Origin of the sequence: Dyadobacter sp. 3J3 (assembly GCF_009801115.1) — a bacterium.
GTDB lineage: Bacteria > Bacteroidota > Bacteroidia > Cytophagales > Spirosomataceae > Dyadobacter.
The window spans coordinates 346,029-403,699 of the sequence record NZ_VTOL01000004.1 but is presented as its reverse complement, the minus strand read 5'-3'; the positions used below and the strand labels follow the sequence as shown (position 1 = coordinate 403,699).

The 57,671-nt window shown below is 39.4% G+C and carries 47 protein-coding genes (1 of these 47 only partly in view); 26 read left to right on the top strand and 21 right to left on the bottom strand.

Annotation, left to right across the window (positions count from 1 at the left end; all coding sequences use genetic code 11):
• Window positions 1-1,192, top strand: the 3' end of a protein-coding gene (locus FZF08_RS11305) for a glycoside hydrolase family 2 TIM barrel-domain containing protein (RefSeq protein ID WP_159468750.1). Its footprint begins 2,261 nt before the window's first position; 1,192 of the gene's 3,453 nt are visible here — the last part of the coding sequence; its start codon lies off the left edge, out of view; its stop codon occupies window positions 1,190-1,192.
• Window positions 1,193-1,219: 27 nt separating this feature from the next.
• On the opposite strand, the gene FZF08_RS11300 is transcribed toward FZF08_RS11305, so the two are convergent.
• From FZF08_RS11300 to FZF08_RS11280, 5 genes are all read right to left on the bottom strand, one after another.
• Window positions 1,220-1,786: a YceI family protein gene (locus tag FZF08_RS11300; protein ID WP_159468748.1), complete on the bottom strand. Its 567-nt coding sequence runs from the start codon at window positions 1,784-1,786 to the stop codon at window positions 1,220-1,222.
• A gap of 18 nt (window positions 1,787-1,804) precedes the next feature.
• Window positions 1,805-2,701, bottom strand: coding sequence for a DUF5777 family beta-barrel protein (locus FZF08_RS11295; RefSeq protein ID WP_159468746.1), 897 nt, complete (start codon window positions 2,699-2,701; stop codon window positions 1,805-1,807).
• A gap of 11 nt (window positions 2,702-2,712) precedes the next feature.
• On the bottom strand, window positions 2,713-3,237 hold the full coding sequence (locus tag FZF08_RS11290) for a ubiquinol-cytochrome c reductase iron-sulfur subunit (RefSeq protein ID WP_159468744.1): 525 nt from the start codon (window positions 3,235-3,237) through the stop codon (window positions 2,713-2,715).
• 90 nt (window positions 3,238-3,327) lie between these two features.
• Window positions 3,328-4,890: a hypothetical protein gene (locus tag FZF08_RS11285; RefSeq protein WP_159468742.1), complete on the bottom strand. Its 1,563-nt coding sequence runs from the start codon at window positions 4,888-4,890 to the stop codon at window positions 3,328-3,330.
• The gene (locus tag FZF08_RS11280; RefSeq protein ID WP_159468740.1) at window positions 4,871-5,440 is read right to left on the bottom strand and encodes an RNA polymerase sigma factor; all 570 of its coding nucleotides are present in this window, start codon (window positions 5,438-5,440) and stop codon (window positions 4,871-4,873) included. The genes FZF08_RS11285 and FZF08_RS11280 overlap by 20 nt, the downstream gene beginning before the upstream one ends.
• Before the next feature lie 215 nt (window positions 5,441-5,655).
• On the opposite strand from FZF08_RS11280, the gene FZF08_RS11275 reads away from it, so the two are divergent.
• The 8 genes from FZF08_RS11275 (at window position 5,656) to FZF08_RS11240 (ending at window position 18,151) form a co-directional block, all read left to right on the top strand.
• The gene (locus FZF08_RS11275; RefSeq protein WP_159468738.1) at window positions 5,656-6,057 is read left to right on the top strand and encodes a nucleotidyltransferase substrate binding protein; all 402 of its coding nucleotides are present in this window, start codon (window positions 5,656-5,658) and stop codon (window positions 6,055-6,057) included.
• Window positions 6,058-6,067: 10 nt separating this feature from the next.
• A complete protein-coding gene (locus FZF08_RS11270; RefSeq protein ID WP_159468736.1) occupies window positions 6,068-6,382 on the top strand; it encodes a nucleotidyltransferase domain-containing protein in 315 nt (104 codons plus the stop codon).
• 1,782 nt (window positions 6,383-8,164) lie between these two features.
• A complete protein-coding gene (locus FZF08_RS11265; RefSeq protein ID WP_159468734.1) occupies window positions 8,165-9,982 on the top strand; it encodes an ABC transporter ATP-binding protein in 1,818 nt (605 codons plus the stop codon).
• Window positions 9,982-11,796 (top strand): MutS family DNA mismatch repair protein, encoded by a 1,815-nt coding sequence (locus FZF08_RS11260; RefSeq protein WP_159468733.1) that lies wholly within the window; start codon window positions 9,982-9,984, stop codon window positions 11,794-11,796. Before FZF08_RS11265 ends, FZF08_RS11260 begins: the two co-directional genes overlap by 1 nt.
• Before the next feature lie 192 nt (window positions 11,797-11,988).
• Window positions 11,989-13,320: an RIP metalloprotease RseP gene (gene rseP / locus FZF08_RS11255; RefSeq protein WP_229216499.1), complete on the top strand. Its 1,332-nt coding sequence runs from the start codon at window positions 11,989-11,991 to the stop codon at window positions 13,318-13,320.
• Window positions 13,321-13,372: 52 nt separating this feature from the next.
• The gene (locus tag FZF08_RS11250) at window positions 13,373-13,891 is read left to right on the top strand and encodes a DUF6702 family protein (protein ID WP_159468732.1); all 519 of its coding nucleotides are present in this window, start codon (window positions 13,373-13,375) and stop codon (window positions 13,889-13,891) included.
• A 171-nt stretch (window positions 13,892-14,062) separates the two neighbouring features.
• Complete coding sequence (gene lon, locus FZF08_RS11245; protein WP_229216498.1) at window positions 14,063-16,540, top strand: endopeptidase La; 2,478 nt, start codon at window positions 14,063-14,065, stop codon at window positions 16,538-16,540.
• A gap of 99 nt (window positions 16,541-16,639) precedes the next feature.
• Window positions 16,640-18,151, top strand: a complete 1,512-nt coding sequence (locus tag FZF08_RS11240) for a tagaturonate reductase (protein WP_229216497.1) — start codon at window positions 16,640-16,642, stop codon at window positions 18,149-18,151.
• 68 nt (window positions 18,152-18,219) lie between these two features.
• On the opposite strand, the gene FZF08_RS11235 is transcribed toward FZF08_RS11240, so the two are convergent.
• The 3 genes from FZF08_RS11235 to FZF08_RS11225 form a co-directional block, all read right to left on the bottom strand.
• Entirely contained in the window at window positions 18,220-18,516 is a 297-nt protein-coding gene (locus FZF08_RS11235; protein ID WP_159468730.1) for a hypothetical protein, read from the bottom strand.
• A gap of 92 nt (window positions 18,517-18,608) precedes the next feature.
• Window positions 18,609-18,920 carry a PH domain-containing protein gene (locus FZF08_RS11230; RefSeq protein ID WP_159468729.1) on the bottom strand — a complete coding sequence of 104 codons (312 nt, stop codon included), beginning with the start codon at window positions 18,918-18,920 and terminating at the stop codon, window positions 18,609-18,611.
• A 155-nt stretch (window positions 18,921-19,075) separates the two neighbouring features.
• Complete coding sequence (locus tag FZF08_RS11225) at window positions 19,076-20,479, bottom strand: S9 family peptidase (protein WP_159468728.1); 1,404 nt, start codon at window positions 20,477-20,479, stop codon at window positions 19,076-19,078.
• Between the two features lie 109 nt (window positions 20,480-20,588).
• Here FZF08_RS11225 and FZF08_RS11220 point away from each other — a divergent pair, with 109 nt between their 5' ends.
• On the top strand, window positions 20,589-23,030 hold the full coding sequence (locus FZF08_RS11220; RefSeq protein WP_159468727.1) for a helix-turn-helix domain-containing protein: 2,442 nt from the start codon (window positions 20,589-20,591) through the stop codon (window positions 23,028-23,030).
• Window positions 23,031-23,087: 57 nt separating this feature from the next.
• Entirely contained in the window at window positions 23,088-23,669 is a 582-nt protein-coding gene (locus FZF08_RS11215) for a Uma2 family endonuclease (RefSeq protein WP_159468726.1), read from the top strand.
• 60 nt (window positions 23,670-23,729) lie between these two features.
• On the opposite strand, the gene FZF08_RS11210 is transcribed toward FZF08_RS11215, so the two are convergent.
• The 5 genes from FZF08_RS11210 to FZF08_RS11190 form a co-directional block, all read right to left on the bottom strand.
• Window positions 23,730-24,404, bottom strand: coding sequence for a bifunctional 4-hydroxy-2-oxoglutarate aldolase/2-dehydro-3-deoxy-phosphogluconate aldolase (locus tag FZF08_RS11210; protein WP_310590589.1), 675 nt, complete (start codon window positions 24,402-24,404; stop codon window positions 23,730-23,732).
• Window positions 24,405-24,521: 117 nt separating this feature from the next.
• Window positions 24,522-25,517: a sugar kinase gene (locus tag FZF08_RS11205; protein ID WP_159468725.1), complete on the bottom strand. Its 996-nt coding sequence runs from the start codon at window positions 25,515-25,517 to the stop codon at window positions 24,522-24,524.
• Window positions 25,518-25,677: 160 nt separating this feature from the next.
• Window positions 25,678-27,105, bottom strand: a complete 1,428-nt coding sequence (gene uxaC, locus FZF08_RS11200) for a glucuronate isomerase (protein ID WP_159468724.1) — start codon at window positions 27,103-27,105, stop codon at window positions 25,678-25,680.
• Window positions 27,106-27,195: 90 nt separating this feature from the next.
• Complete coding sequence (uxuA, locus tag FZF08_RS11195; RefSeq protein ID WP_159468723.1) at window positions 27,196-28,383, bottom strand: mannonate dehydratase; 1,188 nt, start codon at window positions 28,381-28,383, stop codon at window positions 27,196-27,198.
• 240 nt (window positions 28,384-28,623) lie between these two features.
• Entirely contained in the window at window positions 28,624-29,235 is a 612-nt protein-coding gene (locus FZF08_RS11190) for an RNA polymerase sigma-70 factor (protein ID WP_159468722.1), read from the bottom strand.
• 283 nt (window positions 29,236-29,518) lie between these two features.
• On the opposite strand from FZF08_RS11190, the gene FZF08_RS11185 reads away from it, so the two are divergent.
• A complete protein-coding gene (locus tag FZF08_RS11185) occupies window positions 29,519-30,553 on the top strand; it encodes a LacI family DNA-binding transcriptional regulator (protein WP_159468721.1) in 1,035 nt (344 codons plus the stop codon).
• On the opposite strand, the gene FZF08_RS11180 is transcribed toward FZF08_RS11185, so the two are convergent.
• Window positions 30,539-31,819, bottom strand: a complete 1,281-nt coding sequence (locus FZF08_RS11180; RefSeq protein WP_159468720.1) for a DUF349 domain-containing protein — start codon at window positions 31,817-31,819, stop codon at window positions 30,539-30,541. The genes FZF08_RS11185 and FZF08_RS11180 overlap by 15 nt on opposite strands.
• Window positions 31,820-31,889: 70 nt before the next feature.
• Between FZF08_RS11180 and ettA the strand changes: the two genes are divergently transcribed.
• The 6 genes from ettA to FZF08_RS11150 all read left to right on the top strand — a co-directional run bounded on the left by ettA (window position 31,890) and on the right by FZF08_RS11150 (window position 41,531).
• The gene (gene ettA, locus FZF08_RS11175) at window positions 31,890-33,557 is read left to right on the top strand and encodes an energy-dependent translational throttle protein EttA (protein ID WP_159468719.1); all 1,668 of its coding nucleotides are present in this window, start codon (window positions 31,890-31,892) and stop codon (window positions 33,555-33,557) included.
• Between the two features lie 370 nt (window positions 33,558-33,927).
• Window positions 33,928-35,109: a hypothetical protein gene (locus FZF08_RS11170; RefSeq protein ID WP_159468718.1), complete on the top strand. Its 1,182-nt coding sequence runs from the start codon at window positions 33,928-33,930 to the stop codon at window positions 35,107-35,109.
• A gap of 388 nt (window positions 35,110-35,497) precedes the next feature.
• On the top strand, window positions 35,498-37,735 hold the full coding sequence (locus tag FZF08_RS11165; protein WP_159468717.1) for a T9SS type A sorting domain-containing protein: 2,238 nt from the start codon (window positions 35,498-35,500) through the stop codon (window positions 37,733-37,735).
• 162 nt (window positions 37,736-37,897) lie between these two features.
• On the top strand, window positions 37,898-39,280 hold the full coding sequence (gene murC, locus FZF08_RS11160) for a UDP-N-acetylmuramate--L-alanine ligase (protein ID WP_159468716.1): 1,383 nt from the start codon (window positions 37,898-37,900) through the stop codon (window positions 39,278-39,280).
• Window positions 39,281-39,307: 27 nt separating this feature from the next.
• Window positions 39,308-39,856, top strand: a complete 549-nt coding sequence (locus FZF08_RS11155) for a TIGR00730 family Rossman fold protein (RefSeq protein WP_159468715.1) — start codon at window positions 39,308-39,310, stop codon at window positions 39,854-39,856.
• Window positions 39,857-39,953: 97 nt separating this feature from the next.
• On the top strand, window positions 39,954-41,531 hold the full coding sequence (locus FZF08_RS11150; protein WP_159468714.1) for an OmpA family protein: 1,578 nt from the start codon (window positions 39,954-39,956) through the stop codon (window positions 41,529-41,531).
• Here FZF08_RS11150 and FZF08_RS11145 read toward each other — a convergent pair.
• A complete protein-coding gene (locus tag FZF08_RS11145) occupies window positions 41,512-42,744 on the bottom strand; it encodes an acyltransferase family protein (RefSeq protein ID WP_229216496.1) in 1,233 nt (410 codons plus the stop codon). The two genes, FZF08_RS11150 and FZF08_RS11145, sit on opposite strands and share 20 nt — an antisense overlap.
• A gap of 75 nt (window positions 42,745-42,819) precedes the next feature.
• Complete coding sequence (locus FZF08_RS11140; protein WP_229216495.1) at window positions 42,820-43,998, bottom strand: AraC family transcriptional regulator; 1,179 nt, start codon at window positions 43,996-43,998, stop codon at window positions 42,820-42,822.
• A 214-nt stretch (window positions 43,999-44,212) separates the two neighbouring features.
• Between FZF08_RS11140 and FZF08_RS11135 the strand changes: the two genes are divergently transcribed.
• Entirely contained in the window at window positions 44,213-45,424 is a 1,212-nt protein-coding gene (locus tag FZF08_RS11135; protein ID WP_159468712.1) for a TCR/Tet family MFS transporter, read from the top strand.
• Here the strand turns inward: FZF08_RS11135 and FZF08_RS11130 are convergent.
• Together FZF08_RS11130 and ispE are read right to left on the bottom strand one after the other, a co-directional pair.
• Window positions 45,421-46,050 (bottom strand): cytochrome c oxidase subunit 3, encoded by a 630-nt coding sequence (locus FZF08_RS11130; RefSeq protein ID WP_159468711.1) that lies wholly within the window; start codon window positions 46,048-46,050, stop codon window positions 45,421-45,423. The genes FZF08_RS11135 and FZF08_RS11130 overlap by 4 nt on opposite strands.
• Window positions 46,051-46,145: 95 nt before the next feature.
• Window positions 46,146-46,955, bottom strand: coding sequence for a 4-(cytidine 5'-diphospho)-2-C-methyl-D-erythritol kinase (ispE, locus tag FZF08_RS11125; protein ID WP_159468710.1), 810 nt, complete (start codon window positions 46,953-46,955; stop codon window positions 46,146-46,148).
• Window positions 46,956-47,083: 128 nt separating this feature from the next.
• On the opposite strand from ispE, the gene FZF08_RS11120 reads away from it, so the two are divergent.
• Together FZF08_RS11120 and FZF08_RS11115 are read left to right on the top strand one after the other, a co-directional pair.
• Window positions 47,084-47,647: a Crp/Fnr family transcriptional regulator gene (locus FZF08_RS11120; protein ID WP_159468709.1), complete on the top strand. Its 564-nt coding sequence runs from the start codon at window positions 47,084-47,086 to the stop codon at window positions 47,645-47,647.
• A gap of 108 nt (window positions 47,648-47,755) precedes the next feature.
• Window positions 47,756-48,076 carry a multidrug efflux SMR transporter gene (locus FZF08_RS11115; protein ID WP_159468708.1) on the top strand — a complete coding sequence of 107 codons (321 nt, stop codon included), beginning with the start codon at window positions 47,756-47,758 and terminating at the stop codon, window positions 48,074-48,076.
• A 36-nt stretch (window positions 48,077-48,112) separates the two neighbouring features.
• Here FZF08_RS11115 and FZF08_RS11110 read toward each other — a convergent pair whose 3' ends face one another.
• Window positions 48,113-49,576 carry a M20/M25/M40 family metallo-hydrolase gene (locus FZF08_RS11110; protein ID WP_159468707.1) on the bottom strand — a complete coding sequence of 488 codons (1,464 nt, stop codon included), beginning with the start codon at window positions 49,574-49,576 and terminating at the stop codon, window positions 48,113-48,115.
• Between the two features lie 321 nt (window positions 49,577-49,897).
• Between FZF08_RS11110 and FZF08_RS11105 the strand changes: the two genes are divergently transcribed.
• The 4 genes from FZF08_RS11105 to FZF08_RS11090 all read left to right on the top strand — a co-directional run bounded on the left by FZF08_RS11105 (window position 49,898) and on the right by FZF08_RS11090 (window position 54,337).
• On the top strand, window positions 49,898-51,382 hold the full coding sequence (locus FZF08_RS11105) for a xylulokinase (RefSeq protein ID WP_159468706.1): 1,485 nt from the start codon (window positions 49,898-49,900) through the stop codon (window positions 51,380-51,382).
• A gap of 295 nt (window positions 51,383-51,677) precedes the next feature.
• Window positions 51,678-52,829 carry a T9SS type A sorting domain-containing protein gene (locus tag FZF08_RS11100; RefSeq protein WP_159468705.1) on the top strand — a complete coding sequence of 384 codons (1,152 nt, stop codon included), beginning with the start codon at window positions 51,678-51,680 and terminating at the stop codon, window positions 52,827-52,829.
• Between the two features lie 176 nt (window positions 52,830-53,005).
• Window positions 53,006-53,884, top strand: a complete 879-nt coding sequence (locus FZF08_RS11095) for an aldo/keto reductase family oxidoreductase (RefSeq protein WP_159468704.1) — start codon at window positions 53,006-53,008, stop codon at window positions 53,882-53,884.
• A gap of 174 nt (window positions 53,885-54,058) precedes the next feature.
• Window positions 54,059-54,337 carry a hypothetical protein gene (locus FZF08_RS11090; protein WP_159468703.1) on the top strand — a complete coding sequence of 93 codons (279 nt, stop codon included), beginning with the start codon at window positions 54,059-54,061 and terminating at the stop codon, window positions 54,335-54,337.
• A 78-nt stretch (window positions 54,338-54,415) separates the two neighbouring features.
• On the opposite strand, the gene FZF08_RS11085 is transcribed toward FZF08_RS11090, so the two are convergent.
• Window positions 54,416-55,333 (bottom strand): S-adenosyl-l-methionine hydroxide adenosyltransferase family protein, encoded by a 918-nt coding sequence (locus tag FZF08_RS11085; RefSeq protein WP_159468702.1) that lies wholly within the window; start codon window positions 55,331-55,333, stop codon window positions 54,416-54,418.
• 176 nt (window positions 55,334-55,509) lie between these two features.
• On the opposite strand from FZF08_RS11085, the gene FZF08_RS11080 reads away from it, so the two are divergent.
• Window positions 55,510-57,030 (top strand): GH3 auxin-responsive promoter family protein, encoded by a 1,521-nt coding sequence (locus FZF08_RS11080; protein ID WP_159468701.1) that lies wholly within the window; start codon window positions 55,510-55,512, stop codon window positions 57,028-57,030.
• On the opposite strand, the gene FZF08_RS11075 is transcribed toward FZF08_RS11080, so the two are convergent.
• On the bottom strand, window positions 57,025-57,630 hold the full coding sequence (locus tag FZF08_RS11075; protein ID WP_159468700.1) for a hypothetical protein: 606 nt from the start codon (window positions 57,628-57,630) through the stop codon (window positions 57,025-57,027). The two genes, FZF08_RS11080 and FZF08_RS11075, sit on opposite strands and share 6 nt — an antisense overlap.
• Window positions 57,631-57,671: the final 41 nt, after the last annotated feature.

Genomic DNA, 57,671 nt, shown 5'->3' with positions numbered 1-57,671 from the left:
AACTTACACGCGCAGTCCCGCATTACGCTTGTCGCTGACCCGCGGAAAAGGTATTACGATCAGTGGACAGAATTTCTCGGTAAGTTTTAACAAGAAAAACGCGCGGATATCTTCTTTCATGTATAAAAAAGAAGAGCTGCTGGAATCGGGTCCATTCGCAAATTTCTGGCGTGTACCGACCGACAATGACGAAGGTGGCGGGAAACAAAGTTTTGCAACCAGCTGGAGAAATGCGAATCTGGATTCTCTGAGATTAACTGGTTCTGATCTTCGTGTGGAAAAACTGAACCCGCATGTGTATAAGGTGACGATGATGCAAAGTCTGCGCAGCAAAGCTGGTGCAATGATTGTCAGTTCAATTTATACCGTTTATGCGTCGGGAGATATTGAGGTAAAAAATACTTTCACGCCTAGCGGCGAATGGCCTTCATTAGCAAAAGTGGGTATGCAAATGCAAATGCCGTCTTCTTTTGACAAATTCGAATGGTACGGAAACGGGCCTTATGAAACGTATGCAGATCGCAAAACAAGCGGCCGAATCGGCTTGTATTCAGGAACTGTGGCCGAGCAACATTTCCCATATATCAGCCCACAGGAAAACGGAAATAAAACAGACGTTCGCTGGGCAAGTGTAACTAACGAAGACGGACTTGGCCTGCTCGCCATCAGTGATTCTGTTTTCAATGTCAATGTCCACGATTACACCGACAAAGAATTACTGGCAGCAAAGGAAAGAGCTTCTGATTTTTCAAGAGGAAATATCACGGTTGTTAATCTGGATCTTGCGCAAATGGGACTTGGTGGTGATGATAGCTGGTCGCCACGCGTACATAATCAATATAGATTGCCTGCCAAACCTTATTCCTATTCTTTCCGCTTAAAAGGAATTGACAAGGCTTCTAATATTGAACAGATTGTCCATACCAAATTACCTGCGATTGCTCCAAAACCTATCCCGGGTATTACTGCAAATGCGGCAGATACAGAAGAAGTTGCTAGCGATGATGCAGAAGAAGAGGAAGTTATCAAACCGACAACCAGAAGTTATTCTTCCAAATATTCAAAGAAAAGAGTTTCACTTAAAAAGAAACCGACTCGTAAAAAGAAGTCGGTTTCCAGAAAAAAAACAAGCTCGAAAAAGAAATCTTCTGCGAAAAAGAAATCATCTTCCAAAAAGAAAAGAAGAAGATAGATTTCCCGTGACCTGAATGCAGCTTTTCTACTTTTTGTAAGGAGAAAGGATGTATTCAGATTTCACTTTTATAGACTGTGCGATTTTGACAAAAACGATGGAAGGTACTTCAATTTTGTGATCGGTTAGCGCTACTTCAAAGTCAGAATTAATCGTAATTTTTGATCCTTCAATTTTCAGTTTTCCCTTGATAGTTCTGGTTTTTGCAACACCGTGCACTGTAAAAGATCCGGTTGCCGACGCGTCATAAGATCCATCTTTTGTAAAATCAATCGTTTGATCCAATTTTCCAGAAAATGTCCCCGTTGGGAATTTTGCTGATTCCATGTAATTTTCATTAAAATGTTCCCGCATCAATTTGTTTGGAAAAACAAAGTCGCGCATCGTCATCCGGATAGCAATTTCTCCCGTCGTGGTATTGAGTAAAACCTGGGTCTTTCTATTTTCAGCATCTATATTCTCCAAAGGTGTCGCCGAAGAAAAACGTGTATTGCCAGTTGCCGTTGCAAACATGCCTCCCTGGGCAAAAGTCCTGCCTGCTATTCCCAAAATCGTTATCAAAAAGATTACGCTCAGGACTATATGTCGTTTCATAAATCTCGTATTTAGTAATTAACCTTTCCTCTTGCTTTTTTTGTCAAAACTGAAAGTTCTCGAAATATTGAAGCCATAGTGTACGTCTCCCTTACCCCAGCTTCCTGTCGTTTCGCCAATAAACTGTTTTTCAATCATACCTAATGAATTTGTAAAATGCAGCTGAAAAACGTGTCCGCCTGTGTCAATATCAACACCTAACGCCATAGAATCATGGTAAGGAAGCGCACTGTTATTTCGCGCCGTCCAGAAATATTCAGCATTGACAGAAACACGTTTGCTGATTTTCAAACGCCCTCCCAAACCAAGAGAGAAAAGTCCCCGCTCCTCTCCCGTCAGTTCAGGCAGGTTTCGATATAGATAGGTTGGCGTAATTTGCAAAGAAAGTTTTTCACTGAATTTCCGGGCAATTAGCGCCTGGTACACATAGGTTAATTTATTCTGAAAAGTCCGCGGTATCTCTTCGTCCGATACCGGCCTCAAAGTACGAATAGCGCTGCTGGCAAAAAGTGTCACCGAAATGGGAATAACTCTGGCTCCGGAAGTTTGTTTCAACAAACGATATTTGGCAAAAAAGTCAAACGCTTTTTGTTCTGTACTTCTTCCCACACCGATCATCAGATCGTCGGTTATTCCGTATTCAAATCCCAATCTTAGCGTAGCCTGATCTAATCCGTACAATTGGTAAGAGCCAGAATTCAAGCGGCCAAACCGGTGAGAAATCCTGAAATCCATGTGATTTTTCTTCACCGTTTCCACCGAATGCCCGTTTATGATCCTTGTGGATTTAAAGGTAGCTTCTACCGGGACAGTCGTGTTGCTGTCCAGTTTATTCAGTTCACCGAGTAAGTCATTCTGGGCATGAAGTATCGTTACCGGAAAAAGTAAAATGATTGCGAGGCGGAGTGCTTTCATTGTAATCAAGATTATGCGGTTACTGTTAAAGTATTACCATCCGTTGAGAGTGTTATTTTATATGCTTTTAATGCTGCTACGGCAGGGCCTTTGTCTACGGCGCCGGTCAGTTTATATTCTGATCCGTGATTGGGGCAATAAATATCATTTTCAGCGCTTCGATATTGAACAGTCGTTCCCTCATGTGTACAAACTTTGGATAGTGCCGCGTATGTGCCCGTGGTGGAAAGTGCTACAATCAAATCGCCGATAACCATAAAAGAACCTGCGGTTTTTAATTTGGAATAAGTAGCGTTTGTCAGGTCAATTGTAAAACTGATCGCGCCAGCCGAAGTCGTAGCATTCCCGGTAAGTCCTGATGTAGCACCTGTACCCGTTGTCGGTGTAGCAGGTGTTGTTGTTAAAGGATCCATTTCCCCGGAGCTGCAAGAGGTCATCGTTCCCATGCAGTAAAAGGCCATTAATGTTGAAGTGCCAAGGCTCAGACTTCTTAAAAATTCGCCTCTTTTCATTGTTTCTTTTTGAGTACTGTTCATGATGCTATTAAGTAGGTTGGTGAAAATTCAGACATAGTTTTCCCGTTTCCCGATTTTACGGGAATTGGAAAAATGACCTTGACGATCCTTTTATTTTTTAAAAACAGGAGTATATCGTATTGAGAACCAGATTCCGGTAGTAAATAAATCTACCTTTCCGAAGCCAACTTTTTTGACAGGAATCCGAACATAAGGTTCTGCTAAAAGTGATAATTTTTTTGAAAAACGATATTCATATCCAGCCGAAGCATTGATGTGACTTAGAAGGTACCAACCCGTGGAACCATCCCAGTCATTCCATTTTACTCCGTAGGTATGCGGCTTATAGTTATAATTATACTTTTCATTCTGCATATAATAAGAAGAAGCACCTGCTTCTGCAAACCACCGTGATCGTTCGTTTGAACTTATATCATACCGAAGATTTAGTGGAATTTCAATTACCTTGCAAGTTGCGTCTGTACTATACGGCCTCGCAGTCTGATCATTCCAACTACTCGGCCAGGCATATTCTCCACCTTCCGCTTTATACACTTTCGAACTTCTCGCCACACCCGTTTGAATATATAATTTTGGTAAAACCGCATATTCAATCAGCAAAGAAACCGCTGTTCCCGGTTTGGTGAAATTCTTTAATCCTACACTGCTAATATCCGGTGAATATCCAAAACGTACAGCGAATTTGGGCGTCGGATCTTTTTCGCTAACTGCTTTAACCGGTTCAGAAATAGGCGGAACATCAGCCTCCTTAACCTCAACTTCTGGTAATGAATTCAACTTTTTCCAAACCAGCGATCTGGATTTCAATTCACTGGCAGAAATATTCAATCGGCTTAATTCATTACTAACCGCTGTGTTTTTAACTTGCTCTGTTACTTTATCAACAATTGGAAAATTGTTTTTACTATCCTTCGGTTTTTCAGAATCCGTAAGATTTGAGATTCCCTGATCCGGCTTTTCCGGTTTTGTTTTTTCGAAATCCGGTTTTAAAAATCCTTCAATCTTTAAATCAAGATCAGATAAAGATGCCCCGTCGCCCCTTCTCCCAATAGAATGGTTTGGTGCTAAGTACACTCCGCCTGTCTTAGACCAGCGCCGGGGCAGTGTCTTCCTGTTTTCCGATTTCAAAATATTCTTTTTACGTTTTGCGGGAATTTCAAACAATTCCTCATCCGATTCTTTAAGTTTTTCAGCTTTAACAATTTCAGAATTCTTATCCGAATTTGTGGTAATCCTATTCTCTGAATCAGAAACAGCTCTTCCGGATTTTTCTTCGGTACCACTGGCATCCTTATTGGATCCGGATTCTGTAAAATCACTTTCTGCCTTCTTCGAACTAATGTTCTCATTGGCCGGTTTTTCGTTTGATATCTTATTGCCAGCCTTTTCTGCTAGTGCATACTGATTTTCTTTTTTGACAACATTCTTTTCTTCTTTGTTTGCCAAAAAATAAGTCGTCAATCCTCCTAACATCAAAAGTGCGAGTATTCCAACCGGCCACCATTTTTTAAACCAGGCAGCTGGTGTTCTTCCATCTTTTTCGTCCAGCATATTTTTTAACGTATTCCAATCCTGAGGATCAAAATTCGAATCAAGCTCTTCCGCAGACTTTCTGAAGAGCTTGTCCAGTTCGTCATCTGGAAACTCTTTCATAATTGTCTATATTTATTTTGGATAGCATCATTCTCAGTTTTTCCCTCGCCCGCGACAAATTTGACTTTGACGCGCCAACAGAAATGTTCAATTGCTCAGCAATTTCTTCGTGTGTGTAACCGTCTATTACAGCCAAACTAAATACCAGCCTGTAAGCTGGCGTCAGTTCCTGTATTAAACTGATTATTTCTTCATGCGCCATTTTAGTAATTACTGTTTCATCTACAAATACCTGATCCGCAGCTTCCACATCATCTAAAACTTCATGACGGATTTCGTGCCGATAATGATCCAGTGCGGTATTAATCATTATCCTGCCCAGCCAATTTTTAAAAGAACGGCTTTGGTCAAAACTCTCCAGTTTTGTAAAAATCTTCAAAAACCCGTCATTCAGAATTTCTTTTGCCTCTTCCCTACTCCGTGTATAGCGCAAACAGATGCTCATAGCATACCCATAAAACTGTTTATACAACAGCTCCTGACTACGGCGGTTCTTTTTCAAACAGCCGTCGAGTAGTTCATGAAGAACGGCGGAGTTATACTCGGGCATGCCTTTGTTTTTTTAGTACTTACGAACTCATCGACAAAACGGTTGCGTGATTTGAAAACTTTTTTTAATATTTTTTTAATTGTGTACGTTTTACAGCGAATAGTCCAAAATCTTGGCAGTATTACCGAAGCATGTCTTACTTCCTGTTTATCATAAAACTTTACTTAATTTTAAGCAAATAAAAGAAAAATAAAGCTAATTGACTGATTTTAAACATGGAACAAGATATTGGATGGCTTCAAAACTTCAATAAAGCATTGCTGAAACTTGAAACCGCGGTTTTAGATTTAGCAAAAAATGATTTGTCGGAGTTAGAAAAAGAAGGGTTGATCCAAAGATTTAAATATACACACGAACTAGCGTGGAATGTGATGAAAGATTTCTTTGAACTCGAAGGCAATTCCACAATCATGGATTCAGGAAGCGCAACGCGCGAAGCTTTTAAAAAAGGGATTATAACCGATGGTGAAAATTGGATGGATATGATTAACAGCCGTAATTTGACAACACATACTTACAATGAGGAAGTAGTGAAAGAGATAACAGACAAAATCACAAATACCTATTACCTTTTGTTTAAAGCGTTTCAGTCAAAAATGAATCAATTTGTACTTTGATTTTCCAAAAATGGAATACGGTTTAAAAGAAAATACTATTCTGCGTATCCAATCGGTCTTCACTAATTTTCCCGAAATCGAAGAAGCAATCCTCTATGGTTCAAGGGCAAAAGGAAATTTTAAAAATGGTTCAGATATTGATCTGACATTAAAGGGCAAGCAACTTACATTAACCATTTTAGGCAAAATCGACGAACAGCTCGACGATCTGCTATTGCCTTATACTTTTGACTTATCTATTTATCACCAAATAAACAGTCCGGAATTGCTCGATCACATGGCCCGGGTTGGGGAAATATTTTTCAGCAAAAAATATAAAAACTGATTTTCTCCAAACAATGACAAATCTCAACTGTCAGACTTCTTATTATTGTCACTTAATACCCAATTATTTCGTACCAATCCATTTTAGCTGTTTGATAAATCCGATAGTGAAAGCTCCAATCGGAGCTCCCTGTTTATAGCTAAATATTTATTGGTGAAATTCCGGCTCCATAGGAGCCTCCTGGCTAAAATCAAGGAAACTCCGATGGAGTTAAAATGGCACAAACAAATATTTTCTATAAACAGGAGGCCTCTCTGAGGCCCGCATCTCATTGTCTTCTGCTAAAAAACGAATCGTGTAATCTGAAAACGAATCTTTTTCTCCAAACAATGACAAATCTCAATTGTCAGACTTCTTATTATTGTCACTTAATACCCAATTATTTCGTACCAATCCATTTTAGCTGTTTGATAAATCCGATAGTGAAAGCTCCAATCGGAGCTCCCTGTTTATAGCTAAATATTTATTGGTGAAATTCCGGCTCCATAGGAGCCTCCTGGCCAAAATCAACGAAACTCCGATGGAGTTAAAATGGAATAAACAAATCTATTGCTATCAACAGGAGGCCTCTCTGAGGCCCGCATCTCATTGTCTTCTTCTAAAAAACGAGTCGTGTAAATTTGAAAACGAATCTTTTTCTCAAAACAATGACGACTCTCAATTGTCAGACTCCTTATTCTTGTCACTTAATACCCAATTATTTCGTACCAATCCATTTTAGCTGTTTGATAAATCCGATAGTGAAAGCTACAATCGGAGCTCCCTGTTTATAGCTAAATATTTATTGGTGAAATTCCGGCCCCATCGGAGCTTCCTGGCTAAAATCAAGGAAACTCCGATGGAGTTAAAATGGCATAAACAAATCTTTTCTATAAACAGGAAGCCTCTCTGAGGCCCGCATGTCATTGTCCTCTTCTAAAAACGAATTGTTTCAATCTGAAAACGAATCTTTTTCTCCAAACAATGACAAATCTCAATTGTCCAACTTCTTATTCTTGTCACTTAATACCCAATTATTTCGTACCAATCCATTTTAGCTGTTTGATAAATCCGATAGTGAAAGCTCCAATCGGAGCTCCCTGCTTATAGCTAAATATTTATTGGTGAAATTCCGGCTCCATAGGAGCCTCCTGGCTAAAATCAAGGAAACTCCGATGGAGTTAAAATGGCATAAACAAATCTTTTCTATAAACAGGAAGCCTCTCTGAGGCCCGCATCTCATTGTCTTCTTCTAAAAAACGAGTCGTGTAAATTTGAAAACGAATCTTTTTCTCCAAACAATGACGATTCTCAATTGTCCAACTCCTTATTCTTGTCACTTAATACCCAATTATTTCGTACCAATCCATTTTAGCTGTTTGATAAATCCGATAGTGAAAGCTCCAATCGGAGCTCCCTGTTTATAGCTAAATATTTATTGGTGAAATTCCGGCTCCATAGGAGCCTCCTGGCTAAAATCAAGGAAACTCCGATGGAGTTAAAATGGAATAAACAAATCTATTGCTATAAACAGGAGGCCTCTCTGAGGCCCGCATCTCATTGTCTTCTTCTAAAAAAACGAGTCGTGTAAATTTGAAAACGAATCTTTTTCTCCAAACAATGACAAATCTCAATTGTCAGACTTCTTATTCTTGTCACTTAATTATCAATTATTCCGTACTTTTGCCGTTCTGAATATAGTGTTATGGTTATCAGCGTTTTGAGGTTATTCCAATCCGCTTTGACGAATCAGATTTCTGTTTTAAGATCATTTAAGCAACGCATGTCGAATACCTTTTTGTAATGGCCAAAAGAAGAAATAGTGATGAGGGAGATTCTGCATCTCCGTTTGCGGTAAAAAAAATCAGTTGGGAAGGACTAAAAAAAACATTTGCTCTTTTTCGTTATATACTTCCATATAAGTGGATTTTTGTAGTCGGGATGATATTCCTGGTACTTTCAACTTTTACATCGCTTGCATTCCCGAAACTTGTCGGTAGCATCGTTGAAGTAATTGAGGGGAAATCAAAATACACAATTAACCAGATCACAGGTTTCCTGATCCTGGTTCTGGTGTTCCAATCCATATTTGCATTTTTACGAATATTCCTTTTCACGAGAGTAAGTGAAAGGGCCATGGCCGATCTCCGCCGGGATACGTATAGTAAAATCATCACCTTGCCACTTGAATTTCTTGAACAACGCCGCGTTGGCGAATTGACGAGCCGGGTAACATCCGATGTATCGCAGCTCGAAGGTGTTTTATCTTTTACAATCGCAGAATTTTTCCGTCAGGTAGCCACACTTATAGTCGGTATTGCCATTATCTCCTACACTTCCTGGAAACTGACTTTGTTCATGATGGCCACATTCCCAATCCTGGTAGTAGCCTCAGCGTTTTTTGGAAGATACATTCGTCGTTTGTCAAAAAAAGCGCAGGATGAACTGGCAGCAGCCAATGTTATTGTCGAAGAAACTTTGCAGTCGGTTAATGTTGTAAAAGCATTTACAAATGAACATCTGGAAGTAAAGCGCTACGAAAGTGCTTTGGGACGCGTTGTTGCACTTGCGCTCAGAGCTTCATCCTTTCGCGGTGGGTTTGTGTCCTTTATCATTTTCGCCATTTTCGGCGGTATTGTTGGGGTGATCTGGTTTGGAGCTGGATTGGTCCAATCAGGCGAAATGAGTCTTTCTGACTTATTTACCTTCATTCTCTACACGACATTTATCGGTGCTTCCATCGGCGGGATGGGTGATCTGTATGCACAGATTAACAAAACAGTCGGTGCTTCGGAGAGGATTTTTGAATTGCTAAGAGAAACCTCGGAAGTGACGGTCGAAGAATCAGCAGAAGAACCTAAGGGCCATGTTTTGGGAGAAATTGAATACAAAGACGTGCATTTTTCATATCCATCTAGAGCTGATCTTCCTGTTCTGAAAGGAATTTCATTGCATGTAAATGCCGGAGAAAAAATTGCGCTGGTTGGTTACAGTGGTGCCGGAAAATCAACGATTATCCAGTTATTGATGCGTTTCTACAATCATCAATCCGGGCAAATTCTTATTGACGGAAAATCGGTAACTGAATATGGGATTTCTGAATTACGTAAAAATATCGCGATTGTACCGCAGGAAGTAATGCTTTTTGGCGGAACGATTTATGAAAATATCGCTTATGGGCGACCTTCTGCAACAGCTGCTGAAATTTTTGAGGCGGCCAGAAAAGCTTATGCTACGGAATTCATCGATACTTTCCCCGAAAAATTTGAAACCATTGTTGGAGAACGCGGAATTAAACTTTCCGGCGGCCAGCGTCAGCGGATTGCGATCGCGCGTGCTATTTTGAAAGATCCAAAAATCCTGATACTAGATGAAGCAACCAGTTCGCTGGATGCAGAATCGGAAAAACTGGTTCAGATTGCACTGAATGAATTGATGAAAAACCGTACAACGATTGTCATCGCCCACAGATTGGCAACGATCCGGAAAGTTGATTCTATTTACGTAATCAAAGAAGGCCAGATCGCAGAATCCGGCTCTCACCAGGAATTATCGTTACTTGACAATGGCTTGTATGCAAGTCTGATTAAATTACAGTTTGAAAACGCAGAAAGCCATTAATGGATAATCAAAAGGAAATTACCAACCCACACACTTTTTTTGAAGCTGAATTTCAAAAGGCAAAATTAGCGGAAGCAGTTGCTTCGGAAAGATTTAATTTGCTTTCAATTGGCAGGATTGCTGCATTTCTGAGCATTTTCGGAACGGCGTGGCTTTGGAATCATTTCAATCAGCCGGGCTGGGGAATTGGTACTGCGGTTGCATTTGTTTTATTTTTAATACTGATGCGTCTGCAACAGGCGGCCAAAATCAAACGAAAGTTCCAAAGAAATATCCAGACTATTAATGAGGATGAAATCCAGCGCCTTTCTTTTAAATTTCTAAGAAAAGATACCGGAATTCACTTTCAGGAAAAGAATCATTCATTCGCCACCGACCTCGATATTTTTGGTGAATATTCTTTATACCGTTTATTAAACCGCACAAGAACTTCCGAAGGAAGCCGTAGGCTTGCTAATTGGCTGAAACATCATGCTTCACTGGAAGAAATTCTGATGAGACAGGAAGCCGTGGAAGAATTCAAAAACAATCCCGAACTCCGCCAAACCTGGGAAGCAACCGCTCTTTTACATGAGCACGCAGCCCAGCAGGTTGGCGCTTTCCGTGACTGGTCCGCAGAAACGTTACCCGAATCATTACAATCTTCACTTCGCTGGCGATTTTGGCCTTTGGTCACTTTACTAGTTGGCGGATTGGTATTTGCAGGTTTAATTCCTGCCTGGTTACTGGCGATGAGCCTTGTCTGGCATATCGTTATCCTCAGACGGTATCAGGAAACTTTGCAAAATATTGTAAACCGGACTACTGCACTTGGTTTTACACTTTCAGCTTATGCCGATTTATTGGATATCGCAGATTCTTCTCCATATCGCTCACGTTGGTGGAAACAACGCCAGACATTAATTCGCGGCTCTGCTCATTCACTTAGAAAAGCAGGCGTTTTATTTGAAAGACTGGATTACAGAAATCATCCCTTCTTTGCGATTTTTGTAGGGATAACAACGATGTGGGATTTACATTGTCTGGCCGGTTTGGAAAACTGGAAAAAGAACAATAAAGAACATTTACACCAATGGCTAGATGTGCTTGCTGATACTGAAGCTATGAACAGTCTGGCCGGAAATGCCTTTGCTTATCCGGATTCAACCGTTCCGCAGGTAACCTGGGAAAAAGGTGTTTATATTGAAACAACCCAAATGGGACATCCGCTGATCCCGAAAGAAAAACGCGTAAGTAATAATTTTGGCATGAATGGATTGGGACAAACGATCCTTGTAACAGGTTCCAATATGTCAGGTAAAAGTACATTTTTGCGTACGATCGGACTAAATCTTGTTCTGGCACAAATGGGGGCCGTAGTATCTGCAGACAAATTTGCCTGTTCTCCTCTTCGCGTTTTCAGCAGTATGCGTACACAGGATTCTCTGGAAGAAAGTACATCTTCTTTTTATGCTGAATTGAAACGTTTGCGCCAGCTTTTGGAATTAGCTGATGAAAAAAATGAATCTCCGGTTTTTTATCTTTTGGATGAAATATTAAAAGGTACAAATTCGGCCGACAGGCATAAGGGTGCAGAAGCATTAATCCGTCAGCTGCACGCGAAAAGTTCAGCTGGATTGGTATCAACCCACGATCTGGAATTAGGTGAATGGGGCGCGACTGAAACCTATGTCCAAAATTTCCATTTCCGTTCGGATGTGGAAAACGGACAGCTCAAATTTGATTACCAGTTACACAACGGAATTTGTAAGTCTTTCAACGCATCCGAATTGATGCGCATGATGGGAATTGATATTGATATGCAGAAATCCTGATCAAGCTACCGCTTATAAAAGGTTTTTGAACGAAATCGTGTCATTTGAGTAACTTTACTGTACGACTTTACGTTTATTTGTATTAGCAAGAAAAATAAAAGTTTAATCTTTGAAAATAAAGAACCTTCCTCGCCTTGCGAAATGGCTTCAATTTTCAATTTCCATTATCAATTTCAATAATTTCAAGACTGAATGGAATACTTAGAGTACCTGATTATGGCCGGACAGCTCATCCTGGGTTTGTCTATTTTGGTAGGATTGCATGAATGGGGGCATATGTTTGCCGCTAAGACGTTTGGTATGCGTGTTGAAAAATACTTCATCGGTTTTCCACCGAAAGTATGGAGTATTCAAAAAGGAGAAACTGAATATGGAATCGGTGCAATTCCACTTGGTGGATTTGTGAAAATATCGGGTATGATTGACGAATCCATGGATACCGAGGCGATGAATAAAGATCCTCAGCCATGGGAATTCCGCTCAAAACCAGCCTGGCAACGACTAATCGTAATGCTTGGCGGTATTATCGTTAATGTTATCGTTGGTGTTTTTATCTTTATCGTCCTTGCGTACATCGACGGAGAAAAGATTTTATCCAATGCTGAGGTTAATAAATATGGTATTGTTGCCGGTGATTTGGGTAAACAAATCGGTTTACGTACTGGTGATAAAATCATTAAAGCAAACGGAAAATCATACGCTGATTTCAATGATATTGTTAGCCTTGATGTATTTCTGGCAAGCAACAGTACTTACACAGTTCTCCGCGATGGCAAAGAAGTAGATATCGATATCCCAAATAATTTTATCGAAAAATTATCAGACGCAGATCGTGATGACAAGATGAATTTCATCAGTCCTGCGATGCCTTTTAAAATCAGAGAACTCGTGCCAGGTATGCCAGCCGCAAAAGCAGGTATTAAAGCCGGAGATAAAATTGTATCAATCAACGGTGCTCCGATTCATTACTATAACGAATTACAGGAAACACTTCCAAAACTAAAAGGACAAGAAGTAAAGATCGTACTCGATCGTGCCGGAGTTCAGCAAGATGTGAATGTGAAGGTTTCAGGAGATGGAACAATCGGATTATATCCTGAAAGTCTCTTAGCATTTACAACCATCAAATTTACCGTTGGTCAGGCTATTTCAGAAGGTACGAAAAATGCCTTTAATGTTGTTTTCAATAATATTAAAGGTTTTGGCAAAATTTTCCGTGGTGAGGTTTCTGCTTCAAAAGCATTAAGCGGCCCAATTGGAATTGCGCGTATGTTTGGCGGAGTTTGGGACTGGAATCGTTTCTGGCACCTTACTGGTTTGCTTTCGATGGTTTTGGCATTTATGAATGCTTTGCCAATTCCAGCCTTGGATGGTGGTCATGCTGTGATCCTTTCGTATGAAATTATTTCCGGCCGCAAACCTTCTGACGTTTTCCTTGAAAATGCTCAGAAAGTAGGTATGGTATTATTGCTTGGATTGATGGCCTTTGCCATTTTCAACGACGTTTGGAAAGCTGTTTTTTGAAAAAATATTTTCCCTTGACCGGCTTATTCGTTAAGCCGGTCAAGGTTATAAATTGTCCTCATCTTCTTACAAGTTTGCATTGAAGATCACCCGCCTTACTTTTCTGCTCCTTATTTTCTGGTTGTCAAGTTCCTTTGCGCCCATGCATCAGTATCATGTAAGCGTAACGCAGATGAAGTATGATAAGCCAGCGAAAACCTTTGAAATAAGTATTCGTATTTTTACGGATGATTTAGAAAAAGGGCTATCTGAAGAAAATAACAAACGTATTTTCACGATCAAAAATAATGATCAGAATAATCCGTTTGTAGAGCGTTACGTTCGCAAACATTTTACGTTAACCAACGCACAGAAAAAAGCAGAAATCCAGTATGTCGGCAAAGAAGAAGAAGCTGATGCAACCTGGATCTATCTTGAAATACCATTTTCCGAAAATCCCGAGGGCTGGAAACTTCAAAACAGCATTTTAATGGAAACGTTTGACGATCAGGTTAATATGATGAATCTCAAACTTCCTTCCGGACCGAAAACTTTTTTATACAAAAAAGGACAAGCTGTACAAACGCTTTAAAAAAGGAGATTATCCAGAAATTGCCTGACAACATTTGGTTGGCACAGCAATTTTGTTGTATTTATCCCTTTCATTTGAAAGTCATTATTTATAAATTGGGAAAAGATTATCTGTCATTATGACAGAATGCCTATGAAATTTGAACCTTCTGACCTCTATAGTCGGCTTCTTATGTCCGATTCGGATTTAGATAGCCTTGAAATTGTTCCCCTGGGTGGTCCCGAGGGCTCTGATGAACCTTTTGAAGTACCTAATGAACTTGCCATTTTGCCAATCAGGCAAACTGTCCTTTTTCCTGGAATGGTAATTCCGGTTACTGTTGTACGCCAGAAAGCAATTCGCCTTGTCAAAAAAATATACCGGAATTCGGATATTAACATGCGTATTTTAGGCGCTGTTACCCAGGCAAAACCAAATAAAGAAGATCCTACCGCAGACGACCTGCATAAAATAGGAACCGTTGCACATATTCTGAAAATGATTACGCTTCCGGATGGAAATGTTACGATCATCGTTCAGGGACGTCAGCGTTTTGAAATAAAAAAGATTTTAAGTGAAGACCCATACCTGACCGCGGAAGTTCAGGCGATCGAAGATTCATTTGTTGCGCCTACCAAAAAAGAATCGAAAGCCCTTTTGCAGTCATTGCGTGATGGCGCGCACAAGATCATGCGTTTAAATCCGGAAATTCCTCAGGAAGCCAGAATTGCGCTCGATAATATTGAAAGTCCTGTTTTCCTGATACATTTTCTTTCTTCAAATATCAATGTTGAAGTAGTAGACAAACAAAGATTACTGGAAGAAAGAAACGGGCACAAACAGGCGACGCTTTTGCTTCAGTATATGATGCGGGAGATTGAAATGCTTGAATTAAAGCGTGAAATCCAGTCGAAAGCTAGCTCTGATATTGACCAGCAGCAACGTGATTATTACCTGCGTCAGCAAATTAAAGTGTTGCATGATGAACTGGGAATTGATAGTCCGGAGCGTGATATGGATGAAATCCGCATTAAAGCAAGTCTGAAAAAATGGTCGGATACAGTTCGTTTACATTTTGATAAAGAACTTGCCAAATTGCAGCGTATTAACCCAATGGCACCAGAATATCCGGTAACCTTAAATTACCTGGAAACGTTGGTTGATTTGCCTTGGGGTGAATATACAAAAGATAATTTTGACCTGGTCCGTGCCCAAAAAGTACTGGATTCGGATCATTTCGGTTTAGAAAAGGTAAAAGAAAGGATCATCGAATACCTGGCGGTGTTGAAACTGAAAGGAAATTTGAAAGCTCCGATTCTTTGTCTGTACGGACCTCCCGGTGTTGGTAAAACTTCTCTTGGAAAATCAATAGCGAAAGCATTGAACCGTGAATATATCAGAATGGCGTTGGGTGGTGTGCATGATGAAGCAGAAATTCGTGGTCATCGTAAAACATACATCGGCGCAATGCCAGGAAAAGTAATCCAGAATATCAAAAAAGCGGGTTCTGCTAATCCTGTTTTCATTCTGGATGAAATTGATAAAGTGAGCTCGGATTATCGCGGCGATCCTGCTTCTGCTTTACTTGAAGTTTTGGATCCGGAACAAAATTCTTCTTTCACAGATAATTATCTGGAAGTGGAATACGATCTTTCCCGTGTTCTTTTTGTAGCAACTGCCAACGCTCTTGATACAATTCACCCGGCGCTTCGTGACCGTATGGAAATTATCGAAATGACGGGTTACACCATTGAAGAGAAATTACAGATTGCCAAACGTTATCTTGTGCCAAAACAGCGTAAAGATCACGGATTAAAAGCAACCGATATAAAATTTGATGATGCTGCCTTGCTACGTGTCATTGAAGGATATACACGTGAATCCGGCGTTCGTAATCTGGAACAAAAAGTAGGAACGCTGGTTCGGAAAATCGCAAAATCAGTTGCGATGGATCAGGAATATCCTAAAACAATAAAAATTGAACACGTTGAAAAATTCCTGGGAGCAGAGATTTTTGATAAAGATCTGTATCAGGATAATGATTTTGCAGGTGTCGTTACCGGCTTAGCCTGGACCTCTGTTGGCGGAGAAATTCTGTTTATTGAAACCAGTTTGAGCCGTGGGAAAGGTGGTTTGACGTTATCCGGACAACTGGGTGATGTTATGAAAGAATCTGCAATTACGGCTCTTTCTTATTTAAAAGCACATTCCGACAAACTGGATATTGATTACAGGATTTTTAACCATTACGATTTGCACGTGCACGTTCCTGCCGGAGCCGTTCCAAAAGACGGTCCTTCTGCCGGTATCACAATGGTAACTTCCATGGCTTCGATTTTTACACAACGTAAAATTCGTCCTTTCCTGGCTATGACGGGTGAAATTACCTTGCGTGGAAAAGTACTTCCAGTGGGTGGTATAAAAGAGAAAATCCTTGCGGCAAGAAGAGCGGGGGTGAGAGAAATCATCATGTGCTCAAAAAATCGTAAAGATGTAGAGGAAGTACCAGCGAACTATATCAAAGATTTAACATTCTATTATGTGGATAAAGTCGATGAAGTGTTAGCAATCGCGCTTCTTCCGGAAAAAGTATCCAACGCAACCACTTTTGTTTTCCCTGATGAAAAGAAAGAAAAAGAAGAGAGTGGTTATGTTACATTCACTGTATAAAAGTTAATCTGATTTTTTCAGAATATATTATTCCCAAAAGAGGCGCTCAAACGGCGTCTCTTTTTTTAGGGGTTTGATCAAAGAAAAAGCGTCATATTCATGAACACGAACTTTACAAAAATGACCGTATCCCAGCTATCTCCGGAGTTATTAAAACAACGTCCTGAATTATATCCCGACTTCGATAAACTTTTGGCCTTACCTGAAAAAATAATCCAGTTTGGTACAGGCGTACTTTTGCGTGGGCTTCCTGATTATTTTGTCAATAAAGCAAATCAGCAAAATATTTTTAATGGCCGGATTGTAGTCGTAAAGTCAACATCACAAGGCAGTGCCGATGCTTTTGAAACACAAAAAAATATTTTTTCTCATGGTATCAGAGGTATCCAAAACGGAGAACATATCGATGAAACCATAATTAATACGACCATCAGCAGAACGCTTTCGGCAAGCAACCATTGGGCGGAAATTCTGGAATGTGCGCATAATCCGGAAATGCAAATTGTCATTTCGAATACAACAGAAGTTGGTATTCAGTTTGTTGAAGATAATTTACAGTCTTCTCCGCCAACCTCTTTTCCAGGGAAATTAACCGCTTTTTTATACGAGCGTTTTAAAGCTTTTGGAGGTTCAGCAGAATCCGGAATGGTCATTGTACCAACAGAATTAATTGTAGGAAATGGCACCAAACTCCGGGAAATTGTTTTGAAACAAGCACAAGAACATAACCTGGGCAATGATTTTCTAAATTGGCTTGACCAACATAACCAGTTCTGTAATTCATTGGTTGACCGGATCGTTCCGGGAAAACCTGATGCAGAAACGGTTGCTGAATTATCAGAAAAGTCAGGCTACAAAGATGATCTTTTAATCGTTTCAGAAGTTTACAGCCTGTGGGCAATTGAAGGTGATGCGCACGTAAAATCTGTTTTGAGCTTTGCTCAGGCTGATAATGGCGTAGTGATCGAACCAAATATTGATCTTTTCAGAGAATTAAAACTTCGTTTGCTGAACGGTACGCATACCCTAGCTTCCGGTTTATGTTTTTTACATGGATTGAATACGGTGCGTGAAAGCATGGAAAATCCTGTAACCTCTGAATTTATAGCAGATGTTATGCTGAAAGAATTAGCTCCTGCCATTCCATACGAAGTTGATCCGGCACGTGCACAGGAATTCGGAAATCAGGTATTAGACCGTTTCAGAAATCCATTTATCCGTCACCAGCTGATCGATATTACAGTTCAATATACCGCAAAAATGAAAATGCGTAATATTCCTACGCTGCTCAATCATTACCAAAAATCCAGTGAAGTTCCGGCACTTTTTGCAAAAGGATTTGCTGCTTTTTTACTATTTATGAAACCAACGCAATTGTTGTCGGGAATTTATTCAGGTGAAAGAAATGGTGAATTATATCCGATCCGCTGCGATTCAGCTGCTTATTTTGCAGAGAAATGGGAGAATACGGAATCTGCATCCGAATTAGTCCAAAAAGTTTTGAGTGATGACTCACTTTGGGGGGCTGATCTGACTTTACTTCCAGGTTTTACCCAGGCAGTGACAGAGAATCTGGAATTGCTTTCAAAGGAAGAAACAATTATTAATTAGCGTTATCTGTAATACAAAAAACCACTTGCTGATGATCGGCAAGTGGTTTTTTGACTTAAAAATTTTAATTATTTAGTAGCCCGCGTTTCGTAAGGCTGGTTTTTTATCAATTTTAAATGATTTAGTTCAGGGACCACAATAACACAGTCCAAAGGAATAATACCTCTCGTAATCCAGTTATGAACTCTGGCAATTGATAAATGATTATTTATAGCATAATCTGACGTTGTGATCCATTCAGATAGTTTATATTCCGTATCGGCAATGATGAGCCTACTTTGCGTAATCTCATTCATCATTTTTTCTATATTGTCGAAACGGCTATCTATTTCCGCCAACGATGTCTTGTTTGAAGCAATATTCATAATTTCATAAATTAGAAGAAATATTAAGTTCCATTTCATTACAACCTTTTCAATAGCACCAGCGTAATAGCTAAACAATATTATTTTCAACTTTATTTTAACTTTACCCAATTCTCAATCTGAGTCAATAAATCCTGAGAAGCAACATCTATCGAGCTGAAATATATTTCTTCAGTTGTAGTCATCAGCAATAAATATGGCTTTGCTTTTTTATTGACAAAAAGCGTAACAGTTTTTCTATCATTTGTTTTGAAATAACCTTTCCTGAAATCCCCGGCTGCAAAACCATTTGACTTCATTACTATTTCTGGTAATTCATTCACTACTTTAACATCGAGAATTTTATCATCTTCAATTTTCTCTCCATACATTCCCGTTATTTCCAGATTATCTTTTTCAAACAATATCTCGCAATCCCCAAATCCGTTGGCGAAAAGATAACCAACACCACATCAGGTTGTACCCGGAAAGAATATATCTGGCATTATTTTTCGTTACGAGAAATCCCAGAGAAGCGAAGACCACCGAAATTATTGTTGCAGGAATTATCATGATTTAATTATTTTAAAACGATAATCTTGATCCATTCAGAAATTTCAGTCAAAGCGGTTGGCGAAAAAGTCTGCTCTATTATTCCATACTCACTTGGTGCCCCAGTCTCGCTTTCTTGAAAAAGATGGTTCAGTTTCGGTAATTCTTTAATCTTGAAGCTTTTATTCCCGCCTTTTTGCAAAGCAATTCTTATTCCTTCCAAATCTTCTTTCGGAGGCACCTGCAAATCATTTGCTCCATTCAATGCCAACACAGGACACTTTACTTTTTCCAGAGTTTCAGCTGGATTATACCGAACTAAAAATTGAAACCAAGGCGTTGCCAACTGGTTTACTGTCTGTTGTAAATATTCATTTCGCTTATCAGCAGGTGGCTGCTGCGGAACAGGAAGCAGTTTAATAGCATCATCCATGATTGGTAAAAGCTCCTTTTTGATTTCAGCAAAGTCAGATTTTTCTTTCAGTATTCCGTATCCTTTTTTGTTTAAGATATCAATTTCATCCAAAATGCTCTCGGAAACACCCGTTGTTCTGAAAATTAAATGTGATTGCTTTATCAAAAGCTCATCTCCGGGAATACCTGGCCCGGCCAATAAAACGATAAAAGCTATATCTTTCGAGCCAGCCGCTATCATAGGAGCAATAATTCCGCCCTCACTATGGCCGATCAGGCCAATTTTCTTTTGGTTAATTTCTTTCCTTGTTTTCAGATATTCAACTGCGGACTGTACATCCGTGGCAAAATCTTTGGTCGTCGCAATGCTAAATATACCGGTGGATTGAGCGGTTCCTCTATCATCATATCTTAAAACTGCTATTCCGTTTTTTGTCAAATAATCTGATAAAACGAGAAAAGGTTTATGTCCTAATAATTCTTCATTCCGATCCTGAGGCCCGCTTCCTGAAATCAGTACAACAACAGGAAAATTTCCTTCTTTTGCCGGTAAGGTAAGTGTTCCGGCCAATGTTATTTTATCTTTTGGATTTTCAAACTTAACGTCTTCCGAATAATACGGATAAGGTTTGACGGGTTCCTGTGGTCTGGAAAGTTTCGGAGTTTCTAAATCTCCCCGTTTAAGATCCAAAGGATAAGATTGGCCATTTTGTTTAAATATTCCTTTAAAAGTATTATCAGCACCTAACGTTCCTGTATATTCCGCATTAAGGCTTGTCATGGTTAGCTTCAAAACGGAATTATTGAATTCAACGGAATTAACAGGAATGCCGTTTGCTCCTTGATTTGGACTATCCAAAGTGGCCGAATAACCTCCGTTTGCCATTGTTATATGAAGCACCAATCCTAACTGTCCGCCCGGAACTTTGAGAATTCCTGACCATTGACCGGAAATATCCTGGGCTGAACAATTAAGAAATATGAGAATTAGGAATGTAAATAGTAATGTGTTTTTCATTGTGATATATTTGCGAAGAGGTAAAAAAACTTGCTCTTTAACAGCGTAAGCAATTACGTATAAAGAAAAGAGAAAGTAAACAAGAATGTGATAACCGGAATCAAAAATCATGGAGCAAAACACACAACTTGAATTAGCAGCTCAATTCGTTCACAATACCAATAAAAACATCTTTTTAACCGGGAAAGCAGGAACAGGGAAAACTACCTTTTTGCATAACCTTAAAAAGACACTTCACAAAAGAATGGCGATTGTTGCACCTACGGGCGTGGCCGCAATTAATGCCGGAGGAGTTACGATACATTCTTTTTTCCAATTACCTTTTGGTCCGTATATTCCTGAAAGTAATCCAAATGAACAGCGTTATAGCCGTTTTAACAAAGAAAAAATAAACCTGATCAAAAGTCTGGATCTGCTCGTGATTGATGAAATCAGTATGGTGCGGGCCGATATGCTGGATGGCATTGATGAAGTTTTGAGAAAATACAAAGACCGGAATAAGCCTTTTGGCGGGACGCAACTGCTCATGATCGGTGATTTGCACCAGCTTTCGCCGGTCATTAAGGATGAAGAATGGAATATGCTGAAACCGTATTATGATACCGTTTTCTTTTTCAGCAGCAATGCACTCAGACAAACGGATCCTGTCCGGATTGAGCTCAAACATATTTACCGCCAATCGGATACTTTTTTTATTGATTTGTTGAATAAAATTCGTGAAAATCAGCTGGATAAGGTTAGTCTGGCCGCTTTGAATGAACGTTATATTCCAAATTTCAAACCGGCAGAAGACGAAGGTTACATTACTTTAACTACCCATAATAATACCGCGCAGGAAATAAACAGCGAAAAACTGGAAGAACTGAAAGGTAAATCCAAACATTTTGAAGCACAAATACACAATGATTTTCCACAATTTGCTTATCCGACAGAACAAAGTCTGGCTTTGAAAATTGGCTCACAGGTTATGTTTGTCAAAAATGATTCTTCGCGCGACAAGCTTTATTATAATGGAAAAATAGGTACCGTAACCCGATTTGATGACGATACGATTTTTGTAAAATGTAAAGGTGACTACACAGAAATTGATGTCCATCCCGCCGAATGGAAAAATATCAAATACGCTTTAAACCCAACGACAAAGGAAATTGACGAACAAGTAATTGGCAGTTTCATCCAATATCCGTTAAAACTTGCCTGGGCGATTACCATTCACAAAAGTCAGGGATTAACTTTTGAAAAAGCGATTATTGATGCTAATAATTCCTTCGCACACGGCCAGGTATACGTAGCATTGAGCCGTTGCAAAAGTTTTGAAGGTATGGTATTACGCACACCGATTTCCCAAAACAGCGTAAAAACCGATGGAACCGTTGCTGCTTATACCCGTGATGCAAGCGCAAACGAACCGGATGGGGATCAGCTTACGAATTCGAAAATGAATTTTCAGCGATCTTTGCTGCTTGAATTGTTTGATTTCAATGAAATGAAATATACTTTTTCAAGACTTACCCGTGTGGTTGCCGAACATGAAAATGTCATTAATAAATCGGTCAGTATTACGTTGAAATTGATCCAGGCTACGGTAGATCAGGATATTTTTATTGTTTCAGATAAATTTAGAAATCAGCTAAACCAGTTTTTTATCGAAGTTGGTTTGCCGGAGGAAAATGAAAATCTGAATACCCGTGTTCAAAAGGGCTGTGTTTATTTCTATGACAAAATCGAACAATCCATTTATCCGGAAAGTCGGGCGCTTGAAATTGATGTTGACAACATCGCTGTAAAAAAAGTCGTGGAACTGGCATTGGAAAACTTTCAGCGGGCCGTTTTTACCAAGCGATCTGTTATGCTGGCTTGTAAGGAAATTTTCAACACTGCGACTTATTTAAGGGCTAAATCAAATGCTGATATCGATTTCAAGGTTAGTATCAAAACCGTAACGCCTATTACCAAAACCGCTGCGGCACTTAAAAATATTCCAAATGCGGAGTTGTATAAAACAATTCGAGACTGGCGGAATAATCTGGCGACAGAAAAAGATGTTCCGGTTTATATCATTTTGCCACAGAAGGCGCTTGAAGAACTGGTATCAAAATTACCAACGACGCTTGCTGAACTGGAAGCCGTAAAAGGAATTGGGAAAACAAAAGTCAAGCAATTCGGAAAAGAGCTGGTAACTATGATCGTGACGTATTGTGAAAACAATCAGATTGAAAAAAATACCACGCAGCTTTCGCTTACCAAAGAGAAAACGGATACAAAAAAACTAAGTTTTGATCTTTTCAATTCAGGAAAAACCGTTGAAGAAATTGCAGAAGAAAGAGGTTTTGGTATCACAACGATTGAAACCCATCTGGCACATTATATCGGTACCGGCGAGCTTGATATTTTCGATATTTTCCCAAAAGAAAAAATCAATAAGGTGATCGATTATTTCATGGAACATAAGCAGGTTACGTTAAATGAGGCAAAAGCTGCACTAAGTGATGATGTGACTTATACAGAATTACGGGCGGCTTTGAAGCATCTGGAGTTTTTGGGAGTTTAAAGATTTAGTGATAGTAAGGCGTATTTATTATATTTGATAAAATAAAAAAAGACGGTTATGATCATCCCATTGAATATTCCGGCCCTTGGATCTTTTACAGATGACGAATTGGTTGCATTTAGCACCGCCAATCCGGATCTGTTTGTAGAACGAGATGAACAAGGTCAACTATTCATAAATATGACACCAACTTTTGCGCTAAGCAGCTCTAACAATAGTGAGTTAATTGGGGAACTTATCATTTGGAACCGGCGAAGAAAAGCAGGAAAGGTACTGGAATCCAACGGCGGTTTCTTTTTATCAGATTCCTCGATGCGAGTTCCTGACGTTGCCTGGATCAGACTGGATCGCTGGAATGCATTATCTATGTCCGAGAAAAAATCTTTTCCACACCTGGCCCCGGATTTTATTATCGAATTAAAATCTGAAACGGATAGTTTGAAAGATCTTCAATTTAAAATGCAAAAATGGATTGAAAATGGAGTTAGGCTTGCCTGGCTTGTTTCAACAGAAGAGCAATTGACTTATGTCTACAAACCCGGAGAAGAATCAACAACATGTTCGTTTGATGAACTGATTAGTGGTGAAGATGTTTTGGTTGATTTTTCTGTTCGGCTGAGTGATATTTTGGAATATTGACAAACAAAAAAGTGCAATGACATAAACTCATCGCACTTTTAAGATCGTAATCTATTTCAATCAACCCTTCGCCCTAAACTCCTTAATCAACTGAATACTTTCAGCCACTTTCTCTTCAATCAAGGAATAATTCCCTTCGCTGATTACATGTTTCGGGAAAAGATTTGAACCCATTCCAACGCCATAAGCACCAGCACCAAACCATTCTTCTATACTTTCTTTTGTTGGAGCAACGCCGCCCGTCACCACGATTTTCACATGTGGCATCGGCCCTTTTACTGCTTTTACAAAAGCAGAACCGTAAACTTCACCAGGAAATAATTTTACTACTTCGGCACCGCCTTTCAAGGCATGGAAAATTTCTGTTAGTGTCGCAATTCCCGGAATCCAGGGAATATTTGCTTGTCTGCATATTGCACCTACTTCCGGATTTGTAAAAGGCGCTACTACGAAATCTGCACCGGCGTCAATGTATTTCTGAGCTGTTTCAGCATCGTAAACGGTACCAATTCCCAAAGCCAATCCCGGAAGATTTTCTAGCGCATATGCGATTAGGTCTACAAAAACTTCATAAGCATTTTCTCCGCGGTTTGTAAATTCAAATGCGCGGGCTCCTCCTTTGTAACTGGCTGTTAAAACTGCTTTTGCTACCGTGATATCTGCGTGGTAAAAAAGTGGCAGTAAGCCCGTTTCGTTCATCAAAATGATGGTGGTGTCTTTATCTATTGTTGCCATAATTTTATTTTCAGATTTTTATTATCCGGTTTATTTCGGTGCTCCGCACCTTTGTCCGGATATAGCCAGATCTTCGTTTTCTACAAGTATTGAGGTGCCCTGCACCTTTCTAATAACTTATCTTCTGATTCTGCCGGAGGTTTCTCCCTGACGAATTGCTTCAACTTCTGAAACGGTAGAAATTAACGCATCCCCCTCAATCGTATGTTTTAAAGCAGAAGCGGCCACGCCAAATTCCAGTGCCTTTTGTTCGTCATTGAAAGAAATTAATCCATGGATTAACCCTGCAATAAATGCATCTCCTCCTCCTACTCTATCCACAATTGGATTGATATCTATATCAGCTGTTTCCAAAACCGATTCTCCGTTCCATAAATAGGCTCGCAGTAAATTATGCGTTGCGCTGATGGAAGTTCTTTTTGTATCAATAACGCGGCTCACTTGTGGAAAAGCTGCTTTTAAATTAACACAGGATTCGATAAAATCTTCCCCTTCAATACCAAATATTTCACTGATATTCTCGCGGTTAGCAATGACGATATTTGTTCCCGCAGTTAAAGCAGGAAGAACCTCGGATGGTTTTTTACCATATTTCCACAAATTGGCACGATAAAAAATATCTCCTGAAACAGTAATTCCTTTTCTCCTTGCAGCCTCAATTCCAGCCAGACAAGCATCCGCAGCTCCCTGGGAAAGTGCAGGTGTAATACCCGCCCAATGGAACCAGTCCGCATCCTTTAATATTTCGTCCCAATTCAGTTCACTTGGGTCAATCGTTGCCAAAGAAGAATTTGCACGGTCGTAAACAATCTGACTTGCTCTTAAAGCTGCGCCTGTTTCCAGGAAATAAACGGCCATTCTCGGACCGCCATAGATAATATTGGAAATATCAACACCGTGAAAATGAAGAAATTGTGCAGCCGAACGCCCGATCGGAGAATCAGGAAAACGGGTTACGTGTGCCGTATGGTGACCCCAGTAAGCGAGTGCAGAAGCTACATTCGCTTCACCGCCTGCATAGGTAACGTCCAATTGTCTTGCTTGTTCGAAACGGGAAAAGCCGGGAGTTGACAGGCGCATTAAAACTTCCCCGAAGGTTACTATTTTAGACATAAACTACTTTTTCAATTTTATCAGAAATGGTTAGGTCAGCATTTATTTCAATACCGGAATAGCATATAAATAACTGACCGCTAAGTTATACCAAAAGCCGGCCGATTTCCAAAATCAGACCGGCTTTCTGCAAGAAGGTTTTGAAAACAATTACCTACCTTCAAAAACCAAAGTAATTTTTGGCATTGTTATAAGAAATATCCTGAACCAGTTTTCCCAGCCACGGAAGATCTTTTGGCAATTCGCCATTTTCTACGTCATTACCGATCAGATTACAAAGTATCCGGCGGAAATATTCGTGACGCGGGTAAGACAAGAAACTTCTGGAATCGGTCAGCATACCTACAAAACGGCTCAAAAGCCCTATGTTGGAAAGTGCATTCATCTGCTTTTCCATACCGTCTTTTTGATCTAAAAACCACCAGCCGGAACCGAATTGCATTTTTCCGGGTACCGTTCCGTCATTGAAATTTCCTGTCATGGTTGCGAGAACTTCATTGTCGCCCGGATTCAGGTTATATAGTACCGTTTTTGCCAATTGATCCGTTGAATCCAGTTTATTCAAAAACCTGGATAATGCCTGCGCCTGACTGTAATCTCCAATTGAATCCCAGCCCGTATCCGGCCCAAGCGTACTTAACATCCGGGAATTGTTATTTCTTAATGCACCCAAATGAAACTGTTGCGCCCAATCTTTGCTATGATCCATTTTGGCAAGATCATATAACAGAACCGATTTAAAAGCCGTACGTAACTCGGCGGAACTGGTTTTTCCAGATAGAGTTTCCGACAACGCTGTACGTGCCGACGTTTCATCAAAAGAAGCGTAAATATGTTCCAGACCATGATCAGACAAACGTCCGCCCATTTCCGCAAAAAAGTCGTGACGATTTTTCAGAGCAGCCAGTAAATCTTCATACGTACTGCCATTTGATACACCGGCAACTTCAAATAATTTATTCAAATATTGTTGAAATTCAGCCGGAGAATCGATGAGTAACATCGCTTTGTCCGGACGGAAAGTTGGCAATACTTTTATATCTAAATCGCTGTCTGCAATAATCTGATGATGTTCCAGAGAATCCGTCGGATCATCTGTTGTACAAATCACCTTCACATTCATCCGACGCAAAAGACTGCGAACGCTGAAATCTTTCTGCTTTAATTTTGCAGAACATTCCTCATAAATTTCTCTTGCGGTATCTTTATTAAGCAGAATATCAATATTAAAATAACGCAGCAATTCCAGATGTGTCCAGTGATATAGCGGATTACGCATGGTATATGGAACTGTTGCGGCCCATTGTTCAAACTTTTCCCAATCGCCGGCATCTCCGGTGCAATACTTTTCATTAATACCATTGGCACGCATCGCACGCCATTTGTAATGATCACCATAAAGCCAGATCTGTGTCAGATTTTCAAACTGTCTATCCTCTGCAATCTGATCCGGAGGAAGGTGGCAGTGGTAATCAATGATCGGCATTTCTTTCGCATAATCGTGATATAATATGCGTGCAGTTTCGGAACGTAAGAGAAAATCTTCGTCAATAAATGTTTTCTGTGCGGTCGTATTTGTGGCTATCATTGCTGATTAAATAATATATCGTTCGTCGGTTAAACGCAATCTATAATTGCACTTCTATGACGATAATTTCTGACTCTTACCCGAAAAAAATTAAAGTCCCCGTTCAATTCCCATTTCCAAACCACGTAATTCTGCCAGTCCGCGTAACCTTCCGATAGCGGTATAACCCGGATTCATTCGTTTTGTGGCCGTTAAATCATCCAGCATTCTGTGTCCGTGATCGGGTCGGAATGGCATTCTTAAATCTTTTCTGTTTTCAGAAATTCTTCTTTTTTGTTCCAAAATCAAAGCATGCATCACCGCATACATATCCACATCACCATTCAAATGATCGGCTTCATAAAAACTTCCATCCGCTTCGCGGCTCGTAGCGCGCAAATGGATAAAATTAATTTTATCTCCCAAACGGTTTACCATTCCTGAAAGATCATTATCAACCCGCACACCGTAAGAACCCGTACAGAAACAAAGTCCATTGGCTCTGCTGTCGTATGCGGCAAGCAATAATGTTGCGTCATTTTCAGTACTTACTACACGCGGTAGACCTAGAATTGGATAAGGCGGATCATCAGGATGGATTGCAAGATTTATTCCCGCCGCTTCCGCAACCGGTGCGATAGCCTGAATAAATTGGTACAAATGTGTCCGCAATTCCAGATCGCCAACATTTTTGTACGTATCTAAAACCTTCCTGAATTCTTCGATTGTAAAACTTTCTTCGGAGCCTGGCAGACCGGCAATAATATTCCTTGTCAGTTTATTAACATCATCGCCTGACGCTTTTTCGAGCCAGTTTAATGCAGCCGTCCTCTGCGCTTCACTATACTGATCTTCCGCATTTTCTCTCCTTAATATGTAAAGATCAAAAGCAGCAAATTGTGTCGCGTCAAATCTCAAACCAGTCGAACCATCATGCATAGGCGCATCAAGATCTGTCCTTGTCCAATCCAGAATCGGCATAAAATTGTAGCAAACGGTGTCAATTCCACATTTCCCTAAATTGGTTAGCGACTGCTGATAATTCTGAATATATTTTTCAAAATCTCCTGTCCGCGTTTTGATGGCTTCATGAACCGGGACACTTTCCACAACAGACCACGTTAAGCCCGCAGCTTCAATAATTTCTTTACGGTTCAGGATTTCATCAACTTCCCATACAACTCCGTTGGGTATATGATGCAAAGCGGATACAATTCCCGTGGCTCCCGCCTGACGGATATCCTGCAACGAAACAGGATCATTTGGGCCAAACCAGCGCCAAGTTTGTTCTAATGACATAATTTTATTAGCTATTGGCTTTTAGCGATAAGCTTTTAGCCTACGGTAATTTGAGGTTTTATTACTTTTGTACCAAAATGTTTTTAGCTTTTAGCTGATAGCTCTTGGCATTTAGCTTGCAGCAAATTGATATTTGGTATCTTAATTCAAATAATATGTTTCGATATAATATTTACCATATCGGACTAACACTTCAAATTAGCCGTGATCCAAAGCCAAAAGCCAATACCCTAACAGCTATCAGGCTACTAATTTATGTTCCGGCACTCTTTCACGCAACACTTTCAATGCCCGGCTCATTTGTGTTTCCACTGTTTTAACCGATATTTTCAACCGCTCTGCAATATCACGATAGCGTAAGCCTTCTTCACGGCTAAGCCTGAAAATGACCTGACACTGGCGTGGCAAATCCTGGATGCATCCTTCAACGCGTTCATAGAATTCGTTAAAGGCCATTTCTTCTATTGGTGTATAATGATCTGCGTGCGTCAAATTCCACTGCACATTATCAATTGATTCGCGCTCGTATTGGCGGTGAATTTTTAATTTCAAATAATCCAGTGCCTGATTCCGTACCGCTCTATATATGTAGGCCTGAAAAGAAGTATGTACTTCAATTTGTTCCCGGTTTTTCCAAAGTTTTACGAAAACATCCGAAACCACTTCTTCTGCAATTTCTCTTGTTACCACAACCCGCATCGCATAATTACAAAGGGAGCGATAGTGATGTGTAAACAATTCACGAAAAGCTAAATAATCTCCATTGGCGACTACTTTACCAAACAAATTTTCCAGAAGGCTTTTCTGAGAATAAACGGCTGGTAATACATTAGTAAACGATTGCGTTTCCATCAACATTTGGTATAGGTTAATATAGAAAAATTCTCAGATTATTATACGCACCATTCAGTGCAACTGCTGCTATTGTTCGTCTAGTTTAGTGATTGGTTCGTTGATATACAAAAATAAATCTTGAAAAAAATCAATATATTTACGCAACCGTTCCCGAAACCGTTCCCGGAAAATCATTTTTCCCGGAACGGAGAAAAATAATTTGATTTTGGCTCCAATTTTAACTCTGGTGCATTTCAAAGATTAAATATTATAATTGCATTATTCTGATATTCCCTTCTTTATGAGAAAAGCGTCGATTACCATTAAGGAAATTGCAAGACAGTTAAATGTTTCAAAATCAACAGTTTCGAGAGCGCTGCGTGATAGTCCGGAAATTAGTGAAGAGACAAAAAAGAGAGTTATAGCATTGGCGGAATCACTTAATTATTCTCCCAATCCTATTGCATTAAGTTTATTAAGAAACCGGACACAAACGCTGGGTATCATTGTTCCGGATATTGCCAATGCGTTTTTCTCTACGGCAATCGGCGGTGTCGAAGATATTGCTTACAGCCGTGGTTATCATACCATGATTTACCAAAGCCACGAATCTTACGAACGTGAACTTGCTGATACCAAACATATTGCAACAAGGCGCGTAGACGGGCTTATTGTTTCCATATCCAGTCAAACAGAAAATCATGATCATTTTGTAGCCTTGCAGGAGCAAGGAATTCCTGTTGTTTTTTTTGACAGGGTAAGCGAAACGATGCCAAGTCACAAAGTTCGGGTGGATGATTATAAAGGCGCTTATGAAGCTACGGAACATTTAATCAGTCGCGGTTGTAAAAAAATTGCACATATAGCAGGCCCCGCGAACCTGTCCATCAGCCGTAACAGATTAAAGGGTTATCAGGATGCCCTGGTTCATAATGGATTGGAATTACATGATGAATGGGTGGTTAGCAGTGAATACAACCAGGCAGGAGGAACGGAACGAGCCTATCAATTAATGGCTTTAAGAAATCGCCCGGATGCAATTTTTGCAGCAAGCGACCGGATTGCTTTTGGCGTTCACTGGGCTTTGCGCCAATTGGGTTACCGAATGCCGGATGATGTGGCCATTGTCGGCTTTTCTGATCTTGCCATTTCATCTTTGTTAGACCCCCCGCTTAGTTCTGTGGCGCAGCCTTCTTTTGAAATGGGACAACTTGCGGCTACGTTATTACTGGATCTTATCGAAAGCAAAAGCACCCCGGTCGCTTTCGAAACCAGGGTGCTTACGTCTAATCTTATTATCAGAAAATCGTCTATGAAAGAATTAGTTGGTGATTGATTTCAACTTTCTTTCGAATTCAGACAAAATTCTTTCTTTCATTGCTACTTTACGTTTCTGGATATTGATACGTCCCTGCGCTTGTTTGTCTTGTTCAGGGTCACCGGTAGCTGTTCTGTCAAACTCGATCACTGCGAATTCAAGATCGCTTTTTTCGCGTTTGGCAAGCCATTCCAGTTCTCTCAATTTAGTGCGAAGCTGTTCTTCCTCGCTTTTCATTTCAAAAGCAGGATATTTACGGCTGATCACACGAGCCAGGTAACTTAGTTCAAAAATCTTGTCACAAACAGAGCGGAAACGTTCAGCCAGTTCTTTGTCGGCAAGTTTGAAAGGAATTTTAATTTCTTTCCATTTGCTCAGCAATACTTTTGCTTCCTGCGATGCCTCAACAATATCTTTTTGTCTCAGCAAAGTTTCAGCCCTTGCAAGTAATGCCTGTTGTTCAACAATTCTTGGGTCAACGCGTACCTTAGGTTCGATACCTTTGGCAAGATTATATTTGTCATAAAATAATTTAAGGAAGTGGCGATACGCCTTGTTAACCTTAAAGAATCTTTTTGGAGGAACCTCTCCTACATTGTTCCATGCCACCCGGACTTCGCGTGCCTTATTATAAGCATCGTCAAGGTCGCGGGAATAACTAAGTGTTTTCGTGATTTTAATCAAACGCTCGTATTCATCAATACGCTCCTGATTAATTTTATTTTGTTCATCAAAATAATCACGGCGTCTCTGAAAGAAACTATCAAGAATTTCCTGGAAAGTAACCTCCACCTCATCCTGAAACTCTTTTTCAACCGGACCTGTACGAATCCACTTTGCTTTGATCTCCTGAATCTGATCCGTTGCTACGGCATAATCTTCGATAGCAGCCGCCACTTTTACATCTTCAATCAGTGCGCGTTTAATTTCAAGGTTTTTTAATTGATTAATTTCAATTAAACCCCGCAAATACTCTTCCTTTTCCTGAAGTCTTTCCAACAGCGGGACAAAATCTCCCAATGCGTCAAAACTTATCAGTTTACGTTGCAACTGTATAAGTTTTGTCAAGTAAGAACCTTTGTTGAGCGCTTCATCAATTTCAGATTCCAGTTGTTCTACCTTATTTAATACGATAGAAAAACGGTTTTTGAAATAATCGATTGCTTCTTGTTCCGTCCTTTTTACTTCTCCAATTTGCCGGTCTGGGTACTCTAAATACCCTTTTAAAAATACTTTGCTGTCTTTAACATAGCCGTATTCATCATTCAATGTGGCATTTTCCATTCTTTCAAGTTTTTTATCTGCTAAGTGTAGGGATAATAACGATATTTGCTAGGCACAAATTAACTAAAAAATGAGTAACGAAACCATTATTTTCTCAATGTCGGGAGTTAACAAAATCATTCCCCCCAACCGACATATCATAAAAAATATTTATTTATCCTTTTTTTATGGAGCTAAAATTGGTGTACTAGGGTTAAATGGCTCTGGTAAATCTACACTTTTACGCGTCATAGCAGGTATAGATAAAGACATTCAGGGGGACGTTGTGTTTTCTCCTGGCTATTCTGTTGGCATGCTGGAACAAGAACCAAAGCTTGATCCGACCAAAACCGTTCGCGAAGTTGTGGAAGAAGGTGTACAGGAAATTGTAGATCTTTTGAAAGAATACGACCAGATCAACGAAGCGTTCGGTGAAGAAGATGCTGATTTTGACAAATTATTAGAAAGACAAGGTACGGTTCAGGAAAAACTGGACGCAACCGATGCCTGGAATCTTGACAACCGTCTGGAAGTCGCGATGGATGCTTTACGCTGCCCTCCTTCGGATGCTTTGGTTTCCACGCTTTCTGGTGGAGAAAAACGCCGGGTGGCTATGTGCCGCCTTTTACTTCGTCAGCCTGATGTATTATTACTGGATGAGCCAACCAACCATTTGGATGCGGAATCAGTACTTTGGCTTGAAGAACATTTAAGACAATATAAAGGAACAGTAATCGCAGTAACCCACGACAGGTACTTCCTGGATAACGTGGCAGGCTGGATTCTAGAACTTGACCGCGGCGAAGGAATTCCATGGAAAGGAAATTATACATCCTGGCTTGAACAAAAACAGGAGCGTCTGAAAAAAGAAGAAAAGACTGAATCCAAACGTCAAAAAACCCTTGCACGTGAACTGGAATGGGTACGTATGGGCACCAAGGGTCGCCAGGCAAAATCCAAAGCTCGTTTGGGCGCTTACGAAAGATTACTGGGTGAAGAAGGAAGAGAAAAAGAGGATAAATTGGAAATCTTCATCCCCGCTGGCCCAAGATTGGGTAGTAAAGTAATTGAGGCTCATGATGTTTCCATGGGCTTTGGCGATCGTTTGCTTTATGAAAACCTAAATTTCGCTTTGCCCCCAAATGGTATTGTCGGAATTATCGGGCCAAATGGTGCAGGAAAAACGACATTGTTCAAATTGATTACGGGCGAGCTTAAACCTTTGCACGGCCATTTTGACGTCGGAGATACCGTTCAACTGGCTTATGTGGATCAGGAACACGACAATCTGGATGCCAATAAAACGGTTTATCAAAGTATCGCAGACGGAAACGACTGGATTATGATGGCAGGCAAGCAATCCAACGCGCGAGCGTATGTGAGCCGTTTCAACTTCGGAGGTGGTGATCAGGAGAAAAAAGTCGGAACGCTGTCGGGTGGAGAACGAAATCGTGTCCATTTGGCCATGACTTTAAAGGAAGGCGGAAATCTTCTTCTTCTGGATGAACCTACCAATGACCTGGATATCAACACACTTCGTGCGTTGGAAGAAGGTCTGGAAAACTTTGCAGGTTGTGCCGTGATCATTTCCCACGACCGGTGGTTCCTTGACAGAGTAGCCACACATATTCTTGCTTTTGAAGGAGATTCTCAGGTTTACTGGTTTGAAGGAAACTTCTCGGAATATGAAGAAAACAGGAAAAAGAGATTAGGCTCTGAAGCTACACCAACAAGGATTAAATATAAGAAGCTGGTGTAAAATTATTTAATTCTGATAACCTCCGAACGGGCAAATCTCAATCTACTTTTCGGAGGTTACAGATTACATATTAGCACTTCTAAATAACAAAATCAAAGATACCACTCTGAATCAGCAATTTAGAATCAAATTATTTCACTGGGGGCATCCAAACCTCAACTATTTTCATAGAAATAATTTACCTATTTTTTACTAAATACTTGTTTAGTGAAAATAAAAACAGCCAATTTTACCAAGTAACTCAATGATTCTAACAACGTGAATATCTCTTTTACCCAATACAGCATACTTATCCCGTTTTTAATAAAGCTGTCATATCCAAGTCGGAGTGCGCCAGCAATTAATTTCATATAATCGCTGTCATCTTAACATGAAAAAGAGTTTTTTTTTACTAGATACGTTAATAAGTACCCGTTCAGGCCAATCAAAATTGTCCATTTTTTTATTTCTTTTTGTTTTTGCCACTACTTTTCCAAAATATATTGAAATATTAAACGACGGATCTCCCTTAACAACATACGCCTATTTCTTTGAAAAAATTGAACATCCTTTATCACCTTCGATTTTAGGTGAAGAAAAAACCCATGGAGCAAAAATTGCATTTAGATTAACTCCCCCTCTTATAGCCAGGTTATCTGGAACTTATTCAATTGGGAATGGGAAAGGTGTCATTCTGGTGTACATATTACAATCAATGCTACTGCTGCCTTTCTTTTTTTTATTAATTAAAACCATCCAAAGATTTGTAGACAACCGGACTACCATTTTTTTCGTAATTTCCTTTTCGGCAGTTTACACTACAACGGCATTCTTCTGGGATTATGAGTTTTGGTTTGACGGTTATGCATACTTTTTTTTGATGTTGAGTATATACCTACGAAACAAGGCTGGCATATTCGTTTCATCGCAACTCGCATGCTGGACTGATGAACGTGCGGTAATTGCTTTGTATTCAGTATATATTTTTCATGTATTGCAGGAGAACAACTTCAAAATCTATCATTTATACGAGATTTTGAAGATTGATTTTAAAAATAACTCCTCGGTTCTGTTGGCGTCAGCCATGGTATATGCAGTAATCCGAATTTCATTTACTTACGTTTTCAACCTTAAAACTCCTCTTGGCGCTGGTGCAGATGCTGGATTTGATTTAATTCCGTATCAAATCAACAATAGATATATTGGTATATTCATGTCATTTGAAGGCTTGTGGCTTATTTTCTTCGCCTCTTTGCTAGTACTATTTACCCAAAGAAATTTTTTTATGGCCATAATTCTTGTTAGTATAGTGTGCATACATATATTGGTTGCCTACAGCGTATTTGACATCACCAGAAGTTTGTCGTATGGCTTTCCAATCTTTATTATTTGTACGGTTATCCTCTCAAAAAACAAACCAGCTTCCAACCACGCCCTCTTTGCATTATCTGCCATTATTTGTCTTTTAATTCCTACTCAGTTCTTGATATTTTTTGCAAGAAGCATACCCTGGACAATTTTTTCCTTCAACGAAATCAAAATTGTCATTAAAAATGTGTTGTATAATTTTTAGTTTTTTTTGAAAGTTTAGAAAGTATTTTATATCTGGAATATTAAAATAAACTGAACGTCATACTCCATTTTTAGATCAAATCTTAACCGTTCAATAAATATTTTATACTTTTTTCAATATTTATGAAAAAAGTATAAATAAAACATAATAAATATTTCATTGTACTTTATTTACATATTTCACCTAAATATTAGGTTTTTACGCTAATTTAGTAACCGATCGATCGAAATCCAATATTCAAACGTATAGTACACAACTACATTGATAGTATAAATTCTACGATTATGTAGTATGTTTAAACGCGGAAAGATTAAATCCACTTACAAAGACGGTCGATTATATGTACGGAAACAATTACCTATTACCTCTTCTTTACTTAACTCAACAGATGAGGAACTTCAAGACAGGTTTTATCATTTTTTCCATTTTCATCATTTGCAGTCTAAGGCTTTCGGCGCAACCCGAAATCATTCTAAATACTACTGGCTTCGGATTTAGTAATGATCAGGCAAATGGTATTAACAGTGACCAGTGGGCCTATATCAAAAGATTTGCCAACCTTACCTATAATGGTCAGGATGCCGGCGTTTCTGCTGTTCGTCTGCATATTGAATGGAATCAATATGAACCGACGCCTGGAAATTATCAACGTGCCAAAATGGCGGCAGCTATAAAAGCGATCACTGAATTAAAGCCAGGAATGAAGTTTGCGCTTCACTTTCCTTACCAACGCCCGGGCTATTGGAACGATTCATATTTTGGAAGTGCCGATATTGCACAGACAAAATACGGAGCGCTTGTAAGGTCAGAAATCGCGTATGCCTGTCCTTCCATTTTTTCTGAATATGCACAATCCAGATTTAATGCTTTTGTTGATGATGTGTTAGCGCAGATTAAAGATTATTATCCGAAACTTTTATATGTCGAAATGGGGAACAGCCCGGCCGAAGAATTTGCTATTCCTTTTAATAGTGGCAGCTCAGGTCCGGATCCTGGTTTCTTTGAACAAAAAGCATTGGAATCATGGAGAACTAAATTTTTGCCGCTTCGCTTTCCAAATCAAACCATGGCAACTTGGGGAACTCAAAAAGTAGCTATCAGCACAGCTAATCAACCTACCGACGGAAATTATAACTCAGACATGGGAAGAGATTTACATCGCTTTGCCGGATGGGGACTTTTGAAAAAATTCCAGGGCTTTTATAAAACCGTAAAAAACCGTAGCCAGTCCATAAAAGTTCTATATTTTGTTTCCGATTTTGGAACACCACAAGGAAATTTGTCACATCTTCATAACAGCACCCTCCCGCTCGCGCTGGAACTGGCTGATGGCATATATACATCAGACGGAACAACGCAATGGGATCTTCAGAAAAAAATATTAGCACTGGATGTACTCAAAGGAACAAATCCGGATAAAATAGCAGCTATTGAATTTGATCCGGAAGATTTGGGCGAACAATCAGGAGGAGGCGGAAATGGTATTAATTGGAATTTACCTTACGAATGGATGCCAAGAGGTTACAAACATGGTGCCGACTATATCCATATAGCCATGCATTTTACCGATCAGGCAATGAATCAGTTAGCTCCAGCGCTGGCGTTAATTAAATCTCAATACGTTGGACGCAATTATAAAGCACCTGCACGTGCTGCCTCGGTTCCTGTCAATATCTTCCCTAATGTATTTAGTGATAGGTATTTATTTCAGCAATGGAACGATACCGGAGGAGCCAACTGGGCAGCCACAGACAATCTTCCAAAATCATTTAAAATGTCCGATGATGGTTATTGGGATAATCTTTGGGACAGCAATGATTTATTGCCTTGTACCTTTACGATCCAGGCCCTTACTTCTGATGACAAACCTTCGGCCGGAAAAACAACCACGTTGTCTGTAAATTGTGCCGGTGGAGAGTGTGGGGATGTAAAATATACCTGGAACGGCGAAGGCGCTACGAATTTAAGCGGATCAGCTATTGAAATTAAAGCTCCTTCCGGCAATGGCAATTATATTTATACAGTAAAAACGAACCGAGATGGCTGTAGTGCCAAAGTGGCTACAACCTCACTTGCTGTTGGAGATCCTTTGCCTGTAACTTTAACCAGCTTTACAGCTACAAAATCCGAAAAAACAGCCCTATTAAATTGGGGTACAACAATGGAAGTTAACAGTGACCGTTTTGAAGTGGAGCATAGCACTGAAGGCAAAAACTGGGATGTCCTGGGTAGCGTTAAAGCAAATGGAGAAACAAATCAAACACTTTCAAAATACTCTTTTACAGATGCACAACCTGTAAACGGTGAAAATCTTTATCGGTTAAAAATGATCGATAACGACGGATCTTATGCTTACAGCCGAATTCAAAGTGTGATATTTGAAATGGGCAATCTGGCAGTGGCTTATCCAAATCCTGCTATCAATAAATTAACAATTACCGCAGATGACTGGAGTAAAATTGACAAAGTTCAGATTTTGAATCTTTCCGGAAGTGTTATTTACGAATCAGATAATAAAGCAGGACCCGAAATTAATGTGAGCGGACTTACGCCCGGTGCTTACGTCCTGAGGCTCGTTCATACAAGTGGTTCACAGGAAACACAGAAATTTGTAAAAAGAGGCTAATAACTTCAAATTTTTTTATCAGGAAAGCGGCTGTCGAAAAGAGATAGCCGCTTTTTTTTATTCAGGTTTAACTATTTTTACCAGGCGCATTTTCGTCTGTCATTTGCCCAAAGATCAATTCTTAGTAACTTCGCTTTGAATCAGCCATTACGATAATAAATAATGAGTCAGAATACTTCATCCAAAAAAATACATTTTATCTCCATAGGCGGGAGCGTTATGCATAATCTTGCCATTGCATTACATCAAAAAGGGTTTATCGTTACCGGATCCGATGACGAAATTTACGAACCTTCGGTAAGCCGCCTGACAAAACATAATCTTTTGCCTGTGGAAATGGGTTGGTTTCCTGAAAAAATTACCGCTGATCTTGAATCCGTAATTTTGGGAATGCACGCCAGAGAAGATAATCCCGAATTAAAAAAAGCACAGGAGCTGGGTATCAAAGTTTATTCCTATCCAGAATATATTTTTGAACAAAGTGCTGATAAACAACGTGTAGTTATAGCCGGAAGTCATGGAAAAACAACCATTACGTCCATGATCCTGCATGTTCTCAACTTCAATAAACGCATTTTCAATTACCTGGTAGGTGCTCAGATAGAAGGTTTTGAAAATATGGTAAAACTTTCGGATGATGCTCCCGTTATTGTTATCGAAGGCGATGAATATTTCACATCACCTCTCGACAGAACCCCCAAGTTTATGCATTACCAGCCGCATATGGCACTTATTAGCGGTATCGCCTGGGATCATTACAATGTATTTCCAACCTGGGAATCCTATGTAAAACAATTTGAATTACTTGCAGATTCTATTCCGAAAGCCGGTGTTATTGTGTTCGATCAAACGGACGACATGCTGGATGTAATCGGACAGAAAGAACGTGCTGACGTTGTTAGTATACCTTATGAAGCGCATCCATATAAAATTGAAAACGGTAATACTTTTCTGATAACACCCGATCAGGGGGATGTACCTCTTTTAGTTTTTGGTGAACACAATATGAAGAATATCAGTGGAGCCAAAGCTATTTGTGAAAGACTTGGCATTACTGACGAAGCTTTTTACAAAGCTATCCAGTATTTTAAAGGTGCTTCCAAACGTATGGAATTGCTTGGAGGTAATGACAATATCAATATTTACAGGGATTTCGCCCATGCTCCATCCAAAGTTGAAGCGACCACAGCGGCTGTAAAAGCTCAGTTTCCTGATCGTAAATTAATTGCCTGTGCCGAGCTGCACACTTTCAGCAGCCTGAACAAAACATTTTTGAAACAATATCGTAGAAAAATGAATGCAGCGGATGTTGCGATCGTTTTTTACAATCCCCTGACGGTAGAACATAAAAGACTCGAACCGATAACTGAAACGGATATTAGGGAAGCTTTCAAACGTGAAGATCTTAAAGTATTTACGGACAGTAAAAAATTATCCGATTTTCTGGAAGAACAGGAATGGAAGGATACCAATTTGCTGCTGATGAGCTCCGGAACTTTTGGAGAACTGGATACCAAAAGTCTGGTAGAAAAAATTATCAAATAAAAATTTAGCCGTTTTAATTAAGATACAATGCAATCCATCGTAGTCTATTGCGGATCCAACTTTGGCACAAAGTCCATTTACAGTGAAATGGCTTATGAACTTGGCAAAGAACTGGCAAAGAAGAATATCAAACTGATTTATGGCGGCGGGAATATGGGGCTGATGGGCCGGGTATCTGATGGCGCTATGGAAAATGAGGGATCGGCAACGGGGATTATTCCTAATTTTCTGGCACAGTTGGAAGTTGCAAATAAAACTTTGACTGAACTTCATTTTGTTGAAACCATGCATGAACGCAAAGCGAAAATGGTGTCGATGTCAGATGGTGTCATTGCGCTGCCTGGCGGGTTTGGCACATTGGATGAATTGTTTGAAATACTTACCTGGTCGCAGTTGAAGATATTTAAAGGCCCGATAGGCCTTTTAAATATAAACGGCTTTTATGATCACCTTCTCGCTCATTTGGACAAAACGGTGGAAGAAGGATTTTTGCATATTGAAAACCGGGAGTTGCTTCTGGTAGCCGATAATACTCTGGAACTTCTTGAAAAAATGGAAGCTTTTCATAAAAATTGAAAAGAAAATAAGCCGTCCGATAAATCGTTGTATTCCAAAACGGTAACTGAATTTCGTTTTGTTTTAATCAAAAACACACCATATCCTCTTACAAAAAATGCGTGTCCCTCTGCTTTTTATATTTTCTGTGTTGATTACCTCTCCTGTTTGGGCTCAGCTTGAAAATCTTGGCAAAACCGTTAATACTGAATTTAACGAAATAGCTCCGATTATTTCACCCGACGGTAAGACGATTTATTTTTCAAGAATCAGTCATCCCCAAAATACAAACGGGACCAAAGGCAGCCAGGATATCTGGTTTTCAGAACTTAAAAATGAAAAGTGGACACCCGCACGCAGGTTACCATCTCCTTTAAATAAAGAAGAATATAATAGCCTTTACAGCATTACGCCTGATGGAAATACGCTCTTAATTAAAGGCGCTTACAAAGCCGGTGTTTACGAAACCCGTGGATTTTCATTAAGCAAGAAAACTGCCAAAGGCTGGTCCGTCCCTAATAAAATTGATATCCCAAATTATTCAAAAATAAGCAAAGGACAGTTTGACTGCGGCTATTTATCAACGGACGGAAAATCACTGGTGATGTCTTTTAGTGAAAAAAAGAACAGCAAAGTAGATGATCTGTATGTGAGTTTTAAACAAAAAAACGGTACCTGGACTAAGCCAATGAACCTTGGGCCGGAAATCAATAACGAAGGTTTTACTGAAACAACACCTTTTCTGGCTCCTGATGGCGTAACACTTTATTTTTCAAGCGACAGGAAAGGCAGCCAGGGAAGTAATGATATTTATTATAGCAAACGGATTGATAAATCCTGGAAAAGATGGAGCCGGCCGGTAAATCTTGGAACCGCTATCAATACAGACGGCTATGACGCTTATTACACCATTTCCGCTGCGGGTGATTATGCCTACATGATTTCTTTCAAAGACACCGAAGGAAAAGGTGATGTGGTCCGCTATAATTTACAGCCAAAACCCGTTCCAGGCGATACTGCGCAAATACAGCCTAACATACCAACATCGGATCCGGTGGTAATGATCAGCGGTAAAGTAATTGACTCGAAAACCGGCAAACCGATCGAAGCAACCATTATTTACGAAACCCTGCCGGATGGCGAAGAAGCAGGAACCGCGACTACGAATCCATTGACAGGAGAATATAAAATTGTACTTCCCTACGGACAAAAATACAGCATGCGAGCCGTAGCTCCGAATTTTATTGCAGAAGGAGAAAGTGTTGATCTAACTGATTCTACAACAGCCGGAAAAGGAAAAAATTACAGAGAAATCACAAACAAATCATTAAAACTGATTCCGATTGAAGAAGGACAGATTGTTCGTTTGAACAATATTTTCTTTGCGTTTGGTAAAGCAACGCTGAACAAAGAATCCTTCCCCGAACTTGATCGAATCGCGATCACGATGAACGAGAATAAAAAATTGTTTATTGAAATCGGTGGACACACGGATAATATTGGCGGCAATGAGGCCAACCTTAAACTTTCACAGGACCGCGCAGATGCCGTTCGTGAACATTTGATCAGCAAAGGTATTGAGCCTGATCGCGTGGCAAGTAAAGGATATGGAGAAACCATGCCGGTTGCTAAAAACGACACGCCGGAAGGCCAGCAGACAAACCGGCGCGTGGAATTCAAGATTTTAAAGAAATAGGAATTTCTAGTTCTTGGGTAACTTTTTCGGCCTTTGTTTTAATCGGTTTCAATCCAAAAAGAAACCGTAAAATATTAAATCGCCTGATCATAAAATGGTAGAGCACCAGACATATCAGAAAGGTAGCAATTGAAAGATAACCAAATTTGACCCCGATTGGCAAGGCTGAATGGATTATCGGATAAGCCAGACAAACGATGACGGTTTGATGCAAAATATAAAATGGATAAACCGCTTCATTGGCATATTTGAGAAATCTGTTAGTAAATTGGAGATACACGTAAGCATATCCAAGGAAAGATAAAAGTATGCACCAGGCGTTTGTCGTTTTGATTATTGAATAAAATACCGGCTCCCAGGCTGCAACTTCTCTGTCGCTTAACCAGTAAGCTGAATACAGAATAATTGTTATTACAATCCAGATACTCAGGGTTAGCTTTCTATATTTCACAATTGTTTCCCAAAATGCTGTCTGGGTACATAAAATAAATCCGCAGATAAATAAAGTAAGCGAATGGAAATGATTGTTCCAGTCGTGAATAAGATTATTTGTGTTTGGAAACTTATCACTCAAAAATTCCTCTCCGATAAAATGCCAGATAACAGGTACAAAAATTAATACAAACGGATTACTGAAAAACCTCGCCCAGTTCGCAGTCATTTGAGGGCGTTTCTTTATAAATAAAAACAGAGGTAAACTCAGTAAAGAATAAAAGAAAATATCCACCAGATACCACAAATGGTGCCAGCTGAAATTTCCGTGAGGATAGGCATGAAATTGAAAAACTGTTTTATAAAAAGCTCCGTAAGAATATGCTTCACCCTGTGTTAACCTTTCAAAAAATATTTGTGGCGGAACGATCACAAACATTCCGAAAAGTAAGGGAATAAATATTCTGATAAATCGCTCTGAAAGAAATGATTTCGGACTTCGGTTTTCCAGAGCAAAATAAACGCCCGCTCCTGAAATCATAAACAAAAGCGCCATCCGCCACATACTTGTAAAACGCATTGGCAACTCGATGACATGACTGATTTCATTGTTCTTGATATGCCATCCCCATGAATTGAAAAACATTCCGACGTGGAAAAAAATCAGGATAACAAAAGCGATAACTCTAAGCCAATCGAGGTCGTAACGTCTTGCAGAATGAGCTTGAATTGTATTTGAAGCAATATTTTTTATGGTGACTATTTTTTTATGAATAGCCAAAATTACAGCCTGGTTTGCCCCGGAAAGCATGTCCTTATAATCCAGACGTACTTCCCGATAGATCAGTACAAGTAATTATTCCGTTTCGGAAGTCCGCTTTTTAAATTCGGAAGGTGTCACACCCGTAATTTTTTTAAAAGCCGTGTTAAATGCGGATTTGGAATTATATCCAACCATTTGGGCGATTTCTTCAATTTTGATAAAATTACTTTCCTTAGAATAAAGCAGTTTCTGAGCTTCGGCAATCCGGTAGGACGCCATAAGATCAAAAAATGTCTGTTCAAGTTCTTCATTCAAAATTTGGGATAAATGATGTGTGGAAGTACCCAACTGTTTTGCCAAAACGGGTAACGAAAATCCCGGATCCAGAAAAGGTTTCTCCGTTTTCATAAGATCATTGAGCTTTCTGAGTGTCGATGTTTGTATCTCAGCTGTCAGTGAAGACTTCCCATATTTCTTGGTTTCGTTAGATTTGGTACTATTTTCATGGAAAAACAGGGAGCGGCTGAATACAGTTATACTTGTTGCATAAATAATCAAGGTTATACAGGCTGCAATGATATGATCACCGAGGTCATGTGAAAAGAAAATTTTGACTAGAAGGAAAATTAAAACCAGCCCCAAAAGCTGTAAATGAAACTTTCGATACCATGATAGCGGCGTTTTCTCTTTGGAGAAAATTGAATAGCCCTGTTTTTTGTATGCGTTTTTTAGTAAAATAAAACCTGCAATATCATAGCAAAACATACTTATAAAAGTGAAATCATTAATATGATGTTTCAGAAAAAACATCCAGCGCTCTCCATAAATGTATGCTTCAATTGTAGCTATTTCCGGATGATAGGATCCAATATTTGCATTGTATTTAAAAGCAGTGCCTTGTGGATAAATCATCAGGCACATGTATAGAAAATAAAAGGCAGGTGGAATAAAATGTATCCAGTCATTTTTTTCAATCCGTTGACTTATACTTGTTTTTATATAAAGATATGTTAATGGCGCCAGGATAAGGTTTACGGGTTCAGTTGCATCCACGAGCCATATCACCCGAAACATATAATTGGTATAACCCAGCCACACATCGACCATAATCAGCACCAATCCGAACAGCAGGATGGCAAGCAGAAGATTTGGAAATCGATTTCCTTTACTATTTGATATAAAAAAGTAAGACAGAAAAATTCCCTGGACAATGCCAAGTAATATAAAGATGGAAAATAGATCCATCCGGATCGGCGGAGAAACTGGAAACATAGTTTTGAACAGAAGATTCAAAGATACAAATCCGAAACCCATCTTCGATATCCGGCTAATCAATTTTAGCAATCTGCAAACTCCAAAGGTCAATTTGCTTTTGATATCCTGCATCTTGTACGATACTTTCACTCAAAATAAAAACAAGGAACTAACATTTTTTTAATCCCTCGGACTCGATTTTAACTGTACATTTGAGGAATAATTACTCCTTATGACTTCGAAAAAAACTCCGGCAATCGGATTTATATTTGTTACGCTTCTGATTGACGTAATTGGCCTTGGCATTATCATTCCTGTTATGCCAAAACTAATCAGCGAACTGGTTGGCGGCAGTTTAAGCGACGCTGCACGTTATGGAGGCTGGATTTTGTTCTCTTATTCCTTTGTACAATTTATTTGCGCGCCGATTGTCGGCGGATTAAGCGACCAGTTTGGACGACGTCCCGTTCTGTTGGCGTCATTGCTTGGTTTTGCGCTGGATTATATGTTTCTGGCCTATGCACCGAGCATTGGATGGTTGTTTGTAGGCAGGATTATCGCCGGAATTATGGGTGCCAGTTTTACAACCGGCGCTGCCTACATAGCAGATGTAAGCACACCTGAAAAACGCGCTCAGAATTTCGGACTGATCGGCGCGGCTTTTGGCTTAGGTTTTATTATCGGACCAGTTTTGGGTGGTTTATTAGGTCAATATGGTTCACGGGTTCCATTTTTGGCAGCAGGAGGACTTTCTCTTGTCAACTGGATTTATGGATATTTCATTTTACCCGAATCACTAAAACCGGAAAATCGCCGCAAGTTCAGTTGGGACCGTGCTAATCCTGCCGGTGCATTAAAAAACCTGCAACGTTATCCTGTTATTTCCGGACTCATTGTCTCGCTTGCTTTATTGTATGTTGCAAACCACGCTATTCAGAGTAACTGGTCGTATTATACAATGGAAAAATTCCACTGGGATGCGCGGATCATAGGCTACTCATTAGGGGCAATGGGACTAATGGGAGCGATTGTTCAAGGCGGACTCATCAGGTTGATTATTCCAAAAATCGGTCAAAAGAGAGGTGTGTATATTGGTTTGTTCCTCTATTCGGTAGGTTTTGTTTTGTTCGCTTTTGCAGCAGAAACCTGGATGATGTTTGCTTTTATGGTTCCCTATATTCTTGGAGGAATTGCCGGACCGTCGTTGCAGGGACTTATTTCAACACAGGTACCTGCAAATGAGCAGGGAGAATTACAAGGCGCTATGACGAGTTTGATGAGTCTTACCTCCATCATTGGCCCACCGTTGATGAGTAATCTTTTCTATTTCTTCACAAAACCGACCGCTCCGTTTTATTTCCCCGGCGCACCTATGCTCACAGCCGCTGTGCTGACTTTGGTAAGCGCCTTTTTGGCAAGAAAAAGTTTAAAAAAGAATTTTTAATAGCTGTTAAAGAAGCTCAGAGAAAGCAATAAAAGAAAAACCGCAACCCATAAAATATCCACAAAATGCCAGTAACGGGTTATTAATTTAAGCTTTAAAAGATTCGGCGGATTGACGCTATAAACAAAGGAATCAACATAAGTTCTGTTTTTCAAAGCTTTCCTGAACATGATGCCAAGATAGATTACACCGATCAGGATATGAATTAAATGTAAACCTGTGAGCAGATAAATAAATCCGAAAGAAGTATTATTTTGATTACCTAAAGTTCTGCTTTCAATAATTTCCAACCAGCCACCACCCTGAAGTATCATAAAGGTTATTCCAAGGGTGAGTGTCGCGGCAAGAAAAATCCTGTAATGCAAAAAACGCTCCTGCACAAAAGCCAGGTTTGCTTCATGTAAGGTAATGCTGCTAAAAAGAATAACCAGTGTACTAAGCCAAAACATATCAGGCAAAGCTACAAAATGCCAGTTTAGCCCCTCTGCCCTAAGAATATATTCCAGAAAGATAATCCCAAACAAAAGGGAACTACCAAAAACCCCAAGCCAGAGCATGAACCCAAAAGGTTCTCTGCGCTTCGTAAATGGGTTTTCTTTATCTCTGGTAGAGTGTTTAGGACTCATTATTCAATCTCTTTATGGAAACAAGTTAATTGATCGGGAATATAAGTTTTTATAACGACAATTTTTGTAGTATAGATACAACAACGGCATAAATATTATTTTAGATAACCCTGCCAACGTTTATACTGATTAAAAATGTCGGATAAGTCAGTTTCTTTATCAAAAATACCAAATAAAGTTGATCCGGATCCACTCATGGCTGCATACTTTGCACCTTCGTTATACAACCTTTCTTTTATTTCTTTCAAAACAGGATATTTTGGAAACAAGGATTTTTCAAAATCATTTTTAACCCCGTTTCTCCAATTCTCAATAGGCGCCTTTAAAAGCTCACGAAGATCAATTTCTGATTTTAATGGCTGAACTCCTGCATATGCCTCAGCTGTTGAGATATGCAGTTCAGGATTTACCATAACGATCCATTTCTCTGTCAATTTTAGACTGATTTCTTCGAAGCGGTCACCTTTCTCAAAACAATAAACCGGTTTATTTTCAATAAAAAAGGCACAATCACTGCCTAACCTACGCGCGTAATCCAATTGTTTTTCCAGAGAAATTTCCAATCCGAATAATTCGTTCAATGCTTTTATCGTAAATGCAGCATCTGAGGAGCCTCCGCCTAAGCCTGCGCCTATCGGCACAGCTTTGAGTAAATGGATACTTACCGGATCAAATTCATAATCTGTCGACATCATTTTATACGCCTTCGTACAAAGATTCGATGCCGGATTTCCCGGAATATCTATTCCATCCGATTGAAAAGAAAAAATATCAGCAGGAAGTATTTCCAATGCATCAGACCAGCCAACGGGATAAAAACAGGATTCGATATTATGAAATCCGTCCTTCCTTTTTTCAATAATGTTGAGTCCGATATTTATTTTTGCGTTTGGAAATACAACCATATATTATGAAAAGTTTGTTAGCAAACAACAAATATCAGCAGTAATCTTTGAAGTCGTATTGAAGAGTTGAAATAAGTGTTAAAATTTATTTGCTTAACTTTTCCACTTACGGCCAAACATACGAACAATTGGAAAACACGATTAAAAAAATCAGCCAGCTCAGCCTAATTGAGGACTCATTATCTGATTTCATCGTTCTTCTCGAAAAAGTTGAATATCCAAAAGGACATATACTGATCAAAGCAGGCAGAGTTGAGCGCTCTGTTTATTTCATCGAAAAAGGAATTGCCCGCGCTTATCTTGACAAAGATGATAAAGAAATAACATTCTGGTTCGGCTCAGAATCAGATATTTTACTTTCCTACAATAGCTTTTTTGTTAGTCAACCGGGATATGAAAGTATTGAATTACTTGAAGATTCGGTGCTATATAAAATTTCTAATGATATTTTACAAAATCTTTATAACAACAATTTGCAGCTTGCTAATTGGGGAAGGAAACTGGTAGAATCGGAATTGATAAAAACGGAAGAAAGATTTATTTCCCGGCAATTTAAAACGGCTGCGGAACGCTACAAGGATTTTATAAATTCACAGCCTGCTATACTTCAAAGAGTTCAGCTCAGACATATTGCGTCCTACCTTGGAATAAGCCAGGTAACATTGAGCCGTATCCGGGCAGATATCAGATAAATTTCATTTTTTAACATTTGTAAAATTTGATGTGGGAAAACAGTCGGAACTTTGCAGAAAGCTGATAGTATTTAGCGATCAGTGTTTATTAATATAAAATTCCGAATTATGTACTGGATCATCTTAATTATTGCCGGCCTTTTTGAAGTAGGTTTTACGACATGCCTCAAACATTCTGACAACTTCACAAATGTCAAATGGACCCTTGCATTTTTTGTTTGTATTGTGTGTAGTTTTCTTCTCTTAAATAAAGCAATACAAACAATTCCATTGGGTACGGCTTATGCGGTCTGGACAGGAATTGGAGCGGTTGGGACGGTATTAATCGGAATCTTATTTTATAAAGATCCCATCGATTTCTGGCGAATATTTTTTATTGTTTTGTTAATTGGGTCAATCATTGGAATAAAAATGGTCTCGAAATCATAATTCCGAGACCATTTTAAAACTCAACCATTCAAGCTATCATTCTCCCCATCTCCACTCCTGCCCGATCACGAGCTCTTGTTTCAAGCCCTGAGAAATCAAATAATCTCTTGTTTTAGTATCTGAAAGTTTTTTGCCAGGTATTTTTTCTGCATTTGAAAGTGCATATAAACACATCGCCGCAATACGAACCGTATTTTCAAGTTGGTCCTTATTAACAAGTTTAAAATCATCACAATCTGCGTGATAACATTGGATCACTTCCGGAGCCAGCGTACCAGAAAGTCCTGCAACCGGAATTCCTTCCAACATAAAGGGCTGATGATCACTATGTAAACCCGCTCGGTTAGCCTGTTCATTTTTATAACCCGCATCCACTGTATGAATAGCTTCACCAACACCTTTGAAGAAATCTGTCATTTCATCTTTTCCAAAAGCATTGATACCTTTTGGATCATTGGTCATGTCTAGGTTCATCATATAACCCACTTTGTCAACCGCTCCTGTACGTTTTAATTCACTTACAAAATGCTTGGATCCTAATAATCCCTGCTCTTCACCCATGAATAAAACAAATTGGATTGTACGTTCCGGTTTAATTTTCAAAGCTTTGAAAGCGCGTGCAATATCCATCACTGCGAAAGAACCGATACCATTATCAATGGCACCAGTTGCCAGATCCCACGAATCCAGGTGACCGCCGATGATAATTTTCTCGTCAGATTTACCTTTCAGCGTGGCAATTACATTTCTCGCTTTGATCTGTTTTGAAATGTTATGCATATCAATATGCGCATGCAACGGCCCCTCATCTTTCAACCAGCCACGAATTTCTTTCCCGCTATCATTCGAAACACAAACCGCAGGAATTGAAATAATTGCACCGGTAACCGAAGCAGTTCCTGTCAGCAAAATCTTGCCGGGAGCCTGGTTTACCATGATAATTCCATCCGCACCATATTTAATCGCAAGAGCCGTTTTCTCAGAACGATGTAAATTCTTTTTCCCGGTCACACCTACGACACCAATATTGGCAAGAACAATTTTGCCCTTTACCTTATCTTTAAGCGCTTCAAAATCTTCTGCCAGCCCATTGCCAACATCCACGATTTCACCTTTAAGATTGGCCTGAACAGGTGAATGCGCAAGAGAAACCACAGGAACATCCCGGAAATTGTCGCTGCTCCCGGGAACAATACTCAGCGTAACAGTATCGCGCATCCACGCTTCCACTTCAAACGGCTGGTACACAACATCCGTAAAACCATAACTTTTTAACAATTTGTAAGCATATTCTTCCGCTTTTTCACCATTCGCACTACCGGTCAGCCTATGGCCGATGGTCTGCGTGGCACTGCCCAAAGTTTCGTATGCTTTGCTGTTCTTTCTTACTTCGGTATCAAGACGTGTAAAAGTTTTTTCCCATTTTTTGTCATCTGAATTAAATCCGGTGGCTAAAAAGAATAATCCGCCGGCTACCGCAACCAATATTATTTTTTTCATAATTTCCTTAAAAAGGACGATGTAGATTTACGAAACCTAAGTTAGCAAAGAATTTGAATTTTACTATCCATGAAAAATATCTAAAACCAAAATCAGGTTTAAGATGCAACAAGACTTTCGAAAGAATCATTTGGATTACGGTAAAAAATTGGTGTTTTACGATTTTGATATAAAAATAAACATTTCAACTATTTTAAAGTGTAATTTATACACTTATTATTTATTGTAATATCCAACAAATTCAACAATTTTGTATTTCTGATTTTAATCTGTTAATATTTATAATTTTTCCAATAAACCGACTAACCGTAAACAACCTATATGTATTTCCTGGGATTCGATTTAGGCAGTTCATCAATAAAGGCATGTCTCCTGCATGCAGACACCGGCCAGGTGATTGCTTCGGCTTTTTATCCGGAAAAAGAAATGGCTATTGCCGCACCAAAACCGGGTTTTGCCGAACAGCAACCCGAACAATGGTGGGAAAACGCATGTCTGGCCTCGCAGGCCGTGATGGAGCAGTCGGGGATTTCTCCTGACTATGTGGGTGCAATTGGAATATCGTACCAAATGCACGGCTTGGTTGTTGTTGATAAAGATTTGAATGTCCTGCGTCCTTCCATTATCTGGTGCGACAGCCGTGCCGTCGAGATTGGAAACAAAGCGATGCAGGCTATCGGTGAAAAAACAGTTTTACCTCATTTGTTAAATTCTCCGGGAAATTTCACCGCGTCAAAATTAGGATGGGTCAAACAAAATGAACCCGATGTATATGCCAAAGTGCATAAATTCATGCTTCCCGGCGACTATCTGGCAGCAAAAATGACCAATGAAGTTGTCACTACTCCCTCAGGATTGTCGGAAGGTATCTTATGGGATTTTAAAGAAGAAAAACCAGCTGATTTTCTTTTAGACTATTTTGGCTTTGATAAAAATCTGATGGCTACTGTTGTACCAACTTTTTCTGAACAAGGAAAATTAACGGCAGAATCGGCGGCAGCGCTCGGTTTAAAAGCAGGAATTCCAATTACTTACCGTGCTGGTGATCAGCCAAATAATGCATTTTCTTTAAATGTTTTAGATCCTGGAGAAGTTGCAGCAACTGCCGGAACTTCTGGCGTAGTTTACGGGGTGAGTGATCAGATTAAATTTGATGAAAAATCCAGAGTTAATACCTTCCTGCACGTTAATCATACTGTTGAAGCACCGCGTTATGGCGTTTTGCTTTGTGTAAATGGTACAGGAAGTTTGAATAGCTGGTTGAGAAATACATTGTTACAAGGCAATATTTCCTATCCCGGCATTAATGATCTGGCCGCGCACGCACCAGTTGGCTCTGACGGGTTAATTTGTTTTCCTTTCGGTAACGGTGCGGAGCGAATGCTTGAAAATCAGGACCCTGGAGCCAATTTCCGTGGACTGCAATTCAGTCGTCATGGTATCAGCCATTGGACGCGTGCCGCTCAGGAAGGAATTGTTTTTGCCCTTTACTATGGTATGGAGGTTATGGAAACGCTTGGTGTTTCCTTGAAAAACATAAGAGCAGGTGAGGCAAATATGTTTTTAAGCCATGTTTTCCGTGAAACTTTTGCGAATGTTTCCGGTGCTACGGTTGAGCTTTTCAATACAGACGGGGCCCAGGGTGCAGCCCGTGCAGCAGGTTTGGGACTGGGTTATTACAAAAATCGTAACGAAGCTTTCACAGGTTTATCTGCGGTCCGCACTGTAGAGCCAGACTCTTCTTTAACCGCGTCTACAAAAGATGCTTATGGAAAGTGGAAGGAAGCTCTTCTCAAAGAGGTATAGCATAAAAGCCAAATCGCATAGCAAACCAAAGAAATTAATTTAAAAGAGACCGTACTTTTTTAAATTAATTTCTTTGGTTTTATCTTTTTAGGGGTATTCCCAACCTTATCATTTCCTAAATCTGGAAAAATAATTAGTCAAAATTATTCCAAAAGTGATTAAAATATGCGTTAAACGAAAACCCTAATCAAATATTGAATAAATACAATAATTTATTCAATATTTACATTAAACAAGTATCTTTTTTCATACTTTCGGTGCATTAGTATTCTTTACACTATACACACCAAATATTATGATAAGAAACTTTTACCCTAAATATCTTCTTTTGCTGACTATCCTTTTAATGGTGCCAGCACTTACTTTCAGCCAAATTTATTCCAATACGTTTACAGGGGTTTCCGCCTGTCCAACACCAGGTAACATCTCTACACCGATTCCCAACGTCACTGGAACTGAGCTTACAAGAAACACAATAACGTGCACTCCATTCGCCAATGCTTTTAACTCAACAACCCTGAATAATACAGCATCCATCAACAACAATTCTTATATTGAATTTTCAGTTACAGCCAACGCTGGTTATCAGCTTGACGTTACCTCTCTTACTTTTTTCCGTCAGGGAAGCGCCTCTGCTCCCAATCAACTTGAAATTCGTTATAGTACCGACGGATTTGCTACTTCCAGTGCGTGGGGAGCGGCTCCAAAAACGATTACCTCACCCGGGGCAACTACTACCTGGGATTTTGATGATTTTACCGTAGCAAGCAGTGTCCAATTGACTTTCAGGATCTATCCTTTTGGCACGCAAAGAGCTGATTTAGGTACCAATACAGCATCTACAGGAGCCAGTTTCAGGCTTGACAAAATCATCCTAAACGGAACAGTAATTTCTCCTATGCCTGTTAAATTAAGTTCATTCAAAGGCAGCTTGAATAACAATACTATTTTATTAAAGTGGGAAACTACCTGGGAAGATCAAAATGAAGGTTTTGAAATAGAGAAAAGTACAGATGCCGTCAACTTCCATAAAATCGGATATGTTGAAGGAAACATCACCACAAAATCCAAATCTTCTTATGAGTTTACAGACACCGAAATTCAACCTGACCAGACTTTCTATTTTCGCTTAAAACAGATTGATCTTGATGGAAGTTTTGAATATTCCAGAACAATAGGTGTAAAGGCAAACTCAGCAGACGAAACTTTCGTGTTTCCAAATCCGAATCATGGAAGTTTTGTTGTAAAATATTCCGGTTCTAAAAATCCACAAATCAGACTTTTCAATTCATTAGGCAAAGAGCTATCCATAAAAACGGTCAAATCTGAAAACTCATTTCAGATTAATATAAAAGGTAACCCCGCAGCGGGACAATATGAACTAAGGGTAAATGATGCCGGTAATGATTCCAAAACCAAATCCTTTAAGTTGTTACTAATTGATTAAAAAGACAAACTCATAAACCCTTAATGAAGCTCCGAAACTCTTAAATGAGTGAGGAGCTTTCTTTTTATAGAGAAAGCATTGATATCTTAAAAGTAATCGTAGGAGTAATTCAAAAATTGGATTGCTATTTTTAAAATTAGGGTATTTTTGCAACCTGATCCAACCAACACCACCGAATGAAAAAAGTTAATTTAAGTGATTCCGGCCCAAAAGTATCTGAAGCAGTTTATGGTTTCTGGCGATGGAAAGATGAAGGTGCAGAAACAACAGCCGCCATTGAAAAGACAATTAACTTGTGTTTGGAACTTGGCATAAACACATTTGATCATGCCGACGTTTACGGTGATTTTACCGTTGAGGAACATTTTGGTAAAGTAATCAAAACTAAATCCTTTAAAAGAGAGGATATTGTTCTTTTCAGTAAATGTGGGATAAGAAAGTCAGACAATGGCGATTTCAGCTATTACGACACGTCCAGAGATCATATTATCAATAGTGTCAACGGATCATTAAAAAGACTGAACACGGATTATCTTGATATTTTTCTTTTACAGCACAGCGATTTCCTGGCAGATCCTGAAGAAACGGCCGGAGCATTGGCAGAAGTTGTAAAATCCGGAAAAGTGAAACATATCGGTGTTGCTAACTTTTCTGTTTTCCAGCATCAATTATTGGCTTCCTATCTAAGAATTCCAATTGTCACAAACCATATCGAACTGAATTTGCTGAATACGACAGCCATTGCCGATGGCCGTATCGATTTTATCAAACAAAGTTTTAGCAAACCCCTTGCCTGGGCACCATTAGCAGGAGGGCGGATTTTGAATGGAACCGATGAAAAAGCAGTCGCTTTAAGAGCAAAACTTGAAGAAATTGGCAAAAAATATGACGCTAACATTGAGCAAACGGCAGTAGCCTGGTTAATGAAACTTGGAACGCTGCCCATTATTGGCTCTTTATCGGAAACAAGAATCAGAAACGCAGCAAGTGCTTCGGATATTCAATTAACAAATCAGGATTGGTATGCTCTTTATCAAGTTGTTAATCCATTCTGATAAATTGTAAGTCTTTACTAAAAAGCCGGTTATGTTCTCTAAACGTAACTGGCTTTTTAATTTTTTATCAGTATAAAAACTTTTCTAAGTAATTGTGACTTGTAGAGTTCTAATCCGTATAAATACGGAAAAGCGAATGCTTTAAACCTTAGATAAAAAACTACATAGGACAACATGAAAAAAATATTGATTATCGCCGCTCTATTTGCATTTTCAACTGCCTCTTTTGCACAAGATACAGATTCAACAAAAACTCAGAAAGTAGTAGCAGCCACTAAATCAAAAGCTAAAAAAGTGGGTGCTGTTATTAAAAAAGATGCAAAAATTGTTGGTGAAGGCGTAAAAACCGGAGCTGAAAAAGTTGGCGAAGGCGCTGAAAAAGCATTTGACGGCACTAAAAAAGTAGCGAAAAAAGTCGGAACAGGTGTTAAAGATGAAGTGAAGAAATTGTAATTCTTTTCGAATTCGAATTAATTAAAAAACCTGCTCGATGGCAGGTTTTTTAATTTCAAAAGCAAGTATTTCAAATTGCTATTTGCTCAAAATAATACTCCAGTTACTTCCACTCAACACGCCATGTTTTTCTGAAAAGTTTGCCATATTTATTCCCAATGAAAAATTGAGCAAGCTATTAAAATAACCAACGTCACTCCCCTCAGGCACTTCACCAAAAGTATTGACATATTGAACAGTCCCTTCGTATGCTTTCTTCTCGCTGTTGAAAACCTGAACTTTAATATTTTCCCCTATTTTGATCCCGAGTTGATTGAAAAGTTTTTTATCAATATCAGTCCAAACATTGCCATACTGAATATCCAGAATAGGTATAGTCCCCTTTACTTTCCCGTTTACGAAAGATGGTTTTGTGTAAGGAATTGACACAATCTGATTTGGAAGTTTTGGACCAATCTGATCGTAAGTAATGGTTTTAGAGGCCAGTCTTGCTCCTGTAAATGCATACACATCACGACCATGAAAAGTATAAGATTCGTTCGAATTTTTTCGTCGGTTATTCACTTCATCAATTTCACGAACTTCCTGAATTCCCATTTGCTCGGCAACCAGAGTTAGAGTTCCATTATCGGGCGTGACAAAATAATGTCCTGACTTGGTTAAAAGAACCACCGATTTCCTTTGAGTTCCAACACCAGGATCGCAAACGGAAACAAAAACAGTTCCGGCAGGCCAGTAAGGAGCAGTTTGAACAAGTCGGTAAGATGCTTCCCAAATATTATAAGCCGGGATTTCATGCGTTACATCAAATAATTTAAGATCAGGGGAAACGCCCATCGCAACTCCTTTCATGGCGGAAACAGCACCATCTTTCAATCCAAAATCGGACTGGAAAACAAGAATATTATTTTGGGCTGTTGAAGCAACCGTAATAAGCATAAATAAAACAACGCTTGCCGAAAACCCGGATTTGTTAAGGAAGGAAAATGATGCCATATTTTTTATAAAATTGTATGAATAATAATCTGGAATTTCAGGAATTTAAAAATCCCTGCCATCTTCCGTAAAGTTATAAATTTACCAGGTTATCCGACCTTATCAAATTCGTCTTTGGCATACCTTTTGAGATATGATTGTCGGTTACTTTACTCACTTCATATTAATTAATAATCATGGCAGTTATTGGCGAGCTGATCAAAAAAGCGATTGACATCACAGGTTATATAAAGAGTGATCCTGATCCGGTGAAAGAGCAGCAGGAGATACTTGTAATGCTGCTTGAAAAAGCAAAACTCACCGCTTTTGGAAAAGCATACCATTTCAAGGAAATTCTGGAAAAGGAGAACATCATTGCCGCATTCCAGAAAAATGTTCCCGTCCATGATTACGATAAAATGAACACCGACTGGTGGCATTATTTGTTGGAAGGTCACCAAAATGTAACCTGGCCGGGCGGTCAGAAATATTTTGCGTTAAGCAGCGGCACCACAAGTCATAGCAAACACATTCCCGTCACTGATGATATGCTGGATGCGATTCGAAAAAGTGGCACGGACGAAATCATGAATCTGAGTGCCTTCAATTTACCCGCTGATTTTTTTGAAAAACAAATTTTGATGCTCGGCAGCAGTACCAACCTGACCGAAAAAGATGATCATCTGGAAGGTGAAATCAGCGGAATCAGTGCCAGCAATATTCCTTCCTGGTTTAGCGGATATTACAAACCCGGTCGTGAAATTGCTGATATCAAAGATTGGGACGAACGTGTAAAGTTAATCGCTGAACAGGCACCGGATTGGGATATTGGCTGTTTGTCCGGAATTCCGGCCTGGATTGAACTGATGCTGAAAGAAATTATAAAGAAACACAATCTAAAAAATATTCATGAGATCTGGCCGAATCTTCTGGTATATACCACAGGCGGCGTTGCGTTTGATCCTTACAGAAAAAGTCTGGAAAAATTATTTGCCCATCCCTTAATTTACATTGATACCTATCTGGCTTCCGAAGGTTTTATTGCCATACAAAGCCGGCCTGAAACCACTTCTATGGCCTTATTAACTAAAAGTGGCATTTTCTTTGAATTTGTGCCCATGGAAGGCGACAATATGGATGACGATGGTTTGGTAAAACCGGATGCAGAAATAGTTGCGCTGGAAAATGCAGTTGAAGATGTAAATTATTGCCTGTTAATTTCTACCGTTTCCGGGGCGTGGCGGTATATGATTGGCGATACCGTGATGATAACGGACAAATCAAGAGCGGAAATTAAAATCACAGGCCGCACAAAACATTATCTGAACGTTGTTGGCGAACAGCTTTCAGTCAACCAGATGAATGATGCATTACGCGTTTTAGAAAAAGAATATGATGTGGTGATGACTGAATTCATTGCCGCAGCTGTCCATAAAGATGAAGAATTTATTCTTAAATGGTATATCAGTTCCGACAAATTCCCCGACTTCACCAAAGTTGCTGAATCTCTCGATAATGCCTTGCAGATCAGCAATAAGAATTATAAAGTTGCCCGTGGAAAAGCACTGAAAGGCATTGAAGTTGTGCTCATTTCTGAAACCATTTTTTATAAATGGAGCGAAGAAACAAAAAAGCTCGGTGGTCAGGTGAAAATTCCCCGAGTGATGAAAGAAGAGGATTTTATTGAATTTGAAACTTTTGTGAATCAAAACTTATAAAGCTGCTCTTTGCGCTTCCAGTAATCTCACTTGCTCGACTATATCATCCGGAGAAAGGTATAGCCGGGCAATTTTTTGTTTGTATTTCTCAGGTAAGTCCGCGTGGTTAAGTATGAAATTTTTGGTTTGGATAATGTAACTTCCTAAACCATGCGTTACAGCAAAAGTATCCGCTACTTTTTCGGCCTGCTGAATGTATTTTGTTGAAAAAAGATAGCCAAAGCCAAATCTTATCATCCCGAAAATGTTGCGGTTGTGATAATCCATAATATGTCCCAGTTCATGTCCAATCCAGCCAATCAGAATATCGGTTGGAATCTGATGAATTGGAATTGCAGTATTTGTCAGTTTGAACAGAGCGCTGATATTAATTTGATATCCGCGGTTTTGCTTACCAGAAAACATGGTTTCAATTCTCGGCTGTGCCTGCATAACCGACTTCTTGATATTTTGTTTAAACACAAAATCAATCGGTACGTTTTGCAATTCCGGGTAAAAAGAAAGTGCCTGCAAAATTTCACTTTCTATCACTTTTGGAATTTTCTTATTCTCCCGCACGTGATTAAAGTCGCCCGGATTAAATTGATTTTGATTTACCATATCCTATGCTACATTGACTAATTTATTTTCAGGTAACAAAA

Coding starts and splice junctions, on each gene's coding strand:
- FZF08_RS11300 (WP_159468748.1), bottom strand. CDS start 1,786: ATGAAACGACATATAGTCCTGAGCGTAATCTTTTTGATAACGATTTTG.
- FZF08_RS11295 (WP_159468746.1), bottom strand. CDS start 2,701: ATGAAAGCACTCCGCCTCGCAATCATTTTACTTTTTCCGGTAACGATA.
- FZF08_RS11290 (WP_159468744.1), bottom strand. CDS start 3,237: ATGAACAGTACTCAAAAAGAAACAATGAAAAGAGGCGAATTTTTAAGA.
- FZF08_RS11285 (WP_159468742.1), bottom strand. CDS start 4,890: ATGAAAGAGTTTCCAGATGACGAACTGGACAAGCTCTTCAGAAAGTCT.
- FZF08_RS11280 (WP_159468740.1), bottom strand. CDS start 5,440: ATGCCCGAGTATAACTCCGCCGTTCTTCATGAACTACTCGACGGCTGT.
- FZF08_RS11275 (WP_159468738.1), top strand. CDS start 5,656: ATGGAACAAGATATTGGATGGCTTCAAAACTTCAATAAAGCATTGCTG.
- FZF08_RS11270 (WP_159468736.1), top strand. CDS start 6,068: ATGGAATACGGTTTAAAAGAAAATACTATTCTGCGTATCCAATCGGTC.
- FZF08_RS11265 (WP_159468734.1), top strand. CDS start 8,165: ATGGCCAAAAGAAGAAATAGTGATGAGGGAGATTCTGCATCTCCGTTT.
- FZF08_RS11260 (WP_159468733.1), top strand. CDS start 9,982: ATGGATAATCAAAAGGAAATTACCAACCCACACACTTTTTTTGAAGCT.
- rseP (WP_229216499.1), top strand. CDS start 11,989: ATGGAATACTTAGAGTACCTGATTATGGCCGGACAGCTCATCCTGGGT.
- lon (WP_229216498.1), top strand. CDS start 14,063: ATGTCCGATTCGGATTTAGATAGCCTTGAAATTGTTCCCCTGGGTGGT.
- FZF08_RS11240 (WP_229216497.1), top strand. CDS start 16,640: ATGAACACGAACTTTACAAAAATGACCGTATCCCAGCTATCTCCGGAG.
- FZF08_RS11235 (WP_159468730.1), bottom strand. CDS start 18,516: ATGAATATTGCTTCAAACAAGACATCGTTGGCGGAAATAGATAGCCGT.
- FZF08_RS11225 (WP_159468728.1), bottom strand. CDS start 20,479: ATGAAAAACACATTACTATTTACATTCCTAATTCTCATATTTCTTAAT.
- FZF08_RS11220 (WP_159468727.1), top strand. CDS start 20,589: ATGGAGCAAAACACACAACTTGAATTAGCAGCTCAATTCGTTCACAAT.
- FZF08_RS11215 (WP_159468726.1), top strand. CDS start 23,088: ATGATCATCCCATTGAATATTCCGGCCCTTGGATCTTTTACAGATGAC.
- FZF08_RS11210 (WP_310590589.1), bottom strand. CDS start 24,404: ATGGCAACAATAGATAAAGACACCACCATCATTTTGATGAACGAAACG.
- FZF08_RS11205 (WP_159468725.1), bottom strand. CDS start 25,517: ATGTCTAAAATAGTAACCTTCGGGGAAGTTTTAATGCGCCTGTCAACT.
- uxaC (WP_159468724.1), bottom strand. CDS start 27,105: ATGATAGCCACAAATACGACCGCACAGAAAACATTTATTGACGAAGAT.
- uxuA (WP_159468723.1), bottom strand. CDS start 28,383: ATGTCATTAGAACAAACTTGGCGCTGGTTTGGCCCAAATGATCCTGTT.
- FZF08_RS11190 (WP_159468722.1), bottom strand. CDS start 29,235: ATGGAAACGCAATCGTTTACTAATGTATTACCAGCCGTTTATTCTCAG.
- FZF08_RS11185 (WP_159468721.1), top strand. CDS start 29,519: ATGAGAAAAGCGTCGATTACCATTAAGGAAATTGCAAGACAGTTAAAT.
- FZF08_RS11180 (WP_159468720.1), bottom strand. CDS start 31,819: ATGGAAAATGCCACATTGAATGATGAATACGGCTATGTTAAAGACAGC.
- ettA (WP_159468719.1), top strand. CDS start 31,890: ATGAGTAACGAAACCATTATTTTCTCAATGTCGGGAGTTAACAAAATC.
- FZF08_RS11170 (WP_159468718.1), top strand. CDS start 33,928: ATGAAAAAGAGTTTTTTTTTACTAGATACGTTAATAAGTACCCGTTCA.
- FZF08_RS11165 (WP_159468717.1), top strand. CDS start 35,498: ATGAGGAACTTCAAGACAGGTTTTATCATTTTTTCCATTTTCATCATT.
- murC (WP_159468716.1), top strand. CDS start 37,898: ATGAGTCAGAATACTTCATCCAAAAAAATACATTTTATCTCCATAGGC.
- FZF08_RS11155 (WP_159468715.1), top strand. CDS start 39,308: ATGCAATCCATCGTAGTCTATTGCGGATCCAACTTTGGCACAAAGTCC.
- FZF08_RS11150 (WP_159468714.1), top strand. CDS start 39,954: ATGCGTGTCCCTCTGCTTTTTATATTTTCTGTGTTGATTACCTCTCCT.
- FZF08_RS11140 (WP_229216495.1), bottom strand. CDS start 43,998: ATGTTTCCAGTTTCTCCGCCGATCCGGATGGATCTATTTTCCATCTTT.
- FZF08_RS11135 (WP_159468712.1), top strand. CDS start 44,213: ATGACTTCGAAAAAAACTCCGGCAATCGGATTTATATTTGTTACGCTT.
- FZF08_RS11130 (WP_159468711.1), bottom strand. CDS start 46,050: ATGAGTCCTAAACACTCTACCAGAGATAAAGAAAACCCATTTACGAAG.
- ispE (WP_159468710.1), bottom strand. CDS start 46,955: ATGGTTGTATTTCCAAACGCAAAAATAAATATCGGACTCAACATTATT.
- FZF08_RS11115 (WP_159468708.1), top strand. CDS start 47,756: ATGTACTGGATCATCTTAATTATTGCCGGCCTTTTTGAAGTAGGTTTT.
- FZF08_RS11110 (WP_159468707.1), bottom strand. CDS start 49,576: ATGAAAAAAATAATATTGGTTGCGGTAGCCGGCGGATTATTCTTTTTA.
- FZF08_RS11105 (WP_159468706.1), top strand. CDS start 49,898: ATGTATTTCCTGGGATTCGATTTAGGCAGTTCATCAATAAAGGCATGT.
- FZF08_RS11100 (WP_159468705.1), top strand. CDS start 51,678: ATGATAAGAAACTTTTACCCTAAATATCTTCTTTTGCTGACTATCCTT.
- FZF08_RS11095 (WP_159468704.1), top strand. CDS start 53,006: ATGAAAAAAGTTAATTTAAGTGATTCCGGCCCAAAAGTATCTGAAGCA.
- FZF08_RS11090 (WP_159468703.1), top strand. CDS start 54,059: ATGAAAAAAATATTGATTATCGCCGCTCTATTTGCATTTTCAACTGCC.
- FZF08_RS11085 (WP_159468702.1), bottom strand. CDS start 55,333: ATGGCATCATTTTCCTTCCTTAACAAATCCGGGTTTTCGGCAAGCGTT.
- FZF08_RS11080 (WP_159468701.1), top strand. CDS start 55,510: ATGGCAGTTATTGGCGAGCTGATCAAAAAAGCGATTGACATCACAGGT.
- FZF08_RS11075 (WP_159468700.1), bottom strand. CDS start 57,630: ATGGTAAATCAAAATCAATTTAATCCGGGCGACTTTAATCACGTGCGG.